At 66.7% G+C, this 57,671-nt stretch carries 48 protein-coding genes and 2 pseudogenes (2 of these 50 cut by a window edge); 37 read left to right on the plus strand and 13 right to left on the minus strand.

Annotated features, from left to right (window positions below):
* The 19 genes and pseudogenes from GD429_RS20585 to GD429_RS41175 all read left to right on the plus strand — a co-directional run.
* Window positions 1-169: the 3' portion of an H-NS family nucleoid-associated regulatory protein gene (locus GD429_RS20585; RefSeq protein ID WP_152859378.1), read on the plus strand. Its footprint begins 158 nt before the window's first position; 169 of the gene's 327 nt are visible here — the last part of the coding sequence; the start codon falls outside the window, past its left edge; the stop codon is at window positions 167-169.
* A gap of 65 nt (window positions 170-234) precedes the next feature.
* Window positions 235-1,107 carry an IclR family transcriptional regulator gene (locus tag GD429_RS20590; RefSeq protein ID WP_152859380.1) on the plus strand — a complete coding sequence of 291 codons (873 nt, stop codon included), beginning with the start codon at window positions 235-237 and terminating at the stop codon, window positions 1,105-1,107.
* A gap of 477 nt (window positions 1,108-1,584) precedes the next feature.
* The gene (locus tag GD429_RS20595) at window positions 1,585-2,547 is read left to right on the plus strand and encodes a sigma-54 interaction domain-containing protein (protein WP_152859382.1); all 963 of its coding nucleotides are present in this window, start codon (window positions 1,585-1,587) and stop codon (window positions 2,545-2,547) included.
* Window positions 2,548-2,708: 161 nt separating this feature from the next.
* Window positions 2,709-3,116, plus strand: coding sequence for a DUF3467 domain-containing protein (locus tag GD429_RS20600; protein ID WP_321574742.1), 408 nt, complete (start codon window positions 2,709-2,711; stop codon window positions 3,114-3,116).
* A 9-nt stretch (window positions 3,117-3,125) separates the two neighbouring features.
* Window positions 3,126-6,890, plus strand: coding sequence for an N-acetylmuramoyl-L-alanine amidase (locus tag GD429_RS20605; protein WP_227791694.1), 3,765 nt, complete (start codon window positions 3,126-3,128; stop codon window positions 6,888-6,890).
* Window positions 6,891-6,909: 19 nt separating this feature from the next.
* A complete protein-coding gene (locus tag GD429_RS40530; protein WP_193727148.1) occupies window positions 6,910-8,064 on the plus strand; it encodes a hypothetical protein in 1,155 nt (384 codons plus the stop codon).
* Window positions 8,061-8,324 (plus strand): hypothetical protein, encoded by a 264-nt coding sequence (locus GD429_RS20615; protein ID WP_152859384.1) that lies wholly within the window; start codon window positions 8,061-8,063, stop codon window positions 8,322-8,324. Before GD429_RS40530 ends, GD429_RS20615 begins: the two co-directional genes overlap by 4 nt.
* A complete protein-coding gene (locus tag GD429_RS20620) occupies window positions 8,321-9,142 on the plus strand; it encodes a hypothetical protein (protein WP_152859386.1) in 822 nt (273 codons plus the stop codon). Before GD429_RS20615 ends, GD429_RS20620 begins: the two co-directional genes overlap by 4 nt.
* Window positions 9,139-10,611, plus strand: coding sequence for a S8 family peptidase (locus tag GD429_RS20625; protein WP_152859388.1), 1,473 nt, complete (start codon window positions 9,139-9,141; stop codon window positions 10,609-10,611). The genes GD429_RS20620 and GD429_RS20625 overlap by 4 nt, the downstream gene beginning before the upstream one ends.
* A gap of 58 nt (window positions 10,612-10,669) precedes the next feature.
* Window positions 10,670-12,481, plus strand: coding sequence for a hypothetical protein (locus GD429_RS20630; protein WP_152859389.1), 1,812 nt, complete (start codon window positions 10,670-10,672; stop codon window positions 12,479-12,481).
* Between the two features lie 50 nt (window positions 12,482-12,531).
* On the plus strand, window positions 12,532-13,584 hold the full coding sequence (locus tag GD429_RS20635; protein WP_152859391.1) for a hypothetical protein: 1,053 nt from the start codon (window positions 12,532-12,534) through the stop codon (window positions 13,582-13,584).
* A gap of 39 nt (window positions 13,585-13,623) precedes the next feature.
* Window positions 13,624-15,012 (plus strand): hypothetical protein, encoded by a 1,389-nt coding sequence (locus GD429_RS40535; protein ID WP_193727149.1) that lies wholly within the window; start codon window positions 13,624-13,626, stop codon window positions 15,010-15,012.
* Between the two features lie 3 nt (window positions 15,013-15,015).
* Window positions 15,016-16,317, plus strand: a complete 1,302-nt coding sequence (locus GD429_RS20645) for a hypothetical protein (RefSeq protein ID WP_063835090.1) — start codon at window positions 15,016-15,018, stop codon at window positions 16,315-16,317.
* Window positions 16,318-16,320: 3 nt separating this feature from the next.
* Entirely contained in the window at window positions 16,321-17,316 is a 996-nt protein-coding gene (locus tag GD429_RS20650) for a hypothetical protein (RefSeq protein WP_152859393.1), read from the plus strand.
* 134 nt (window positions 17,317-17,450) lie between these two features.
* Window positions 17,451-18,896 (plus strand): hypothetical protein, encoded by a 1,446-nt coding sequence (locus GD429_RS40540; protein ID WP_193727150.1) that lies wholly within the window; start codon window positions 17,451-17,453, stop codon window positions 18,894-18,896.
* Between the two features lie 231 nt (window positions 18,897-19,127).
* Window positions 19,128-22,583, plus strand: coding sequence for an adenylate/guanylate cyclase domain-containing protein (locus GD429_RS20660; RefSeq protein ID WP_152859397.1), 3,456 nt, complete (start codon window positions 19,128-19,130; stop codon window positions 22,581-22,583).
* 92 nt (window positions 22,584-22,675) lie between these two features.
* The gene (locus GD429_RS20665; protein ID WP_152859399.1) at window positions 22,676-23,725 is read left to right on the plus strand and encodes a patatin-like phospholipase family protein; all 1,050 of its coding nucleotides are present in this window, start codon (window positions 22,676-22,678) and stop codon (window positions 23,723-23,725) included.
* A gap of 138 nt (window positions 23,726-23,863) precedes the next feature.
* Window positions 23,864-24,403, plus strand: coding sequence for a hypothetical protein (locus GD429_RS20670; protein WP_152859481.1), 540 nt, complete (start codon window positions 23,864-23,866; stop codon window positions 24,401-24,403).
* A gap of 26 nt (window positions 24,404-24,429) precedes the next feature.
* Window positions 24,430-24,744, plus strand: a pseudogene (locus GD429_RS41175) (hypothetical protein); the annotation flags it as partial.
* Between the two features lie 12 nt (window positions 24,745-24,756).
* Here GD429_RS41175 and GD429_RS20680 read toward each other — a convergent pair.
* From GD429_RS20680 to GD429_RS20700, 5 genes are read right to left on the minus strand one after another with little or no spacing between them, the layout of a single operon-like run.
* Window positions 24,757-26,430 carry an electron transfer flavoprotein-ubiquinone oxidoreductase gene (locus GD429_RS20680; RefSeq protein WP_415748948.1) on the minus strand — a complete coding sequence of 558 codons (1,674 nt, stop codon included), beginning with the start codon at window positions 26,428-26,430 and terminating at the stop codon, window positions 24,757-24,759.
* A 20-nt stretch (window positions 26,431-26,450) separates the two neighbouring features.
* Window positions 26,451-27,089, minus strand: a complete 639-nt coding sequence (locus tag GD429_RS20685) for a HutD family protein (RefSeq protein ID WP_152859403.1) — start codon at window positions 27,087-27,089, stop codon at window positions 26,451-26,453.
* On the minus strand, window positions 27,086-28,024 hold the full coding sequence (locus tag GD429_RS20690) for an electron transfer flavoprotein subunit alpha/FixB family protein (protein WP_152859405.1): 939 nt from the start codon (window positions 28,022-28,024) through the stop codon (window positions 27,086-27,088). The genes GD429_RS20685 and GD429_RS20690 overlap by 4 nt, the downstream gene beginning before the upstream one ends.
* Entirely contained in the window at window positions 28,021-28,800 is a 780-nt protein-coding gene (locus GD429_RS20695) for an electron transfer flavoprotein subunit beta/FixA family protein (protein WP_152859407.1), read from the minus strand. The genes GD429_RS20690 and GD429_RS20695 overlap by 4 nt, the downstream gene beginning before the upstream one ends.
* Before the next feature lie 25 nt (window positions 28,801-28,825).
* Window positions 28,826-30,010 (minus strand): NAD(P)/FAD-dependent oxidoreductase, encoded by a 1,185-nt coding sequence (locus tag GD429_RS20700; RefSeq protein ID WP_152859409.1) that lies wholly within the window; start codon window positions 30,008-30,010, stop codon window positions 28,826-28,828.
* A 181-nt stretch (window positions 30,011-30,191) separates the two neighbouring features.
* Between GD429_RS20700 and GD429_RS20705 the strand changes: the two genes are divergently transcribed.
* Together GD429_RS20705 and hutG are read left to right on the plus strand one after the other, a co-directional pair.
* Window positions 30,192-31,157, plus strand: a complete 966-nt coding sequence (locus GD429_RS20705; RefSeq protein WP_152859411.1) for a LysR family transcriptional regulator — start codon at window positions 30,192-30,194, stop codon at window positions 31,155-31,157.
* 17 nt (window positions 31,158-31,174) lie between these two features.
* Window positions 31,175-31,984, plus strand: a complete 810-nt coding sequence (gene hutG, locus GD429_RS20710; RefSeq protein WP_152859413.1) for an N-formylglutamate deformylase — start codon at window positions 31,175-31,177, stop codon at window positions 31,982-31,984.
* 204 nt (window positions 31,985-32,188) lie between these two features.
* On the opposite strand, the gene GD429_RS20715 is transcribed toward hutG, so the two are convergent.
* Window positions 32,189-32,791 (minus strand): helix-turn-helix domain-containing protein, encoded by a 603-nt coding sequence (locus GD429_RS20715; RefSeq protein WP_152859415.1) that lies wholly within the window; start codon window positions 32,789-32,791, stop codon window positions 32,189-32,191.
* Window positions 32,792-33,032: 241 nt separating this feature from the next.
* Here GD429_RS20715 and glnT point away from each other — a divergent pair, with 241 nt between their 5' ends.
* The 5 genes from glnT to GD429_RS20740 all read left to right on the plus strand — a co-directional run bounded on the left by glnT (window position 33,033) and on the right by GD429_RS20740 (window position 39,033).
* Entirely contained in the window at window positions 33,033-34,421 is a 1,389-nt protein-coding gene (glnT, locus tag GD429_RS20720) for a type III glutamate--ammonia ligase (protein WP_193727151.1), read from the plus strand.
* Window positions 34,422-34,433: 12 nt separating this feature from the next.
* On the plus strand, window positions 34,434-35,342 hold the full coding sequence (locus tag GD429_RS20725) for a class II glutamine amidotransferase (RefSeq protein ID WP_152859417.1): 909 nt from the start codon (window positions 34,434-34,436) through the stop codon (window positions 35,340-35,342).
* Entirely contained in the window at window positions 35,330-36,019 is a 690-nt protein-coding gene (locus tag GD429_RS20730) for a protein glxC (RefSeq protein WP_152859419.1), read from the plus strand. Before GD429_RS20725 ends, GD429_RS20730 begins: the two co-directional genes overlap by 13 nt.
* A 26-nt stretch (window positions 36,020-36,045) precedes the next feature.
* Entirely contained in the window at window positions 36,046-37,407 is a 1,362-nt protein-coding gene (locus GD429_RS20735; protein ID WP_152859421.1) for an FMN-binding glutamate synthase family protein, read from the plus strand.
* Between the two features lie 225 nt (window positions 37,408-37,632).
* Window positions 37,633-39,033 carry an ammonium transporter gene (locus GD429_RS20740; protein WP_152859423.1) on the plus strand — a complete coding sequence of 467 codons (1,401 nt, stop codon included), beginning with the start codon at window positions 37,633-37,635 and terminating at the stop codon, window positions 39,031-39,033.
* 441 nt (window positions 39,034-39,474) lie between these two features.
* On the opposite strand, the gene GD429_RS20745 is transcribed toward GD429_RS20740, so the two are convergent.
* The 7 genes from GD429_RS20745 to GD429_RS20775 form a co-directional block, all read right to left on the minus strand.
* The gene (locus GD429_RS20745; RefSeq protein ID WP_111017994.1) at window positions 39,475-39,864 is read right to left on the minus strand and encodes a carboxymuconolactone decarboxylase family protein; all 390 of its coding nucleotides are present in this window, start codon (window positions 39,862-39,864) and stop codon (window positions 39,475-39,477) included.
* Window positions 39,865-39,879: 15 nt separating this feature from the next.
* The gene (locus tag GD429_RS20750) at window positions 39,880-41,292 is read right to left on the minus strand and encodes a purine-cytosine permease family protein (RefSeq protein ID WP_152859425.1); all 1,413 of its coding nucleotides are present in this window, start codon (window positions 41,290-41,292) and stop codon (window positions 39,880-39,882) included.
* A 116-nt stretch (window positions 41,293-41,408) separates the two neighbouring features.
* Complete coding sequence (locus tag GD429_RS20755; protein WP_152859427.1) at window positions 41,409-42,878, minus strand: aldehyde dehydrogenase; 1,470 nt, start codon at window positions 42,876-42,878, stop codon at window positions 41,409-41,411.
* Between the two features lie 12 nt (window positions 42,879-42,890).
* A complete protein-coding gene (locus GD429_RS20760; RefSeq protein WP_152859429.1) occupies window positions 42,891-43,928 on the minus strand; it encodes an LLM class flavin-dependent oxidoreductase in 1,038 nt (345 codons plus the stop codon).
* Window positions 43,929-43,939: 11 nt separating this feature from the next.
* Window positions 43,940-44,875, minus strand: coding sequence for a flavin reductase (locus tag GD429_RS20765; RefSeq protein WP_152859431.1), 936 nt, complete (start codon window positions 44,873-44,875; stop codon window positions 43,940-43,942).
* Window position 44,876: 1 nt separating this feature from the next.
* A complete protein-coding gene (locus tag GD429_RS20770; protein WP_152859433.1) occupies window positions 44,877-45,695 on the minus strand; it encodes an alpha/beta fold hydrolase in 819 nt (272 codons plus the stop codon).
* Window positions 45,664-46,266: an amino acid synthesis family protein gene (locus GD429_RS20775; protein ID WP_152859435.1), complete on the minus strand. Its 603-nt coding sequence runs from the start codon at window positions 46,264-46,266 to the stop codon at window positions 45,664-45,666. The genes GD429_RS20770 and GD429_RS20775 overlap by 32 nt, the downstream gene beginning before the upstream one ends.
* Window positions 46,267-46,376: 110 nt before the next feature.
* On the opposite strand from GD429_RS20775, the gene GD429_RS20780 reads away from it, so the two are divergent.
* The 11 genes and pseudogenes from GD429_RS20780 to GD429_RS20830 all read left to right on the plus strand — a co-directional run.
* Entirely contained in the window at window positions 46,377-46,667 is a 291-nt protein-coding gene (locus tag GD429_RS20780) for a DUF1330 domain-containing protein (protein WP_152859437.1), read from the plus strand.
* 133 nt (window positions 46,668-46,800) lie between these two features.
* Window positions 46,801-47,487: a GntR family transcriptional regulator gene (locus GD429_RS20785; RefSeq protein WP_193727154.1), complete on the plus strand. Its 687-nt coding sequence runs from the start codon at window positions 46,801-46,803 to the stop codon at window positions 47,485-47,487.
* Between the two features lie 188 nt (window positions 47,488-47,675).
* On the plus strand, window positions 47,676-48,644 hold the full coding sequence (locus GD429_RS20790) for a flavin reductase (RefSeq protein ID WP_227791695.1): 969 nt from the start codon (window positions 47,676-47,678) through the stop codon (window positions 48,642-48,644).
* A gap of 150 nt (window positions 48,645-48,794) precedes the next feature.
* Window positions 48,795-49,835, plus strand: a pseudogene (locus GD429_RS20795) (ABC transporter substrate-binding protein).
* A 140-nt stretch (window positions 49,836-49,975) separates the two neighbouring features.
* Entirely contained in the window at window positions 49,976-50,860 is an 885-nt protein-coding gene (locus GD429_RS20800; RefSeq protein ID WP_152859441.1) for an ABC transporter permease, read from the plus strand.
* Window position 50,861: 1 nt separating this feature from the next.
* Window positions 50,862-51,662, plus strand: coding sequence for an ABC transporter permease (locus GD429_RS20805; protein WP_111018005.1), 801 nt, complete (start codon window positions 50,862-50,864; stop codon window positions 51,660-51,662).
* Between the two features lie 11 nt (window positions 51,663-51,673).
* Complete coding sequence (locus GD429_RS20810) at window positions 51,674-52,780, plus strand: ABC transporter ATP-binding protein (RefSeq protein WP_152859443.1); 1,107 nt, start codon at window positions 51,674-51,676, stop codon at window positions 52,778-52,780.
* Window positions 52,781-52,791: 11 nt separating this feature from the next.
* A complete protein-coding gene (locus GD429_RS20815; RefSeq protein ID WP_152859445.1) occupies window positions 52,792-53,499 on the plus strand; it encodes a GntR family transcriptional regulator in 708 nt (235 codons plus the stop codon).
* 232 nt (window positions 53,500-53,731) lie between these two features.
* The gene (locus tag GD429_RS20820; RefSeq protein ID WP_321574744.1) at window positions 53,732-55,192 is read left to right on the plus strand and encodes an NAD-dependent succinate-semialdehyde dehydrogenase; all 1,461 of its coding nucleotides are present in this window, start codon (window positions 53,732-53,734) and stop codon (window positions 55,190-55,192) included.
* Window positions 55,193-55,838: 646 nt separating this feature from the next.
* Entirely contained in the window at window positions 55,839-56,561 is a 723-nt protein-coding gene (locus GD429_RS20825) for a response regulator transcription factor (protein ID WP_047904016.1), read from the plus strand.
* A protein-coding gene (locus GD429_RS20830) for a sensor histidine kinase (RefSeq protein ID WP_152859447.1) crosses the window boundary here: on the plus strand, window positions 56,558-57,671 show its 5' portion. Its footprint extends 383 nt past the window's final position; 1,114 of the gene's 1,497 nt are visible here — the first part of the coding sequence; its start codon is at window positions 56,558-56,560; its stop codon lies beyond the right edge, outside the window. The genes GD429_RS20825 and GD429_RS20830 overlap by 4 nt, the downstream gene beginning before the upstream one ends.

The raw sequence follows: 57,671 nt of genomic DNA on the forward strand, positions 1-57,671 counted from the left end.
GGGCTTCATCAAGGCCCGGCCGCGGAAGGCGCCGGCGAAATACTACGACCCGGACACCGGCCGATCGTGGTCCGGCAAAGGCGTGCGTCCCAGGTGGCTGGCCGGCAAGAACCCGGACGACTATCTGATCCGGGAAACGCCGCAGCCATGGTGGCCGGAAACGAGCTGATTGCCGGGCAGGCGCCTGCGTCCGGCGTGACTCGAATGAGCTGAATTCCAGAGGCATCGTTTTACATGCGGAATCCAAACGAAGATCCGGTTGACCCCGACGGTTCGGGTCTCAAGAAAAAAGCGAATTATCGTGCGCCGGCGCTCGAGAAGGGCCTCGATATTCTCGAGTTGCTCGTCGGTCGCGAGTACGGAATGGCGCAGGCGGACATCTGTCGCGCGTTGAAGCGCAGCCGGAGCGAACTGTATCGGATGATGCAGGTGCTCGAGGAGCGGGGTTACATCTACAGGGTGGATCGTTACGACCGTTACGCGCTGACCATGAAGCTTTATTTTCTCGGACAGCATCATGCGCCGACACGATCGCTCGGCGCGCTTGTCGCACCGCTCCTGCAGCAGTTCGCGTTGCAGACGGTCCAGTCGTGCTACCTGACGGTATTCGATGGCGACACGATGGTTGTGATCGCAACGGCCGGCGCTGAAACGGAATGGAACCTGGCGGTCCGGGTCGGCACGCGCGTTCCGCTGCACGGCAGCGCCGCGGGAGAGATGTACCTGGCTTTTCAGGACGAAGACGTGCGAACCCGATTGCATCGGACCATCGGGCACGATGTCGAGTCGTGGAATCAGCCGCGCGGTGACGAAGCATTGCCGACCCATCAGGTAGACGGTTATATCTGCCGCCCGAATGAGCGCATTCCCGGCATCACGGATATCGCAACGCCGATCGTCGACAAGTCGGGCTCGGCAATCGCGATCCTTGCTTGCCCATACCTGGCGCTCTCGGGAGAGGCCGGGGCGATGTCGATCAGGCAGATCGGCGTCGCGCTGGGCGAAACGGCACAGCGCATTTCCGCGACGGTCGATCAGCGGTTCATGCAATCCGCCGTCGAGATGCCGTCGCGCGAGCCGGCGCGGAGTGCGCGTCGGGCGGGTTGAGGGTATTCCGGAGATTCGTATGGCGCGGCGCCCGCGCGTGCGATCACGCGCGACGCGACAGCCGCCCGCACCGCGCGCCGTTTCGCCGATCCGCTGCGCCATTCACGAAGCAACGCCGGGGCTCGGCGCATCGATCCCATTATGAAAAATGCGTGAAATCGCCCGTTCGTTTTTTGCGCCGGCGCATGCTTTCGCTGATCGGCTCGCACGCGCATCGGCGGCCGGTATTTCGTGCACGAGCGTCGGTAGTCGATAGGTTGTACGAATATCGATAATGACACTACACTGATTATCAGCCGGCGCCGGGACACGCGGTTATCCATTCAATACGCATCGCCAAGTACTAATTAAACGCGTGCCGACAATCGCCATCGAGGATGGCTGCCTTGTTCCTCAATATCCAGCGGGGGGGAAGTGGCGATGAAAATCGGGGCTGCGCATAACCCGTCAGCGGTTTGCTAGCCGAGCGGCGCGCGCATGAGCACGACCGGAAGTATTCAGGCGACGTCACTCGGGCTGCATGGCTCGAGTTCGGCGATGGCCGACCTGCGCCGCTATCTGGCGAAGGTCGCGCAGACCGATACGACGGTGCTCGTGACCGGCGAAACCGGCACCGGCAAGGAGCGCGTCGCCGCCGCCGTCCATCGCCTCAGCGCCCGCATCGGCAAGCCATTCATCGCGGTCAACTGCGCCGCCGTGCCCGACAGCCTGTTCGAATCCGAGATGTTCGGCCACGAGCGCGGCGCTTTCACCAGCGCCCAGAACGCGTTTCCCGGCCGCTTCGTCGAGGCCGACGGCGGCACGCTGTTCCTCGACGAAGTCAGCGAGATGCCGCCCGCCGTCCAGGCCAAGCTGCTGCGCCTGCTCGAAGACCGCACGGTGATGCCGGTCGGCTCGCTGCGCCGACGCGCGGTCGACGTCCGGATCGTGGCCGCCAGCAACGAAAGACTGGAGGACCTGGTCGCCGAACGCCGTTTCCGCCCCGATCTGTTCTATCGCCTGAACGTCGCGCGCATCGAGATACCGCCGCTGCGGGAGCGGCCGGAGGACATCGCGTCGATCGTCGATCACTTCGTCGCCGAACACAACCAGCGGCGCGCGATGCGGGTGGGGCGGCCCGATCCGGCGTTGCTCGAGTGCATGCGGCACTACCCGTGGCCGGGGAACGTGCGCGAGCTGCGCAACCTGGTCGAGGCGTTGTTCATCGATGCGCCGGAAGGGCGCCCGTTCGGGCTGGGCGACCTGCCGCCGGCGTTTCGCCGCCTGTTCTTGCAGGACTTTTCCGCCGGCGAACATGAGCGCGAACGGCTGGTCTCGGTACTGCGACAGACCAACTGGAACAAGATGGAGGCGGCGCGCCAGATGAACTGGTCGCGCATGACGCTGTACCGCAAGCTGGCCAAGTACAACCTGGACGGCGGCAACACTGCATCAGTGTGACAGTGCGGCTGTCACATGGTACGGCCCGGCAGCCTTCACGCATTCCGGTCCGACCGGGAAATCCCACGGCAAATCATGCGCTTGCGTCAGCGCGCGCGGGTTGGCCCGCTCCTTGCGAAGATCGACGGACAGACCGCCCGTCGCCATGCAAGGAGGCCGTCGTGCACGTCATCGAGCCGCTCCAGGACGCCCCGCCGGACCCGGCGCAGCCGGCCGGCCAGCCACGGTCGCTGCTGGCCAGTTATGCGAATTATTTCGAGGTCGGGCATAACGCGTTCGAGTTCCTGATCGATGCCGGACAGGTCGAGCCGCAGTCCGGCAACGTCCAGCTGATGAGCCGCATCGCGGTCAGCCCGGTTCACGCCAAGCTGCTGGCGCAGTTGCTCGCGCGCTCGATCGCCCAGTTCGAAGCGACGCACCACGACATCCCCGACATTGCCGACATCGCCGAACCGGAACCGGATCTGGCGATTCTTCCCCCGCAGGAATTCGAACAGCGCGCGATCGATGCGCGCAGCAAGCCGATGCTCGGCGGCCGTCGCGACGAGCCCGATCAAAACCAGAGCTGAGGACACGACATGGCAGCGCAACTCCATCCCAACCGCATGGTCGTGACCGACCGCTTCCCGATGCTGGGCTTCACGATTCGCGTGGGCCACGCGCCGTGCGTCGCCGAACTGGTGATCGCCACCGATCCCGCGCTGTTCGTGCGCAAGGAAGGCCGCACGTCGTCGACGTTCTACACCAGCCGCGAGGACGGCCTGCTGGCGATCCCGCGCGGCGAAGCGGTGTTCATGGTGCCGCCGGCGGTGCTGACGCGCTTCGCGGGCGCGGGCCGGCTGTGGTTCGGTCTCGCCACCGCCGCGTCGCCCGATGCCGACGCGTGGACGGTGGACGTCCTGCCGAATGCCGACAGCCCCTACGTGTCGCTGTCGGGGCTCAGCGACCGGGGGTTGCGCAGGGTCCTCATGTTCCCGACGCGCGGGGGGGCCGGCGTCAGGGGCCCGCTGTTGAACTGGGCGGGCGACGGCACCCGGCCGGGCGCCACCGCCGTGCCGGCGCCAGCCGCGCCGGCAGCCGTTCCCGCCGCGCCGCAGCCGGGCGTCGAGGCTGCCGCGCCACACCACGACGTCCACTACGACGACGGGTTCGGCCCGCTGCCGCCGCTGCACGCCGCAGCGCCGGTCGCAGCGACGCCCCCTGCGCCGGCACCGGCGCCCGCCGCCGCGCCGGCGCCCGTCTCGCAGGGGATGGGCGACGATGCCGAGTTCCGCCTTGCCGGCGAGCGCCGCAGCTTTACCTGGCCGCGGCCGCGCAAGCTCTCGACCGTCGAGCGGGCCGCGCTGCGCGCGATGCTGAGCGCGAATCCGGCCACCGCGTCGCTGCTGCTGCTGCTGCCGGTCGCGATGCGCAACGGCCTGTCGGTCTCGATCGGCGCTGGCGCGGGCGCCGGGCTGGAAGCCGGGGGCTCTGGCTCGGTCGGCCTCATCTTCGACGCCAATGGCGACGACATTGGCGCCTTCGCGGCGGGCGAGCTCGACTTCGGCTTCATCGTGTCGGCGAGCGTCACCGGCCAGATCAGCCTGCTGCGCGGGCATATCGACGATTTCGCGGGCGCCGGCACGTCGGTGGGCGTGATGATCGGCGAAGCCCCGGCGGGCGGCATCTCGGCGCTGTTCAACGCCCGCAACGAATTCGTCGGCGTCACGCTGTCGGCCGGCGCCAGCGTCGGCAGCCCGGTGAGCATCTTCGTCGGCGTCTCGCGCGCCGCGTCGGGCACGATCGCCACCGCGTCGTCGTTCGCGTGGTCGCGCGGCCTGAGCGACGACCCGGAGGCATACGGCATCGATACGCCGCCGTACAGCGACGACGACGCGGCCGCCGAGCCGTCCGCAACGGCCAGTGCGCTGGCGCTGGGGGCGCGCGAGAACAGCCTCGTCACGCGCACCGCGGCCAGCCCGAATTTCGACGAGGGGCGCGGCAGCAGGACGATCGACCGCGTCATCATCCACATCGCCGACGTGCCCACCGTGCAGCACGTGGTGAATACCTTCACCAATACCGCGTCCAAGGTGAGTTCGCATTACCTGGTCGGGCAGGCGGGCGAAGTCGTCCAGTTCGTCTCCGAGGCCGACACGGCGTGGCACTGCAAGGGCTCGAACCAGCGCAGCATCGGCATCGAGCATATCGCCGTGAAGCGCGGCGGTGCCGACTACCCGCGTCGCAACGGCACCGTCCAGCATTTCGACGCGCTGGCGCCGACCCAGCTCCAGTATGAAACCTCGGCGGCGCTGGTCGCGTCGCTGTGCGACAAGTATCAGCTGCCGATCAATCGCACCACGATCATGGGCCATCGCGAGGCCGACACGTCGACCGGCCATACCGCGTGCCCCGACGGCAACTGGGACTGGGACTACTTCATGCGGCTGGTCAACAGCCGCACCTGCCAGCCGCAGGCGGCCGGCCAGGCGCTGGGGCTCGCCGCCCGCGGCCTCGGCGACGACATTCCGCTCGATCCGGGCGTCGGCGGCCTGTCGATCGGCGCCGACGCGCTGGAGATCGGCGACATCATTCTCAGCACCACCGGCAATCCCGGCTCCGGCGTGATTCGTGCCGGCTCCGGCGCCGAGGTCAGCCATGCGATGCTCTATGTCGGGCAAGGCGGGCAGGTGATCGAGGCGATTCCCGGCGGGGTCCAGCTGCGCCCGCTCGCGGATGCGCTGGCCGATGCGCGCCTCGCGGTCGCGTTCCGGGTGCCGGGCCTGACCGATACGCAGAAGCGGCAGGTCGCCGATGCCGCCGCGCGCTACCTCGATCGCGGCTTCAACTATGTCGGGCTGGTCCGTTGCGGCAGCTACCTGATCGATCGCCACGCGTGCGAACTGCTGTCGGGCGACGCGGCGGAGCGCTGCCGCCGTTTCGTCGGCCGCATCGAGCTCGGCGAAGGCGCCGACACCGACAACTTCTTCTGCTCGCAACTGGTCGCCCAGTCCTTCCAGGACGCGGGCAGGCCGATCGTCAGCGTGCCGCCGCACTGGGTGCCGCCGGGCGATCTCGCCAGCCTGTCGACCGGCACGATGGCCCCGGGAACGCTCGCGTATGTCGGCCACCTGAAGGCACCGATCCCGAGCCGCAGCTTCTTCGGCATCGGCCAGGCGCTGTCGGTCGCCCCGGGCGCCGCGCGCGCGCTGGGCGCCGACGACTGGACGGTGAACTGGGACGAGGTGCAGCTGACCCCGCAGCCCACCGACATGGGGTGCTGGGCAACGGCCGCGTCGATGGTGATCGGCTGGCGCGACAACCAGAGCGTCGACCCGGCGCTGCTCGCGCGCTGCATCAGCCTCGAGCGCCAGATGCAGGATGGCCTGAAGCCGGCCGAGGTGGCGGTCTTCGCCGGGGCGTCGAGCCTCACGGTCGAACCCAATGCGAGCTTCTCGCCCGAAGGCTTTCGGCGGTTGCTCGAGGCCAACGGGCCGATCTGGGTCGCCGAAGTCGTGCGCGCGCCGGTCAACTTCTTCCATGCGGTGGTGGTGACGGGCATGTATCGCAGCGGCGACGCGTATTTCGTGCGGATCACCGATCCGCTGGACCGTGTGGTCGGCACGCCGGGCCATCCCGGCGCGCGGACCCTGCCGCCGACCCACGCGACCGGCAGCCGCTACATCATGACCTACGAGGATTTCGTGTCGGAATACGAGACCGCGGCCGGCATCGGCGTGATCCAGCTCATGCATGCGGGCGGCACGTTCGGCCACTTGATCAATCGCGGCAGCGCGGCGGGCGCGGGCTACGCGCTCGGCGTCGAGCCGCCGGCCGCGGGCGGCGAATTCGGCTTCGGCGTGAGCCTGACCCGGCGCACCGAGAGCCGCGACGGGCGCAGCTACGATCTTGCGCAACTGGCCGGGCTGGTCCAGCCCGCCAATGCGCTGGCGGGCGGCGCCGGCCAGCCGCGCATGACCGGTCAGCGCATCGCCCTCGACGACTGGCCGTACATCGACGGGCCGGGCGGCCGCACGTCGGCGCCGGTGACGATCGACTGGGCGTGGCAGGGCGGCGCGGTCGGCGACGTGGCGATTGCGCCGGGCGACGGGCAGATGCTCGACGGCTGGAGCGCGCTCGTGCGCGCCGATATCGGCCGCGGTTCCGGCACCCCCGAGCGGGCCAGCGTCAAGCTGCGCATCACCACCACGTTCCGGCATGCCGGCGAGGAGGATCAGGTCGGCGTGACCGAGGTGGCGCTGAACGGCGACGGCCGCTTCCAGACCGTGCACGGCGCCGACGGCGCGGCGCCGCTCCCGGCAAGCGGCACGCAACCCGCGGCGCGCGAATTGCAACCCGCCTGACCCCCGAGGGACACGCGCGATGGCCCGCCTCATTCCCCCTCCGCCGCCACGCGGCGCGGCAACGCCCGCGATGGCGCTCGCTCGCGACGCGTTCGGCCGTGAGATCGTCGACGGCTCAGGCGCGAGCGACCCGGGCCGGCAGGACGGTGCGTTGCCGCAAGCGGCCGCGCCGGCCGGCAGCCCGGGCGCGTCGGCGCCCCCCAAGGAGAAGGCGACCGACGCCATCGGCCGGCGTGCGGCGGCACTGGCCGACGCGATCGACTTTCCGACCTTCGTCGCGAGCCTCGTGCATGGCACGTACGACGCGATCGTCGACAGCTCGATCAAGCAGGTCGAGAGTTTCGCCGACCTGGTCGGCGCGGTGGCCAAGCCGCTTGACCAGTTCGCGCAGGAGAACGTGACCGACGGACAGGCGCGCGCGTGGCTGGTCGAGCAGTATCCGCACGACGTGACGCTGGCGCAGGACGGCGGCGAATACCGTCTCGCGCCGGTGGTCCGGCCCGGCGACGGTGACGGCGACGCGGCGCCCGCGCCTGCGTGGCTCGCCGATTTCGGCGCGGCCGACGGCGCGTTCGACGCCCAGACGCTCGAATCGGTGGTGCTGCCCCGCGCCCGCGAGCGCGTCGCGCAACATCGGCTGTCGACGTTGTCGACGATGGTGCTGCTGGGCATGCAGCGCGTCGTGGTCAAGGACGGGACGATCGCCGCCAGCCTCAATTTCCAGGCCAAGGCGCGCGACCGGGCCGCCGTGCAGTATGCGACGTCGAACGACCCGTCGTCGGGACAGACGACCTGGGGCGGACGGGGGACGTCGGGCGACGTCGTCACCACGGTCTCGACCGTTGCGGTCAATGCGCAAACCGATACCGATCTCAAGGCGACGCTGACCGGCAAGGTGAGCATCAATTTCGCGTCGGAGACACTGCCGCTCGACCGTTTCGTCGACGAGGCGTCGCGCAATCTGCTGGAGCGGCACAGCCGGCCGGCGGCGCGGATCGCGCCGCCGGCGCCGACGGCTGCGACGGCCGCCCAGCCTGCCGCGCCGGTTGCGGCGCCCGCGCCCGCGGCGACGCCTGCGTTGCCGGCGGCGCCGGCCGCATCTGCCGCGCCCGCTGCTCCGGTTGCTCCGGCCGCTTCGGCTGCGCCCGCATCCACTCGAGGAGAACCGGCATGATTTCGCAGCGGCCGCTGGGCGAGACGCTGGGCGCGTTTGCCGACGTTGCCGAGCTGCTGACCGCGGGGGCGGCGCAGGGGCTGCAGGTGCGCTCGCTGGCCATGGAGCTGCCGCTCGACCTGCGTGTCGCGCGCGGCGCCGGCGGCATCGAGCTGGCCGGCGACCTGCCGCGGTTCCTGACCCGTACGGCGTTCGATCCGGAGCCGGCGCGGCTCGTGATCGTCCTTGAAGCCGTGCCGGCCGGCGGAGCGGGGCAATGAACAGCAACGCCAGCCTGCGCCTCGAGGATTTCATCCAGGCCGTGCAGAGCCAGCTCGACAACGCGCAGGCGGCGATGGCGATCAAGGCGCGCAACCTCAACCTGCCGCTGACCTTCGCGATCAAGGACGTCAATCTCGATTTGCGCGCCCACGTCGAATTCGTCGAAAGCGAGGTCTGGATTCGCCCCGCCGGCCCGGGCGACACCGACAGCAGCACCTTCCATCTCGTCTTCACGACCATCACGCGGCCGGCGATCGAGGAGAACGCGATCGCGCTGTCCGAGGACAGCAAGGACCAGCCGCTGGACGCGCTGGGCGACGAACTCTCGGCCGAGGACCGCAAGCGGCTGGAATGGGCCGGCGTACGCACGGTCACGCAATTTCGGCAGGCCGAGCAGCGCGACATGGTGCATGCGATCGGCCGCGTCACCAACCTGTCCGTGGACCGGCTGCGCCGGGCGCTCGACCGGGCGTCCGCGCCGAGCGTCGAGCGGGTCGAGCCCGTGGCGCCCGCCACCGACGCGCTGCCCGATGCGTCGCCGCTGCTGCGCGTGGTCGGGCGCAATCTCGTTAATGGCGGGCACGCGCCGCTGGTGCGGATCGGCAATCGTCCGGTCGCCGTGCTGCAATCGGCGGACGACGAGCTGCTGCTCGCGCCCGGTCGCGACCAGTGGGCCGGCGAACTCGCCGTCTCGCCGACGAGCCGGCATGCCGCCGCCGTGGCGTTCGACCTGAGCGCCTTCGCGCCGCCGCCGGCGCCCGCCTCCAGGCCGATGACCCTGGCCGCCGTTCCCGGTCAGGAGGAGACGCGGCCATGACGATCCATGCACTCGGCGCGCCGTGGGCGTCGCCCGGCGAGCGGCAGTTCAGCCTGCCGACCAGCCTGCTCCTGAAGCTGGCGCTCGGCGAAGCGCCCGAGCATGTGCCGTCGATCCGCGACGTGACGCGCGGCGCGCTGGCCGCCGCGCAATGCATCGACGGCGGCCCGGTCGACCGCATCGTGGTCGCGTTCGCAGGCCGCTTTCTCGCGGTGCGCCCGTTCAGCGCGGTGGCCGGGCGCTGGGTGCCCGGGCAGGCGCACCACGGTTACGACGCGGTCGAGCAGGCGACGGGCGTGGCTCGCACGCTGCTGCTGCGCGTGCCGGCCGGCACGCCGATCGGTGCGCTGTGCGACTCGCTCGCGCAGCTCGCGAGCGTGGAAAGCGTGACGCCCAACTACGTGGCGATGGTGCCGATGGACGCACCCGGCCGGCTGGCGCCCGTGCCGCCGGCTGCACGGTTCGCGCAGGATGCCCGTGCGCTGGTGCGCATGGCCGACGCGCATGCGATCGAGCGGGGCGACAGCGGCGTCACGGTCGGCCTCATCGACAGCGGCATCGCCCGCCAGCATCCCGAATTCGTCCACGCGTTCCGCGCGGGCGCCGACACGGTGCGGCTGGAACCCGGCGATCTGTCGCCGGGCGTGCAACTGCTGAGCGGCCATGGCCATCGCGGCGATTTTCCCGAGGACCGCTTCGTCGGCCACGGCATGGGTTGCGCGGGCATCATCGCCGCCGAGGGCGTGGCGATGCCGCGCGGACTCGGCGGCGATTGCCGCATCCTGCCGATGCGCGCGCTGGCGGCCGCCCGCCTGCCGGGCAACGCGCACGCGGTCGGGCTCGGCGCGATCGCCGACCTCGACCGCGCGCTCAAGCTGGCGGTCGACCTCGGCGCCAAGGTCATCAACATGAGTTTCGGCACCGACGATGCGACGATCGCCGCCAACCGCCCGAAACCGCATGCCGACACGATTGCGTATGCCGCCGCGCGCGGCTGCATCCTCGTTGCCGCGAGCGGCAACAACGGCAGCGTCACCCGCTACTGGCCCGCCGCCTACCCGCAGGTGATCGCGGTCGGTGCCGTGGGCGACGACGGACGGCCCACCCCGTTCTCGACGCGCGGCCCGCACGTCGCGCTGTGCGCACCGGGCGAACGGGTGCTGACGAGCGCGATCGAGGCCTATCAGCTTGCAACCGGCACCAGCTTTGCCGCGCCGTTCGTTGCGGGCGCCGCGGCGCTGCTCGTCGCGTATGCGCAGCGCCGCGCCTATCCGCTCGACGGCGCGACGGTGCGCGATCTGCTCGTCGCCACCGCCCGCCCGTTCGCGCCCGGCGCGGCCGACGGCTGCGGCGCCGGCATTCTCGACGCGGCGGCGGCGCTGCAGGCGCTGTCCGGCCGCATCGACGCGTACGAAGCGGCGGGCGACGACGGTTGCACGGACAAGGAAGGAAGCGCCGACGACGGCTGACTTGCGCACCGGATCCCGTTCATTCCCTCGAACCGACCGGATTTCAAGGAGAAGTTAAATGTTTCATGTCAATCATCAAGTCCGCTTCCTCGACCTCGTCGACCTCGAGACCCGGGCACGCGACGGGCTGGTCGATATCGTCAACCGGCTCGAGTCGCTGAAGCGGCCCCTGGTCGCTGCCGAGCGGCAGCAGCTCGCCCTGTGCAAGGCCATTCTCGACGTGGTCTACGCCAGCAAGACGGCGTCCGACGACGAGGCGGAAGTCTGCGATCCGCTGTTCGTCGCCACCCGCGAGCTGCTTGCCGGCAAGTCGCTAATCAACCCGCCGCTGCGTACCGAGAAAAACGGCCAGCTGATCTTCGGCCCGGGCAGCGCGAGCGGCGCAAATGGCGCGAACGGCGCGAACGGCGAGGATCCCGAGCAAGCGTCGATCACGCTGGTCGCGCTGGTGCTGGGCATCCTCGCGGTGGACGGGGCCACGCCGCCGCCTGTGACGGTCGCGGACGGCAAGATCGTGCCGGACGACGGCAACGGGCTGATGAACGCGTTCACCCGCCAGTTCTTCGCGGCGGTGGGCGAAGCCAATTCGTACGGGGCGCTTGCGCAGCGGGTGCTGGCGCTGCTATGCATCGAGGGCGACCCCGACGGCCGCCACGGCCAGCAGCCGGGCGTGGTCGCCACCGAATTCGCGCGGGTGATGCGCGGCCTGCAGGCCCGCAAGATCCAGGCCGACGAGCCGCAGTTGCGCCGCCGCATCAACGAGGAGCTGAACACCGTCCAGAACATCGGCGGCGAGGACGCGATCGCCGATCTCGGCATCGACCTGCCGAACCTCGAGGATCTGGAGGACGCGAACATCGTCGCCGACAATGTGCGCGTGATGGGCCCGATGATCGTCGCCGCGATGTTCGACGAGCTCAAGGTGTTCCAGGTGGTCGACCGCATCGTCGAGCAGTTCCAGCACGGCACGCTGCCGATCGGCCCGGGCAATGCCGGCAAGCTGCTCTATCGCTACTGGCGCGAAACGCCGAACCGCATCTCCGAGCAGGAGCGCAAGAACTTCGCGGCGATCACGCTCGGCGTGCCGGGCGGCGATCCGAATACGGCCGGCAACCGCGAATTCAACGACCTGTGGATCCGCTTCGTGTCGTCGGTGTCGTCGTTCGTGCGACAGACCGAGGTCGACTCGTTGCTGCGCGCGAGCGTGCCGAACCCGATCAACCACCAGCAGGTGCGCAAGGCCGCCCGGGATCTCGCCGGCAACCTGTCGCTGCACGGCTACGGCATGGCGCATTACGCCGCGCGCGAGATCCAGTCGCAGGTCAAGTTCATGATCGACCTGCTGCAGGACCCCGAGATCCGCGGCTGCTACGGCGCGAAGGACATGTGGCAGGTGATCGACCAGGTCGCGACCTACGATCTGGGCGGCGCGCGCACCAGCTCGCGCTATCGCACGCTGGCGACCTGCGGCACGATCATCACCGCGTGGCTGGCCAACAACGTCGATCGCGTCAACAAGGCGACCGGCCCGCTGCTCAGCATCGACCAGATCGCCAATCCCGACGTGTCGTCGAACCACAAGTCGACCGTCGATCCCACCGACTACGACCTGGTCAACGCGTGCGAACTGTGGCTGGCCGATACCGCGACCACCGATACGCAGATCGAGCAGTTCTCGCAGCCGCGCGAGGCGCCGCAGATGACGTCGAAGCCGGTGCCGATCCCGGCGATGGCGCGCGAGATGCTGGACGGCGTCGGCGATATCGGCGCCGGCATCGGCCTCGGCCTCGGCACGGGCGTGCCGGTGACGGCGGGCTACGGCGTCGGCACGCACAACGGCGCGAGCTACTACTCGAACCGCCCGCACTGAACCGGCGTTGCGTGCGCTGCGCCATCCCCGAACCCTGCCGGAGCCGAGCCATGCCCCTGACCTCAATCCGCGAGCCGGTCGTCGCCCGGGTCGAACGCCGCCTGAAGAGCGCCGCGCGAAGCCTCGGCACCGCCGATCCTTTCGCGCCGTCGCGCGACCTGTTCCTGCGCACGTTCGGCGACGGCGCCGACGACCTGCGGTTCCGCGACAACGCGCTGATGCCGATGGCGGTGCCGTTCGAACCCAGCTTCTCCGAAAGCCAGCCGGGCAAGCTGCGTTTCACGATCGAGCCGCTGCCGCCGGAGGCGTCCGCGATCGACCGGCGCGACGCGTCGACGCGCGAAATGCGCAAGCTGATCCGCGACTTCATCGGCCGCGAAGCGCTGCACTGGTTCGACCAGGCGAGCGAGCCGTTCCGGGGCTTCGCCCGACCGGGCGGCAACCTCGACTACGGCGCGTTCTTCGGCTCCAGCTACGATCGCGACGGGCTCTACGCGTCCAAGGTGTACTACGAGCTGCCCGGCGACGCCGGCACGATCGAGAACCTGCCGCGCGACCTGGCCGGCATCGTCCAGGCCGCGCTGCAGATGGTGCCAGGGCTCAAGCCGCTGTTCACCACGATGGCGGCCCAGCGCGACCTCGGCGGCCAGCGGCTCACGTTCGCATGCACCAGGGCGCTGCGGCTCGCCGATCTGCAGCCGGTCATGGACGCGCTCGGCATCGGCCATCGCCTGCCCGGCATCATGCAGCTCCTGGGGCTGGTGCTCGGCGGGCGGTTCGATCTGCCGCCGCACGGCGCGCTGCTCGCGTTCGGGCTGGGACCGGACGGGCCGGATTTCGAGCTCTACGTGCTGCTCTCGGCGATCCCCGACGTGCCGCCCGCGTTCCTCAGCCTGCTGACGATGGGGCTCGCCGAGCGTCCGCGCGGGCTGCAGGCGCTGGAGCAATGGATGGGCGCGTTTACGCCGGAGGACGCGCATTGGCCGGGCCGCTTCTCGATCATCAGCCTGCGCACGGACGCGGCAAGCCCTGCGCGGGTGAGCCTCTACCTGCGCCCCATCGAGTTCGAGTTGCCGGTCGACGCGTTCGCCCAGGCCAGTTGAATCCGAATCGCTTCGTCACGCGTTTCCCGCGAGGTCGCCATGTTCCAGCAAGCTGCCCGTCCCACGCCGATCGCGCCGCCCCCGCGCGCCGCCGCGGCCGCCCCGCGTCACACGCCGCCGGTGCCGGCCGACGCAGTGCGCCACGGCGTCGCGCAGATGCTGACCCGATCGCAGGCCTTCAACGCGATGCCCGACGCCGATCGCCGCGACATCGCCCGCAACACCGCGTTGATCGCCGATTATCTGGCGCGGCCCGAGGGGTTCGCCGGCCACGAGATTCCGGGCGGGCTGGGCAACGCCACGGCGCGCGCGCTCGACGACAACACGGATCATTCGGCGCAAGAGAAGAATTTCGACGACCACAACCAGGCAGTCGAGGCCATCGGCAAGTCCAAGTTCACCGCGTCGGCCGCGCACGAAGGCGCCGCGGTGGCGGGCGAGCTGCTGAACCAGGTCAAGTTTCCGACCTTCGTCGCCAGCCTGATCAGCGGCGTGTTCCAGTCGATCACCCACAGCTCGATCGAGCAGATGAAGGCGTATCAGGAAATGATCGCGCAGGTGGCGAAATCGCTCGGCCAGTTCGCCGACGAGCACGTGACCGAGAACCAGGCGCGCGATCACATGGTCGACCAGTTTCCCGACCTGTTCCAGATCGGCATGGACGACAGCGGCGATACGCCGAGCCCGCGCGTGCAGGTGCGCGACGGGGTCGACCCCGACGAAGCGTCGAAGACCGTGCGCGCCCGCCTGCAGATGGGCGACGGCGACACCTTCGACCTGTCCGACGAGGCGTCGGAACTGGCCATCGTCAACCGCTTCAAGATGCAGCTCGCCAAGCAGCGCCAGCAGATGCTGGCGTCGATCGTGCTGATGGGCATCAACCGCATCGTCGTCACCGACGGCAAGATCTCCGCGAAGATCATCTACGACGTGCGCGCGCAGGACACGCTCTCCAAGCAGCGCAGCGCCACCGCGGTCGACCTGGCCCGCGACAAGGACGGCAACGTCCAGACGACCCATGCCGGCAAGGGCACCTACGACCGCGGCGGCAAGTACGACTCCAGCAACGACAAGGACAACGGCCGCCAGTACAGCGCCGACTACTACGCGAAGGGCGACTACGAATACGAGAACAAGCCGATCATCACCGCGTCGACCGCCGCGTCCGAAACCAGCAACGCGGCGATGCAGACCAAGATCCAGCTGTCCGGCGCGGTCGACGTCAATTTCAAGAGCGACTACCTGCCGCTCGACAAGATGGCGACGCCGCAGATGATCGCCACCATCACCGGCAACGCGACGCCGGCCGATCCCAACGTGCTGCCCAGCCCGAAAACGCCGGCGGGCGCCGCCCCGCCCGCCGCCGCACCCGCTGCGGCTCCGGCCGCTGCACCGGCTGCCGCGCCGGCTCCGGCCAGGGGAAACTGAGCCATGCGCCTGTCCGCTCCCCCCGACGCGCTTCACCCGGTGCGGCCGCCCACGAGCGCCGCCGCGTTCGACGCGACGCGGCCCGAGGTGCGCCGCCTGCTGACCGCGATTCCGTCGTTCCTCGACCTGCCCGACGACGAGCGCCGCCGCATCGCCGCCGATACGGTGCGGGTGCTCGCGTACCTGGCCGATCCCAACGGCGTGCATGCCGAGATCGCCGAGCGCGAGGCGAACGGCGAACTGCCGCCTACCGGCCTCGCGCGCCCCGTCGCCGCACCGCGTCCGGTGCCGGCCGCCGCCGCGCTGGCCGACGATCCCGTCACCGCGACCAAGCGCCAGCTGTCGCAGGATCCCGGCTTCGCCGGCAAGGACTTCCAGGCCGGCGCGGTCAAGCAGGGCGTCGAGCAGTTCGGCCAGATGGTGCAGAAGGTCGATTTCCCGAAATTTGTAGGAGGCCTGATCAAGAACGTGTTCCAGGCGATCGTCGAAAGCTCGATCGAGCAGATGCGCGCCTATGGCGAGCTGATCGCCAACGTCGCCAAGACCACCGCCCAGTTCATGAGCGACAACATCAGCGAGGGGGCCGGCCGCGACTATCTCGCCGATTCGTTCCCGGACGTGCTGTCGGTGCAGGCGCAGGACGGCGCCGACGCGTTCGACGCCGACAGCGCCGGCGCGGCCGCCGCCGCGGCCCCGTCGCGGCTGGTGGCGCAAGGCGACAACGCGCAGCAGCGGCTCGCCGAGATCAGCCGCAACTACAATCTCGATCCGCCCGTGACCGACCTGTCCGACGACAAGTCCGAGCTGCGCCTCGTCACCGCGGCGCGCCTGCAGATGGCGAAGCAGCGCCAGCAACTGCTGTCGTCGATGGTCATGCTCGGCATCAATCGCATCGTCGTCACCGACGGGTCGATCAACGCCAAGGTGGTGTTCGACATGCGCGCCAGCGACACCGCGAAGCGCACCTATACCGCGTCGATGCACGACCGCGAGAGCCAGAAATACAAGGAATCGCTCAGCGCCCATTACGGCAGCTGGTACACGCCTTATTCGGCCGACGCCGCTTTCGAGGGGCAGCAGGAACACGTGGCCACCGTCGGGTCGGCGCTCGACGACACCAGCGAATCCAAGGCCGAGGTGAAAGCGAAGCTCTCGGGCGAGGTCCGCGTCAACTTCAAGAGCGACTACCTGCCGCTCGACAAGATGGCGACGCCCGAGATGATGTCGGTGATCCAGGGCAACTCGACGCCGTACAACCCCAACAAGCCGGCTCCCGCCGCCGGCTTGCCGGCCGGGCAGCACTGAATCATGGCGCGCATGCTCATCGCCCCGCTGGCGGATGCCGGGCTCGCGGTTGCCATCCGGTCGGGGGAGCGGCTCGTCGAGCGCGCCACCGCGCACGGCCTGGCCTTCGCGCTCGACGAGCTCGGCGACATTGCCATCCCCGATCCCGTTGCCGCGCGCGTCGACAAGGCGCAACTGCGGGCGCTCGCGTCGCTCTATCTGGCGGCCGATCTCGAGCCCGCGGGCGTGATCCCCGCGGTCGAGGCGCTCGCCGGCTTGTCCGCGAGCGGCGCCGTCGGCGTCGATCTCGGCGGCGCGGGGCCGCTGGTCGCCAACTGGTGGCGCCACCGCGCCGAGAAGCTGGCGGCCGGCGAACGCGCGGCGTTTTATTCGCGGTTGTTCGGCACCGCGTACGGCCCGGCGGCGGCGGATGCCGAGCGCAACGTCCAGTTCGAGGAGTGCATGCTCGCGCTTTGCGAGGCGCTCTACAAACTCGACGAGACGCCCGGCGCCGACCCGCGCGGAGATCTCGGGCACCAGGCGCGGGTCCGCAACGCCGCCCGCTCGCTCGCGCAAAACCTCGGCGCCGCGTGTACCGGCGTGACCGCGTTCATGGCCGGCGAGATTGTCGGCATGCTCAGGGACGCGTTCGCGATCCTCGGCCATGCCGACATGCGTCAAGGCTTCGCTGCGCGCGACATCTGGGGCGTGGTCGCCGCCATCGGCCGGCTCTCGCGCCAGCCGCCGCGCCAGCCCGCCGCCCATGTCCGGCGCGGCAAAGCCGGGATGACCGTGATCGCGTGGCTGGCGGACGTCGCGGATGCGCTGGGCGGCGCGTCGCCGCTGGTGACCACCGACAATCCGGTGATTGCCGCCGCCGCCGAATGGATCGAGGCAACGCTCGGCCTCGGCGAGAAACCCGACGGCCAGGCGCCTGCCGCGCCGGACGCCGGCCGCGGCGTGCCGCCGGCTTTGGGGCCGGCTGCGCCGGAGAACCCGTGGGCGGCACTCGGACGCTGACATGAAACCTCGTCGCTCAGGCCGTCGCGATGCGGGCGGCACAACCGGGATACCGAGGGCGGTGGACGCGCCGTCGCCATCCCGGCCGCGCGCCACGCGTCGCGGGATGCGCGCCGCGCGGCGGAGCCGCTGAGATGGCGGCAGCCGCGCGCCTTGCGCGTTCGCCGGTGCTGCGGCCCGACGTTCGCCACCGTGTCCGCGAACTGCTGTCCGCGCAGCAGGGCTTCGGCGCCCTCGATCCGGCCACGCGCCGCGATCTCGCGTCCGGGCTGGTGCGGATCGGCTCGATCGCGCTCGACCACGACGCGCTCGCGGCGCGTCCCGGCGCGGCGCTGGCCGTCGCGCAGAACGCCGGCTCGGACTATTCGGGCACCGCCATCGACAGGATGGCCGGCACCACCCGGGCGGTGCTCGACGCGGTGTCGTTCCCGCGCTTCGTGACCGAGCTGATCACGGGGGTCTTCAAGGCGATGAACGATTCGAACCAGCAGCAGCTGACCGCGTTCGTCGACCTGATCCGCAACGTCGCGCAGACCACCGAAGGCTTCGCGGACAGCAACGTCGGCATCGCCGGCGCGCGGCAGTGGCTGGCCGAGCATTTCCCCGCCGCCTACCAGGTCACCGGCGACGACGAGGCCGCGGACGATGCCGACGAATTGGCGGGCCTGCCGCCGGACGAGCGCCGCCAGCGCCAGCAGGAGCTGCAGGCCGAGCGCGATGCCGCGACCCGGCTGACGTTGCGCCCGGGCGCGTCCCCGCCGGCCGAAGCGGCGCTGCGCAGCGCACTGGGAATGGGGCCGGGCGACGCGGTCCCGGCTTCCGATCCCGAGCGCCTGGTGCCGCTCGCACAGCAGGTGCTGGCCCGCAACCGCCAGCAGTTGCTCGCGACGATGGTGCAGATGGGCCTGCAGCGCATCGTCATCGAAAGCGGCCGGCTCAACGCCGCGATGAATTTCCATATCGATGCTAGCAGCGCCGCCGCCAACGACCGCGGCTCGCAATTCGACACGCGCAACACGGTGGGCGTGAGCGGAGGCGCACGCTTCGGGCCCTGGGGCGCGGAGGCCAATGTGCAGAGCACGATCGGCTACGTGTCGACCGACCGGACCCAGACGACCGAGAGTTCGCACGCCGACGTCAACCTGACGAGCGGCATCGAGCTGGTGTTTCGTACGGACTACGTGCCGTTGAACCGGCTGGCGGGAGTGGGCGATGTCGAGCGCATCCGCGTCAACACGATCAATCCGGATGCCGAAGCGGCGCGCCTGTCCTCCGATCGCGCCGCCCTGCGCAGCGCCGAACAGGCCGACCTGGCAGCCCGACGGACCTCGCTCGACGGCGGGCTGCGCCCGCCGCCCGGCGCCGCGCCTGCGGCTTCGGGTTCCGCCGCTTCAGGCTCGGCAGGGGGAGCCGGCGCCGGCCAAGCGTCCGCGTCGCCACCGGCTGCGGCGCACACGTCCGCGCAGCCGCCGCCGTCCGGGCCTGGCGCCGCAGCGTCCCCGTCGCCCGCGCACCCCGCGGCGGCGGCACCTCGATCGCCTGCCGGCGCAACGGCAGCGGGACACCGCGCAGCGTCCTGAGCGCGCGCACCGGCAGCCGTTCCCGAAGCGTCCGCTTTTCAGCGTTCGTAGCACTGAACATCCCCTTGGGTTTCGAGCTGGCGCCGATGTTTCCCGAGCACCGCGTCTACTGCCGTCGAGCCATTGGTTTCTTCGCTTGTCGGCATGCATGATCACGCTCGCCGGCCTGAATGCCCCGCAGATAGTGGCGCATAATGTATCGATGTCGACCCTTGGCAGGAAGAGGGTTTTATGCGCTGCGCAATATGCGGGTCCGAGAATCCTCCCGGTTCGAAGGTCTGCCAGGAGTGTCAGGCCGTGCTGTCCCGCACTTGTCCGCAATGCGGGCATGAGGCCGAGCCGGCAGCGCGCTTCTGCAGCAATTGCGGGGCGTCGCTGGCTACCCCCGCCGCTGCGCCGTCGTTTTCTCGACCATCGGGTCGGGATCCGCCGCCAACCCCCATTCATTACACGCCCGATCATCTTGCCGAGCGGATTCGTGCCGAACACGCGGCCATGGAAGCGCGCGGCGAGCCCGCCGGCGAGCGCAAGACCGTTACCGCGCTGTTTGCCGACATGGCCGGGTCGACCGCGTTGATCCACGATCTCGATCCCGAAGTGGCGCATCGCCTGATCGTGCCCGTGGTCGAGCTGATGATGGAAGCCGTCCACTACTACGAAGGGTACGTAGCGAAATCGCTCGGCGACGGCATCCTCGCGCTGTTCGGCGCACCGATCGCCCACGAAGACCATGCGCAGCGAGCGCTTTTTGCTGCATTGCGCATGCAGCAGGCGATGCGGCAGCATGGCGACCGCATTCGTCTGCGGGAAGGCATTCCTCTGCAAATTCGCGTCGGCGTTCATACGGGCGAGGTCGTCGTCCGTTCCATTCGCACCGACGACTTGCACACCGAATACGATCCGCTCGGGCATACGATCCACATCGCGTCGCGGATCGAGGGAATCGCCACGCCCACGTCAATTCTCGTCAGCGAGTCCACCCATAAGCTGGCCGAAGGCTATTTCGAGTTCAAGGCGCTGGGGGCAACGCAACTCAAGGGAATTCCCGCGCCGCTGTGCGTATACGAGGTGCTTGGCCTGGGGGCGTTGCGCACGCGCCTGCAGCTGTCGGCGCATCGCGGTCTCGCGCGGTTTGTCGGCCGTGAACCGGAAATGGAACATCTGAACCGGGCGCTGGAGGCAATGAGGGGCGGGCATGGGCGCGTGGTCGGCGTCGTGGGGGAGGCGGGCGTCGGAAAGTCGCGCCTTTTCCACGAGTTCAAGGAGCGTTCGCGGCGTGGCGCGCTGGTGTTGGAGACGTTTTCGGTCTCGCACGGCAAGGCGTTTCCCAATTTGCCGCTCATCGAACTCCTGAAGAACTATTTCCAGATCACGACGCAGGACGACGAGCGGCGCTGCCGGGAAAAGGTCATCGGCAAGGCGCTCACGCTCGAGCGCAGTTTCGAGGACCTCGTGCCATACATCCTCTATCTGCTTGGAATCGGCGAAGGCGGGACGAGACTGGTCGAGATGGATCCACAGATCCGGCGCGACCGTACCTTCGACGCGATCAGGAAGCTTCTCGCGCGAGAGAGCCGGAATCAGCCGGTTCATTTGCTGTTCGAGGATCTGCAATGGCTGGACCGCGAGACAGAAGCGTTCCTCACATACCTGGTCGACCACGTGCCGGACGAGCGAATACTCCTGTTGGTGAACTACCGGCCCGAGTATCGGCCCGTGTGGGACCGCGCGGTTCATTGCAGCAAAATCCGTCTCGAACCGCTTGGTCCATCCGATGCTCAAGGACTGCTTACGGCGCTGCTCGGCGAGGATCGCTCGCTCGTGCCTCTAAAGCAGCTCATTCTGGAGAAGACGGAGGGCAACCCGTTTTTCATGGAGGAAGTGGTCCAGACGCTTGTCGAAGAGAAATCGCTGCTCGGCGATGCCGGGCATTACCGCATCGTGGAGACCCCGGCGACGCTGCATATTCCCACCACCGTGCAGGGCGTGCTGGCTGCCCGGATCGATCGGCTTCCCATCAAGGAAAAGGAACTGCTGCAGGCGCTCGCGGTGATAGGCCACGAGTTTCCGTTCAGCCTGATCCGGCGAATTTGCAGTGAAGCGCCGGCGCGGGACGATGAACTGCGTGGCCTGCTCGCCCATCTGGAAGCGGCGGAGTTCATCTACGAGCGACCGGCCTTTCCCGAGGTCAATTATTCATTCAAACACGCGCTGACTCAGGAAGTGGCCGGGCGCTCGTTGCTCACGGAGCGGCGTACCACGCTGCACGAGCGCACTGCGCAGGCGATCGAGGTGCTGTTTCCGACGCGCATCGCCGATTACTGCAGCGAACTTGCGCACCACTACAGTCAGAGCGGAAACATTCCCAAGGCTGTCGAATATCTGCATCGTGCGGCGCAGCAGGCGCTGCGTCATGCTGCCCACCCCGATGCTATGAATCACCTCGGAGCGGCGCTTGCGCTGCTCAAGCGTTTGCCGGATACACCGATGCATGCGCATTGGGAACTGACGCTGCTGCTTTCCCTCGGGCCGGTCTTGATGGATGTCCGTGGGTATGGCGCGACAGAGGTGGGCGTGACATACAGGCGCGCGCTCGAGTTATGCGAGCGGACCGGTGAGGCATCGCAACGCTTTGCGACGCAGTTGGGCTTGCGGATACACCATGTGGTGCGCGGCGAGTATGCGATCGCGACCGATCTGAGCAACCAGATGCTCGGTATTGCCAGGGATACGAATGATCCGGGCTTGCTCGTGGAGGCGCATGGTGCGCTGGGCGCGTGCTTTTTTCTGCAGGGCGATTTCGGCGCTGCTCGCGCAAACCTGGAACAGGCCTGCGCGATCTACGATCCGAAGCAGCATCAGGCACACGTCTTCGCACACGGGGTGGATCCCGGTATCCGGGCTCTGAATTACCTCGTATTGACCTTGTGGTTTCAGGGATATCCGGAACAAGCGCTCAAACGCAGCGCTGAAGCACTCGCGCTCGCGCAGGGCCTTTCTTATGGGCCATCCCTGGCGTTCAGTCTTACCTACGCAGCCCACTTGCATCAAATGCGGAGGGAGCCGGTGCTTGCCGGTGAACGTGCGGATGCGGTCATTGCCGTTTCGACCGAGCACGGATTGCCTTACTGGCTCGCGTGGGGGATGCTTCTGCGAGGCTGGGCGACGAGCGAGCAAGGAAACATCCAGGACGGAATCGCGCAGATGCGGCTGGGCCTCGACGCGCAACGGGCAGCCGGCGGCGAAGACCTGCGGCCATATTCTCTCGCGTTGCTCGCCGACAGCTACTGGCGTGCGGGTGATGAGAGGGCGGCACGAGACACGCTGGAAGAGGCGATGGCGATCGTCGAGAAATCCGGTGAGCACTGCTACGAAGTCGAGCTCTGCAGGCTCACGGGAGTCTATCTGGCCGAAGCGGCGATCATGGACGGCACCGCACCTGCACGCGATGACGAAGCGGTGGACTGTTTTCACCGAGCGATCGCGCGAGCGCGCCGGCAGGGTGCCAGGGCGCTGGAATTGCGGGCAGCGTCGGACCTTGCGAGGCTGTTGCAACGGCAGGGGAAGACCGTGGAGGCAAAGCGGGCGCTGTCCGAGGTGTACAGCTGCTTCACGGAAGGATTCGACACGAGCGACCTGCGAGAGGCGAAAGCGCTGCTGGATGCATTGGACGCACGCGCAGGATGAACGGACCTGCGGCGCACGACGACGTATCGCGTGACGACGTACCGCCCGTTGCCTGCCGCTGCTCCGCATGACGGAGAGCTGGGGAGACGGGCATGACGATCACGCACACGAGACGCCGCAATGATGGACCGCGCAAACCGATCGCGCTGGCTTTGCAGGGCGGCGGGATGCACGGCGCCTTTACCTGGGGCGTGCTTGACAGTCTGCTCGAAGACAGCAGGCTCGAAATAGAGGGTGTCAGTGCAACCAGCGCCGGCGCGATGAACGCCGCTGTACTCGCATACGGGCTGCAAAAGGGGGGCGAAGACGGTGCGCGCCAGGCGCTGCACGACTTCTGGCACGCAGTCGCGCAATCGGCGGAGCGCTACAACCCGCTGCGTTGGGTGCCCTGGCTGAAGGGCACGCACAGCTTCGGGCTCGATCATTCGCCGCTTTATGCATTCGCCGACATGATGCTGCGCGTTTTTTCGCCCTATCAGTTCAATCCGAACAACCTGAACCCGCTGCGCGAAGTGCTCGAAAGCCAGGTCGATTTCGATGCGCTGCGCAAGCACTGTCCGATCCGGTTGTACCTGTGCGCAACCAATGTCGAGACAGGGAAAATACGCATCTTCACGGGAGAGGATGTCAGTGCCGACGCGGTACTTGCATCGGCATGCGTGCCGACACTGTTCCAGGCGGTCGCAATCGACGGCGAGTACTACTGGGATGGCGGCTACATGGGTAATCCGGCCATCTATCCTCTCATCTACAATTGCGCGACGCGCGACGTCGTGATCGTACACATCAATCCACTTGTACGCCGCGGTGTGCCAATCGCGGCTGCCGAAATTCTCAACCGTATCAGCGAGATCAGTTTCAACTCGTCGCTGATGCGCGAGATGCGAGCAATCTCGTTTGTCACCGACCTGATCCAGCAAGGCGCGATAAAACGCGGCGAGATGAAGGAAATGCTGATCCATTCCATTCGGGCCGACGACGCTCTGTGCGCGTTGAGCGTATCGAGCAAGTACAACGCGGATTGGGGATTTCTCAGCGAACTGCATGACTACGGGCGACGCGAAGCGGATACGTGGCTCGCGCATCACTACGGAAACATCGGACAGCGGTCGAGTATCGACATCCGCAGGGAATTTCTCTGAGCGCATCGCGGTAATGTCGGCATCGGGCGATCATGCGTAGCCGCCCCGGGCCAAGGAGCGAACGTGAACCGGACGCAGGCGCGGTTCGTCGCGTTGTGGTCGTGCAGCGGCGGGACACAGGCCGAGGATGTGTATCGCATGCTGGCGCGATGCTATACGGAGCCGGCGCGCCATTACCATACGCTCGCGCATGTCCGGCAATGTTTGCGTCACCTCGACCTGGCGCGCGACTCGATTCCCGAACCGGACGCCGTCGAGCTCACGCTGTGGTTCCATGACGTGATTTTCGTTCCGGGCGCGCGAGATAACGAGCAGCGTAGCGCGGACTGGTTCATCCGCCAGGCCGGGGGGCGAATCCGCGCGTGCGACCGTATCTGCGAGATGATTCTCGCGACGACCCACTTGGGGCTTGCCGCAGAACCGGATACCCGTTTTGCGTGCGACATCGACCTGGCAGCGCTTGGCGCTTCTCGAAGCAGATTTCGCGAAGACGGCCGCCTCCTCAGGGCGGAGCGCCCCGATCTTGACGACCGGGCTTACGACCTTCATGAACGGACCATTCTGCGCGGGTTGCTCGCACGCCCGCGCATCTATCTCACGGATTTCTTCTACACGCGCTGCGAGACGCGAGCGCGCAAAAACTTGAGCTGGCGGCTGGGCTTGCCGATTCCGGAATAACGACGACAAGCTGCCGGTAGTCGAGCAAGCAGATATCGGACATCGTTGCGGAGATTGCGGCCGCGTTGGAGCAGCAGAACCGCGGGGGCGAACAGGTCAATCAGGCCGTCGTGCAGATGGATACGATCACGCAGCAGAACGCGGCGCTCGTCGAGCAAGCGGCAGCAGCGGCACATTCGCTGAACGAGCAGGTGACGAACCTGAACGACGCCGTGGCGGTATTCAAGGTCCAGGATGGTGAATCATCCGATTTGCATCGGGCGTGCGCATCGAGCACGTCCGGGGGAAACGGCCGCGAAAAAGTCCGAACCGGGTCCGATGTACGTGCCGCTCGGATGTGAGCAGCCTCCCAGTCACATGCCTGGGTAATTCGGCCCGCCGCCGCCTTCCGGCGTGACCCACACGATGTTCTGCGTCGGGTCCTTGATGTCGCAGGTCTTGCAGTGCACGCAGTTCTGCGCGTTAATCACCAGCCGATCGCTGCCGTCGTCGTTCTTCACGAATTCGTACACAGCCGCCGGGCAGAAGCGCCCCTCCGGCCCCGCGTACGTGCGCAGGTTCACGTTCACCGGCACGTTCGCATCCTTCAGCGTCAGGTGTGCCGGCTGGTTCTCCTCGTGGTTCGTGTTCGAGATGAACACCGACGACAGCCGGTCGAACGTCAGCTTGCCGTCCGGCTTCGGATACTCGATCGGCTCGCACTGCGACGCCGGCTTCAGCATCTCGTGGTCCGCGTGCTGGTGGTGCAGCGTCCACGGCACGTTGCCGCCCATCACCTTCTGCTCGAGCCCGACCATCAGCGTGCCGAGATACAGCCCCTTCGCCATCCACTGCTTGAAGTTGCGCGCGCGGTACAGCTCCGTGTACAGCCACGACTGCTTGAACGCATCCGGGTACGCGTTGAGCTCGTCCGACTGACGGCCGGCCTGCAACGCGTCGAACGCGGCGTCGGCCGCCAGCATGCCGGTCTTGATCGCCGCGTGGCTGCCCTTGATCCGCGATGCGTTCAGGAAGCCCGCGTCGTCGCCGATCAGCGCGCCGCCCGGGAATACCGTCTTCGGCAGCGACAGCAGCCCGCCCGCGGTGATCGCGCGCGCACCGTACGACACGCGCTTGCCGCCTTCGAGGAACGCGCGGATCGACGGGTGCGTCTTGTAGCGCTGGAATTCCTCGAACGGCGACAGGTACGGGTTCGTGTAACCGAGGCCGACCACGAAGCCGGCCACGACCTGGTTGTTGTCCATGTGATACAGGAACGAGCCGCCGTAGGTATCCGACTTCAGCGGCCAGCCGGCCGTGTGGATCACAAGGCCCGGCTTGTGCTTCGCGGGATCGATTTCCCACAGTTCCTTGATGCCGATCCCGTACGCCTGCGGATCGGCATTCACGTCGAGCTTGAACTTCGAGATCAGCTGGCGGCCCAGATGGCCGCGGCAGCCTTCGGCGAACAGCGTGTACTTCGCGTGCAGCTCCATGCCGAGCTGGAAGTTCTCGGTCGGCTCGCCGTCCTTGCCCACGCCCATGTTGCCGGTGGCGACGCCCTTCACCGAGCCGTCGTCGTTGTAGAGGACCTCGGCGGCCGGGAAGCCCGGGAAGATCTCGACGCCCAGCGCTTCCGCCTGTGCCCCAAGCCAGCGCGTGACGTTGCCCAGCGAGATCACGTAGTTGCCGTGGTTCTTGAAGTTCTCGGGCAGCGCCCAGTTCGGCGTCTGCACCGCGCTCTTTTCCGACAGGAACAGGAAGCGGTCCTCGCTCACCTCGACGCTGAGCGGTGCACCCTGTTCCTTCCAGTCGGGGAACAGTTCGGTGATCGCGCGCGGGTCCATCACCGCGCCCGACAGGATGTGCGCGCCGATCTCGGAACCCTTCTCGAGCACGCACACGCCGATCTCGGCGCCTTTCTCGGCGGCCAGCTGCTTGAGCCGGATCGCCGCCGACAGCCCGGCGGGGCCGCCGCCGACGATCACGACGTCGTATTCCATCGATTCGCGCGGGCCGTATTGATCGGCAAAGGTCATATCAGGCATGTCTTCACTAGTCGTGTCGTTCAGTGCGGGATCGAATGGATTGCGATCGAGATCAGCCTGGACCCGGGAGCGACGGGGCACAGATCGAGCTCCTCGACGCGTCCCTCGACCCACAGGCCTTGCATCGAACCCAGCGAGACCGCGCTCAGCAAGCTGCTTTCGACGCGCCATTGCCCGGACGCGCTGATCAACAGTTGCGCAGGCGCGGGCGTGATCCGACGCGAATGGGTCGTCACGGTGACTGCTGCGCGACATGCGTCGCGCCGCGTCATTACGTTAAGGACTGTCGTCGAGCGCGTCATGCCGCTCGTCCACACGAGGAGATCGCCGGGAAAGCACGCCGGCTGCGTGGAGCGCGCGATCAGCTGCCCATCCTGCACGTTCAACTCGACCTGCGTATCGTCGATCGGGACGAGCGTGCGATCCATCCCCGGAAACTGCGAGAAGCGCGCCGATCCGTCGAGCGTTGCGAGGCTGACTCGCCAATCGGCGACGCCGCCGACGCCGATGTGCCGGGCGACGGTCCTCGTCACGCCGGCCCCGTTTGCCCACGCTTCGGGCGCAATCTGCGCGCAATCGACGAATTGCACGCTCGGATAGCGATGGGAGGAAGGTGCGGGATGCACGGCGCTATCGCCAACGGACGACGCCGGTGTCATGCGCCGTCTCCCGCGCCAACGTGACGCTCGAGCGCGGCTATCACGTCGAACAGGTCGCCAACGAAACCGATATCGGCGAATGAGAAAATAGGGGCGTCCGGATCCTTGTTGACCGCGACGACGAGCTTCGAGTCCTTCATGCCGGCGAGATGCTGCACGGCACCGGAAATGCCGAATGCGAGGTAGACATCGGGCGCGACGGTCTTGCCTGTCTGGCCCACCTGGATCGCGTTCGGCGCATAGCCCGCGTCGACCGCGGCGCGCGACGCGCCGAGTGCCGCGCCGAGCCGCGCCGCCAGTGCGCCGAGCCTTGCCATGTTGTCGCCGGACGCTAGCCCGCGCCCGCCCGATACGACGATCGGCGCGTTGTTCAGATCGAGGCCGGCCGCTTGCGTGCTGTGCCGCTCGAGCAGCGTCGTCACCGGGAAGGCCGGCGGATCGTCAAGCGCCGCGACGGGGGCCGGCTGGGCGCGCACGCCGGCGGGCGGAAACGACGATGCGCGAACCGTCGCAAAGGTTTTCGCACGCGCGCTCGTCACCGTGGCGACGATACTGCCCGCATAGAGGCCGCGAACGAAGCGATCGTCGTCCGTTATTGCCACGACGTCCGCGACGAACGCGCCGCCGGCGACGGCGGCCGCACGCGGCAGCGCGTTGCGGCCCAGCGTGCGATGCGCGGCGACGAACAGCGAATAGCGCGGCGCCAATTCGCACAGCACCGCCGCCAACGCTTCAGGCGGGATGGCAGCGGCGTCTGCCGCAACGAGATGGAGCACCTGCTCGACACCTTCGATCATGGCCGCCGCCGCTGCAGCGGCCGGGTCGAGGGCCAGCACGTCGACCGGCTGGCGCCGCTGAACGGCGGCGGTCACGATGCGCGCCGTCGATTCGGCCAGTGTGCCGGCGGATGTTTCTGCGATGACGAGCGTTCTCATGCGGTGGCTCCCGAATGAACGAATACGTTTTGTGCGGCGAGCGCGGCGACGAATTCTGCAATATCGGCCGCGCGGGTGCCCGCTCGGCGGATCGCGGGTTCGTCGAGGCGGACGGTGTGCGTGGCGGGCGCCAGATCGACGCCGAAGGGAGCGGCATCGATGATCGCGAGCGGCTTCTGCTTCGCCTTGACGATGCTCGGCAGCGTCACGCGGCGCGGTTCCGCGAGCCGCAGGTCGGCGCTGATCACGGCGGGGCCGGCGAGCTGCCATGTGGCCGTTCCCGCATCGTCGCCGCAGGTGACGCGCCAGCCGGCGCCGTCCGGCGCGAGGCCGGTCGCGTCGAGCGCCTGCGGCCAGCCGAGCAGGCCGGCGAGCATCGGCGCGACGCCGCCGGTGTCGTCGTCGATCGCCTGCTTGCCGCACAGCACGAGGTCGTACGGCGACCTGACGATGAACGTGCGCAGCAGGTGCGCGACACCCGACGAATCGAGCGACGCGCCCGCGTCGCCGGTGTCGATCAGGACCGCGTCGTCCGCGCCCATCGCGAGCCCGGTGCGCAGCACGTCCTGGCATACCGGCAGGCCGCAGGTGACGACAGTGACATGCGCGGCGTGACCCGCTTCACGCAGACGCAGCGCCATTTCGATCGCGCATTCGTCGAACGGGTTGACGGACATCTTGAGGCCGGCCGTATCGATCGTGCCGCCCGTGCCGATACGGACGCGGACGTTCGGATCGACCACGCGCTTGATGGGGACCAGGATCTTGAGAGACATGATGTCGGCTCCGAAAGAAGGCGGGTCAGGACACGGCGCCGAGGCCGTACTTGCCGGTCAGCAATGCGCCCGTCGCAAAGCGTTCGAGCGCGTAAGGGGCGAGCGAGACATCGGTCGGGAGACCGAGCGCATGCTGCGCGAGCAGCTTGCCGATCCCGGGCGAAAGCTTGAAGCCGTGGCCGGAGAAGCCGAAGCCCACGACGAGCCCGTCGATGTCGCCGACGTTGCCGAGCACGGGGTTCCAGTCCGGCGTGACGTCGTAGACGCCGGTCCACGACGACGCGAGCCCGGCCGTTTCGTACGCGGGGAAGCGCTCGGCGACCTGCGCGCCGACCTCGGCGACGTAATCGAGGGAGATGTCGCCCTGTTCCGTCTCGGGCGCATTCAGCGTCTCGCCGACCACGCCCTCGGACACCAGCATCTGGCTGCCGCCGTAGCTGCGGTAATACAGCATGCCGGGCGAGCCGAGATCCTTGAACGCCGGCATCTTGAACGAGTAGTGCGCATCGCATTCGAGCGCCAGCACGGTGTGGCGCTCGGGCTTGACGGGCAGCGGCACGTCGATCCAGCCCGACAGTTCGGGCGTCCAGATGTTCTGCGTACTGATCAGCGTGCCGCAGGTGAAGCGTCCGGCGGTCGTGTCGACGCCGACGACGCGGCGGCCCTCGCGCAACACGCCGGTGACGGTCGTGCCTTCGAGAATCTTCACGCCGCGGCGGCGCGCGGATTTCGCGAAGCTGGTGGCGACGAGATACGCGTCGGCGAATCCGGCCTCGGGCTCGAAGCCGATCAGCGCCGCGTCGTCGAAGCGCGCGATCGGCAACCGCGCTTGCGCGGCCTGCCGGTCCAGCAACTGGACCTCGATACCCATCGCACGCTGTGCGTCGAGCGACGCGCGCAGCGGCTCGAGCTTGTCGCCGTCCGGCGCGCAGATCATGTATCCGCACTTGACGAGGCCGCACGACGCCTCGTCGTCGCCGACGTATTCGGCGAAGTTGTTGAAGGCCCACCAGGATGCGCGCGCGAGTTCGACGTTCTGACGCACCGAGTAGTGCGTGCGCAGCAGGCCGGACGATTGCGACGTCGTTCCGGCGCCGATCGACCCGCGTTCGACGACAAGCACGTTGCCGGCGCCGAGCGACGCCAGATGATGTGCGACGGATGCGCCGATCACGCCGGCGCCGATCACGATGAAGTCGGAATGGCTCATGATTCCCTCTGGGTAGGCAGTGAGCCGATTCTAGAAAGTACGGGCGCGGCCGAATTTTGTATTAGGCAAACTTATGCTGCGTCCCCGGAAGTGCTCATCTCGCGCCAGGGCCGCCCGATCCGGCGCACCATCCGTTCCATGCCGCCGGTCCGCCGAATCCGGCGTCTACCCGGGAGAAACGATGAGACGCACCCCACCGCCAATCGATCTGCGGGCGCTAGAGGCGTTCGTCACCGTCTGCGAGACCGGTTCGATGACCGCCGCGGCCAAGCGGATCGGCGTGAGCCAGAGCGCGATCAGCCAGGCGATCACCGCGCTCGAGCGCGAGCAGGGCACGGTGCTGTTCGACCGGGACAGCCGCCCCCCGCGCCCGAATGTCGCCGGGCGTGCGTTGCTCGAACTGGCTCGGCCGCTGCTGGAGCATGCGCAGATGGTCAGCGCGCGCGTCGGCGACGCGTCGGACGCCGGCCGGCTGCCGGTGCGGCTCGGCTGCGTCGATTCATTCGCCGCGACGGTCGGCCCGGAGTTGATCCGGGCGGTTTCCGGCACCTCCCGGCAGATCACGATGTGGTCCGGGCTGACACCCGGGCTGAGCAAGCAGCTGCACGATCGGGAGCTGGATGTCGCGGTCTGTACGCAGACCACGCTGAACGATGCGCGCATCGTCGAGATGCCGCTGTTCTCGGAGGCGTTCGTCGCGGTCGTTGCGCGCAGCCACCTGGCCGGCCGCCCGAAGCTCGACTGGCGCACGCTGGCGGCGGAACTGCCGCTGATTCGCTACACCGCGCGTTCGGTGATCGGCCAGCAGGTGGAACGCTACGCGCGGCACCTCGGCATCGACAGCCCGAAGCGCTTCGAATTCGACGCGACCGATCCGCTGCTGAGCCTCGTGGTCGCGCGGCTCGGTTTTGCGATCTCGACGCCGCTATGTCTGTGGCAGGCGCGGCACTATCTCGCCGAAATCGAGGTATTGCCGCTGCCGTCCGGACGGCTCGGTCGGCGGGATTTCTTCCTGCTGCACCGTCAGGGCGAGTGGGAAGATTTCGTCAGGGAAATCGTCGCGTTGACTCGGACCGTCATCGACCGCTCGATTCGGCCCGCGCTCGAACGCGCGTTGCCGCATCTGCCCGACGACGCGCTGCTTTGATTTCCACGGAGTGCCATATGACCGAACTGTTTGCGTTGCAGCGGGGCGACGCGCCGCTGCTGATTTCGATTCCCCATCTCGGCACCGGGATTCCGGCGCCGCTGCGCGACACGTACTCGGAGGCCGCGCTGACGCTCGCCGATACGGACTGGCATCTCGACCGCCTGTATGCGTTCGCATCGGAATTCGGCGCCACGGTCCTTGGCGCGACCGTGTCGCGCTATGTGATCGACCTCAACCGGCCGCAGAACGACGAAAGCCTGTATCCGGGGCAGACGACGACCGGGCTGTGCCCGACGGAGACTTTCTGCGGCGAACCGGTTTACCGGGAGGGTGGCGCGCCCGACGCGCAGGAGAAAGCGCGCCGGGTACACGAATACTGGCAGCCGTATCACGCGGCGCTCGAAGCGGAACTGGCCAGATTGCGTGCGCTGCATGGAAACGTGTTGCTGTGGGAAGCGCATTCGATTGCGAGTGTGCTGCCGCGACTGTTCGACGGCAAGCTGCCGGACCTGAATCTCGGCACGCAGGACGGCCGCACCGCCGCGCCGGCGCTGCTCGCCGCCGTGGCGCGCGAAGCCGCGGCGAGTCCGTTCACGTGGGTGGCCAACGGCCGCTTCAAGGGCGGCTATATCACGCGGCGGTTCGGCGAGCCGTCGTGTGGCGTGCACGCGATCCAGCTCGAGATGTGCCAGTCGACATACATGAGCGAGGCATTTCCGTTCGCATACGACCCCGCTCGCGCGGCGGCCGTGCAGCCGACGCTGCGCCGGATGATCGATGCGGCGCTGGCTGTGCTCGCGACGTTGCCGCCCGCCTCAGCATAAGCACTCCTGATACATCTTCGTAACCGCGGTTTCCGTTTCAGTGCGCCGTTGCACCGTATTCAACAAGACGTCGCACCGCGGGCAGGCAGGATCGATTGAACAGATGAAACGACACACCGCACGCATTACGCCGAAAGTGTTTATCAGTGGGAATCTTTGATTCACATAGGGAAACTTGGCACGGAGCTTGCATCGTATTCGGCGTCACGCTTCGGTCTGCTGGCCGTAGACGAAGATGGACAGGAACTGGATCGGCGTCTTGATCAGGCGTTCCGGGCCATGCGGCACGTCACCCCGGAAGGTCAGCGTGTCGCCGGGATGGAGGATGTAGGTCTGCTGGCCGTGGCGATATTCGATCACGCCCTTGAGCATGTGGATGAACTCGGTGCCGGGGTGCTCGAAGACGGGAAAGCGTTCCGCCTGATCTTCCATCGTGATCAGGAACGGCTCGAAGAGCTTGCGCGGGCCTTGGTCGTAGGCAAGCAGATGGTAGGTGTGGCCGCGTTTGGTGCCTTTGCGGACGACTTCCATGCCGGCGCCCTTCTTGACGAGTTGGGCGCCGCCCTGCGGAACGTCGAAGTTGCGGAACAGCGTCGACATCGACACGCCGAGCGCCTGCGCGATGCGGTGGAGTACGTCGAGGCCGGTGGAGGTCTGCGCGTTCTCGATTTTCGAGAGCATCCCGCGGCTGATGCCGGCCTGCTCGGCGACCTGTGCGATGGTCAGGCCGTGATGCTGGCGAAGCTCGCGGATCGTCGAGCCGAGATACCGTTCGAGCGGTGGTTTGCTGTCGTCTGCGGTGGACATCGTCGGCCTCGGTAAAAAAGGGCAGGGTAGCAGATTGTGGCGGCGCCGCCGCGGGAGGGAGTAGTTCGGGTAAAAAGTTTCATGGTAGGAATTATTGTTAATTGGCAATAAATTCCTCCACGTACTGCGGACATGCCTGCACCGCCGTTGCGGCGATGTCTGAACGTGTCGAGTAGTCGGGTCGCTCGCGTGTCGGGCGGCTTCCTTAAATCATCGAAGGACGTAGTGGGAAGGAGTGGCGATGAACCTGAATGATGCGTGCAGTTTGCCGGCCAATGTGCTCGGCAGCGTACCCCGTTTCGACTCCGTAGAGGAAGCGCAGGCGTATCTGACGCAGGAAGGCGTGAAGTACGTCCTTGCGCAATTTGTCGATATTCACGGTGTGGCCAAGGCCAAGTCGGTCCCGGTCGCTCATCTGAAAAGCGTGCTGACCGCCGGGGCGGGCTTCGCCGGCTTCGCGATCTGGGGTGTCGGCATCGAGCCGAACGGCCCGGATTACATGGCGGTCGGCGACCTCGCGACGCTCACGCCGGTGCCGTGGCAGCCGGGGCTGTCACGCATCGTGTGTGACGGCCATGTCGACGGCGCGCCGTGGGTGTTCGATTCGCGTGTGACGTTGAAGAAGCAGGTCGCGCGTGTCGCCGAGCGGGGCTGGACGCTGTTTACCGGCCTCGAGCCCGAGTTTTCGCTGCTGAAGCGCTCCGCGTCGGGCACGCTCGAGCCGTGCGACCCAAGCGACTCGCTCGCAAAGCCGTGCTACGACTACAAGGGCCTGTCGCGCACGCGCGTGTTCCTGGAAAAGCTCACCGAATCGTTGCGCGCGGTCGGCATCGACGTCTACCAGATCGACCACGAGGATGCGAACGGCCAGTTCGAGATCAACTACACGTACACCGATTGCCTGACGTCGTGCGATCACTACGTGTTCTTCAAGATGGCCGCGTCGGAGATCGCGAACGACCTGGGGATGATCTGCTCGTTCATGCCGAAGCCGTTCGCGAACCGTCCCGGCAACGGCATGCACATGCACATGTCGATCGGCGACGGCAAGCGCAACCTGTTCGCCGACGACGCCGATCCGCTCGGCATGGGCCTGTCGACGCTCGGCTACCGGTTCACGGCCGGCCTGCTCGCGCACGCGCCCGCGCTGGCGGCGCTCTGCAACCCGACCGTGAACTCGTACAAGCGCCTCGTGGTCGGGCGCTCGCTGACCGGCGCGACCTGGGCGCCGGCCTACATCAGCTATGGCGACAACAATCGTTCGACGATGGTGCGCATGCCGGGCGGCCGGATCGAGCTGCGTCTGCCCGACGGCGCATGCAATCCGTATCTCGCAACGGCGGCCGTGATCGCCGCCGGGCTCGACGGCATCGATCGCGACCTGTCGCCGGGCGCCCCCGCGAACGAGAATCTGTACGAGTGGCCGGCGCAGAAGCTGCGCGACCACGGCATCGGCGTGCTGCCGCAAAACCTCGGCGAAGCGCTCGACGCGCTCGAAGCCGATCAACTGATTCGCGATGCGCTCGGGCCGGTGGTCGACGAATTCCTCAAGCTTAAGCGAATGGAGTGGCTGGAATACATGCGCCACGTATCGGATTGGGAAATCAAGCAGTACATCGAGTTTTTCTAAGGAGGCGGCAACATGTGCGGAATCGTAGGATTGCTGGTGAAGACGCCGGAACTGCGCGACCGGCTCGGCGAGCTGATGGTGCCGATGCTGATCGGCATGACCGAGCGCGGCCCGGATTCGGCCGGTCTCGCGGTGTTCGGCGACGCGCTCGATGCGAGCCGGCGCAAGCTGAGCCTGTACTCGGGCTTTACGGACGAGGGCGAGCACTTCCCGTGGGACGTGCTGCTGGATCGCCTGAAAGCGTCCGTCGACGCCACTGCGCGCATCGACGCAAAGCGCAATCACGCGGTGCTGACTGTCGAGGGGCGGGCCGATTCGATCAAGCACTGGCTGAACGAGCATTACCCGCGCATCTACGTGCTGTCGGCCGGCCGCTCGATCGACCTTTACAAGGACATCGGCCTGCCCGCCGACATCGCCGCGCGTTACGCGTTCGGCGATCTCAAGGGCTCGCACCTCGTCGGCCACACGCGGATGGCGACCGAGTCGGCGGTGACGCCGGACCGCGCGCATCCGTTTACCGCGGGCGAGGATTTCTGCCTCGTGCACAACGGCTCGCTGTCGAATCCGTACGGCGTGCGGCGCAAGCTCGAGCCGGAAGGCATCCGCTTCGACACCGACAACGACACCGAGGCCGCGTGCCGCTTCCTCGAATGGCGGCTGCGTGAAGGCGACACGCTGCATGCCGCGCTGCAGAAAGGCTTCGAGGAGCTCGACGGCTTCTTCACCTTCCTGATGGGCACCCCGACCGAGCTGGCGCTGATCCGCGATCCGTTCGCGTGCAAGCCTGCGGTCGTCGCCGAGAACGACGACTACGTGGCGATCGCGTCCGAGTTCCGCTCGCTTGCGCATCTGCCCGACATCAAGAACGCGAAAGTATTCGAACCCGCACCCGAGGAGATGTATGTATGGAACGCGTGACATTCGACCTTGAGCAGGCGACGGTCAGGGAAGTCAACCAGTACCTGCACGGCGGCGCCGAGACGCTCGACGGCCAGGCCGTTGTCGTGGCTTCGCCGAACGGCGCGCACAACATCGCGGTGGGCGTCGACGCTGCCGTCACGGTGACGATCGACGGGCATGCCGGCTATTACGCCGGCGGCATGAACAAGCGCGCGACGATCGTCATCGAGGGCAGCGCCGGCACCGGCGTCGCGGAAAACATGATGAGCGGCAAGGTGCACGTGAAGGGTTTCGCGTCGAACGGCGCGGGCGCGTCCGCGCACGGCGGGCTGCTCGTGATCGACGGCGACGCCGGGCTGCGCTGCGGGATTTCGCTGAAAGGCGGCGACATCGTCGTCGGCGGCTCGGTCGGCAGCTTTTCCGCGTTCATGGCCCAGGCCGGGCGCATGGTGATCTGCGGCGACGCGGGCGACGCGCTCGGCGATTCGCTCTACGAGGCCGTGCTGTACGTGAAGGGCGAAGTGAAATCGCTCGGCGCCGACGCACAGTTCGAGCCGATGACCGACACGGACGTCAGCGCCGTTGCCGCGCTGCTCGACGCCGCCGGACTCGATCACGACCCGCGTGCGTTCAAGCGCATCGCATCGGCGCGCGCCCTTTACCACTGGAACGCCGACGCGAACCAGGAATATTGAATCCACAGCTTGTCCGGGAAGACGCCATGGAAACCAAACCCATTCATTTCGCGCGCTTGCAGCAGGAAGAGTCGCACGGCTACGACCGCAAGACGATCGACTACATCCATACGGCCGCTCAGCGCGGCCTATACGAAATCCGCGGCCTCGGCGCGAAGCGGCCCGTGCCGCATTTCGACGATCTGCTGTTTCTCGGCGCGTCGCTGTCGCGCTATCCGCTCGAAGGATATCGTGAGAAATGCACGACTCAGACCGTGCTCGGTACGCGCTTCGCGAAGAAGCCGATCGTGCTCGATATTCCGATCACGGTGGCCGGCATGAGCTTCGGTGCGCTGTCGGCGAACGTGAAGGAAGCGCTCGGCCGTGCCGCGACAGCGGCCGGCACGTCGACGACGACGGGCGACGGCGGCATGACCGAGGAGGAGCGCCGCTCGTCGAAGACGCTCGTCTATCAGTGCCTGCCGTCGCGCTATGGCTTCAATCCCGACGACGTGCGCCGTGCGGACGCGATCGAGGTTGTGATCGGCCAGGGTGCGAAACCGGGCGGTGGCGGCATGCTGCTCGGACAGAAGGTCAATCCGCGCGTCGCTGCAATGCGCACGTTGCCGGCCGGCGTCGATCAGCGTTCGGCGAGCCGCCATCCGGACTGGACCGGGCCGGACGATCTGGCGATCAAGATCCAGGAGCTGCGCGAGATCACCGACTGGGAGAAGCCGATCTACGTGAAGGTCGGCGCGACGCGCACGTTCAACGACGTGAAGCTCGCGGTTCATGCGGGCGCAGATGTCGTCGTCGTCGACGGCATGCAGGGCGGCACCGCGGCGACGCAGACCTGTTTCATCGAGAACGTTGGCATCCCGACGCTGGCGGCGGTCCGCCAGGCTGTCGCCGCGCTAGAAGATCTGAACATGAAGGGGCAGGTTCAACTGATCGTGTCCGGCGGCATCCGCACGGGCGCCGATGTCGCAAAGGCGCTCGCGCTCGGCGCGGACGCGGTCGCGATCGGCCAGGGCGTGCTGATGGCGCTCGGCTGCAACGGCGATACGTACTTCCAGAACGGCGCACTGCATTCGGCCGTCGCGGACTACGCGGCGCTGAATACGTCGCCGGGGTTCTGCCATCACTGTCATACGGGCAAGTGCCCGGTCGGCGTAACGACACAGGATGCGGTGCTCGAGCAACGCGTGCAGCCCGACGAAGGCGCGCGCCGCGTACGCAACTACCTGAAGACGCTGAACATGGAACTCACGACGATCGCGCGGGCCTGCGGCAAGCAGAACGTGCATCACCTGGAGCCGGAGGATCTTGTCGCGCTGACGGTCGAGGCGGCCGCGATGGCGCGCGTGCCGCTCGCCGGCACGTCGTGGATTCCGGGGCAGCGTTATTGACGTCCGCCGCATCGCACGCGACGAAATCGGCGCACGTCGGCCCGGCCGGCGTGACTGCTGCCGATTCCGCTCGCAGGCGCGCCGCTTGATCACTCCATTGGGCTGAGGTCCGCCGCACCGTCGCGCGGCGGACCGTGCGACGGCATGCCGGTTCGCCTGCTCCGCTTTTGCGACGGCATCGGCGTCGCGACATAGCCCGCGCTGCCATTTTCGAGGAATCGACGAATGAAAAAAGTAATCGGATTGCTTGCATTGCTCGGGATGGCGGCGTTCGCCGTGCCCGCATTGGCGGATGGTGCGGTGGCGGCCGCCGCGCCGGTGCCCAACAAGGGTGACACTGCCTGGATGATCGTCGCGACGCTGCTCGTCGTGATGATGGCGGCGCCCGGGCTCGGGCTGTTTTACGGCGGCATGGTGCGGGCGAAGAACATGCTGTCCATCCTGATGCAGACGCTCGTCGTGTTCTGCCTGCTCGGCGTGCTGTGGGCCGTCTACGGCTACAGCATCGCCTTTACCGAAGGCAATGCGTTCTTCGGCGGGCTGAGCAAGGCGTTTCTATTCGGCATTACGCCGGATTCGACTGCCGCGACGTTCAGCAAGGGTGTCGTGATTCCCGAGTTCATCTATGTGTCGTTCCAGCTGACGTTCGCTGCGATCACGCCTGCGCTGATCGTCGGCGGTATCGCCGAGCGCGCGAAATTCTCGGCAGTTCTGATGTTCATGGTGCTGTGGTTCACCTTCTCGTACCTGCCGATTGCGCACATGGTCTGGTACTGGCCCGGTCCCGATGCCTACACGAGCGCGGCGGCAGCCGATAAGGTCAACGCGACGGCGGGCTTCCTGTTCCAGAAGGGGGCGATCGACTTCGCGGGTGGCACGGTCGTGCATATCAACGCGGGCATCGCGGCGCTGGTCGGCGCGATCATGATCGGCAAGCGCGTCGGGTTCGGACGTGAAACCATGGCACCGCACAGCCTGACGATGACGATGATCGGCGGGTCGCTGCTGTGGGTCGGCTGGTTCGGCTTTAACGTCGGCTCGGCGCTGGAGGCCAGTGGCGCGGCGACGCTGGCGTTTGTCACGACACTGCTCGCGACGTGCGCAGCGACGGTTTCCTGGACCATGGTCGAGTGGTCGGCGAAGAAGAAGCCGTCGATGCTCGGTGCAGTGTCGGGCGCGATCGCCGGGCTCGTTGTCATCACCCCCGCGTGCGGTTTTGTAGGCCCGATGGGCGCGATCGCGATGGGCCTGATAGCGGGCGCCGTGTGCTACTGGGGCGTCAACGGACTGAAGCGCATGATCGGCGTCGACGATTCGCTCGACGTGTTCGGCGTGCATTGCATCGGCGGGATCGTCGGTGCGTTGCTGACCGGCGTGTTCGCGTCGCCGTCGCTTGGCGGCACGGGCATCTACGACTACGTCGCGAACAAGGTGACCGACTATCGCATCGTCGATCAGTTGATCGCGCAGTGCTGGGGCGTCGGGACGTCGCTCGTCTGGTCGGCGGTCGTGTCGATCGTCGCGTTCAAGCTCGTCGACATGACGATCGGCCTGCGCGTCGATCACGAGCGCGAACGGGAAGGGCTCGACGTCAGCTCGCACGGCGAGACAGCCTACCATTCCTGAGAATCGCTGCCGCGACAGCGCATGCCTTGCTCCGGTTCGGTACCTAATCGGCGCACGGCGGAACAAGGCGACTCGGCATCGACGTTATGTCGATCCGGAGGTCGACGATCATATAGCGTCCCAGTGTGCGGGGCCGAGGCATTCGGTCTCGCACACTGACCTTCGTCTTTCCCGGTTTTGTTGCCATGTCAGACCTCGGAAAATGGCCTGAACCTATCGATCAATCTGGCGAATGCTCGATATATGCTGGAGAACACCCGCGCACCGTTAAATACTGAAATAAAGATGCGCAGCGGTTGGCACTCCGGTGAACGCCTACAGCGGGCGTCGACCAGAGCACGGGAAATGTTGCTTCAGTACGCGGACCCGGCCAGATTCCAGCCCCGCGTACTGCTTCGTCCACCGGTAATGCGTCTGCCCGGATATTCGAAAGCAGGTCGCTTACTTCAACGCACCTTCAGCCACCAGCACTTCGTGTGCCGCCTTGAACGCGCTGAGGCCGTGCGGGATGCCCGAATAGGCGGTCGCGTGCAGCAGCGTCGCCTTGATTTCATCGACGCTCACGCCGTTGTTGAGCGCGCCCTTCACGTGCAGCTTCAGTTCGTTGGTATGGCCTGCCGCGGTCAGCATCGCGAGGTTGAGCAGGCTGCGCGTCTTGCGATCGAGCGTCTCGTCACCCCATGCCCAGCCCCACGCCCATGCGGTGGTGGCGCGCTGGAACGCCATCATGAAGGCGTCGGCCTTCTCCATCGACGCGTCGACGTACTCGGGGCCGAGCACTTCCCGGCGAATCGGCAGGCCCTTCTGAAACAGCGCATCGTCTTCGTTCATGATCGAACTCCTCCGTTATTCCAAAGCCCCGGCGGCTGCGGGACACCGGCCGCGCGAGCGCGCACCGTCCTTCGACGCGAACAGGTAGCAAGCCAGCGCCGTGGCGACGAGGCCGACCATCCACGACACGTCCGCGCCACCGAGAATCGACGCCCACGGACCGTGGAAAAAACGCTCTTCCATGAACGGCACCTGGACCGCGATGCCGAACACGTAGATCGCGATGGCCTTGACGTTGAACGACCCATACACGCCGCCATTGCTGCTGATGATTTCCGCGACTCGGTAGTGGCGGTTGTTGACCAGATAGAAGTCGATCAGGTTGATCGCGATCCACGGCGCCAGCACGATGCGCAACGCGAAGATCGCGTTGAGGAAGATCGAGATGAAGTTGCTGGATGCCCACAGTGCGGTCGCGGTCGAAGCCACCAGCAGCACCGCCGACACGACGACGCGCACGTTGCGGCCGGGCACCCAGTGCGGGCGGAACGTCTGCGCGGCGGTAATGAACGACAGCACCGCGCCATACAGGTTCATCCCGTTGTGGCCGATGATGTTGACCAGGAACAGGAAGATCAGCACGTAGCCGAACGCGCCGGTCTGATCGCGGATCGCCTGCATCGCGTCCGTCGAATGCCCGGTGCTGACGGCCAGCACGCCGAACAGGAACGCGAAGATCGTGCCCAGCGACGTGCCGAAATACGTGTAAGCAAAGGTCTTGCCGAATCCGGCGGAAGCCGGCAGATAGCGCGAATAGTCGGACGTATAGGGCGCGAAGCTGATCTGCCACACCGCGCACAGCCCGAACATCGCGAACCAGTTGGCGAGATCGAAATGACCCTGCTGGAGGATCCCGCCGTCGATACTCGGGGCCATCAGCGCGATGCCGACGACGAGCGCGCCGCCCATGAACCACGCGCCGACCTTGTTGAAGCGATGAATGAAGTGGCAGCCGATCACGCCGACCAGCGTCGCGAGCACGGCGCCGATGACCGTCGCGACCGGCACGGGCACCGAAGGTGCTGCGGTATGGAGCGTCTTGCCCGCGAGGATGATGTTCGAGACGAAGAAGCCGAGATAGATCAGCGTGGTGAATCCCACCACCAGCAGAGATCCGTACCGGCCGAACTGGGCCCGGCTCTGGATCATCTGCGGCACGCCGACGAGCGGCCCCTGCGCGGAGGTGAGCGCATGGAAGATCGCACCGAAGAATTGCCCGGCCGCGATCGCGACGATCGCGCTCACCAGGTCGAGGTGGAACACCAGCACCGACGTGGCGCCGGAAATCACGGCCAGCGGCGCGACATTCGTGCAGAACCACAGGGTGAACAGATCGGCCGGCTTTCCATGCCGCGCCTCGGGGGCGACATAGTCGATCGAGTTGCTTTCGATGGCGAGAACGCTGCTGTCGTTTGCCGGTTTTGTCATGCTGTCTCCATCATTATTGCCGGGGCCGTGTCTCGCCGCACGCGCTAGATGACGCGGCACGGCACGACATGGCCTCTGCGGCTTTGAATCGATACTGCAGGCGAATGGCGGCCCGCTCAACGCATCACGAACGGGTCGCTGATCGGATCGTCCGACGTGCGAAGCCACACGGACTTTGTCGTCGTATATTCGAGCGCAGCGCTCAGGCCGCCTTCGCGGCCGTGCCCCGACAAACCGAAGCCGCCGAACGGCACGAGCGGCGACACCGCGCGATAGGTGTTGATCCAGACGATGCCGGAGCGCACGCGTTTCGACACGCGGTGAGCACGCGTGAGGTTGGTCGTGAAAATGCCGGCGGCGAGACCATAGACGGTGCTGTTCGCCTTCTCGATCGCTTCCTGTTCGGATTCGAACGTGTCGACCGACAGCACCGGGCCGAACAGTTCCGTCGTGATGCTGTCGGCGTTCTCGACGCCGGTGCAGTCGAGGATGGTCGGCGCGTAGTAATACCCGTCGCGCTCCAGCTTCTTCCCACCGGCGAGCACCTTCGCACCCTGATGCACCGAGCTCGCGACGACCGCCTCGATGTTGCGAAGCTGCCGCTCGGTACACAGTGGGCCATACTCCGTCGCCGTCTCGTTGGGTGACCCCACCCGAATGCGCGACACACGCTCGACCAGCAGGGAAAGGAACTGCTCCTTGATCGACGCCTCGACCAGCAGGCGCGAACCCGCGACGCAGCTTTGGCCGCTCGCCGCGAAGATCGCCGCGACCTGCGCATTCACCGCGCTCTGGATATCGGTATCGGCGAAGACGATGAACGGCGATTTACCGCCGAGCTCGAGCGACACCTTCGCGAGGTTGTTGGCCGTGTTCCGCACGATGTGGCGCGCCGTCTCCGGGCCGCCGGTGAAGGCGACCTTGTCCACGCCCGGGTGGCTGCTCAGCACCGCGCCGCATTCCGGGCCGAAGCCGGTAATGATGTTGACGACGCCCGGCGGGAATCCCGCCTCGTGCACGAGGCGCGCGAACTCGAGCAACGGGCCCGGCGCGTCCTCGGATGCCTTGAGCACCACCGTGCATCCGGCAGCGAGAGCCGGCCCGACCTTCACCGCGGACAGGAACAGCTGGCTGTTCCACGGCACGATCGCGGCGACCACGCCGACGGGCTGCCGTTCGAGCCATACCTGCATGTCGGGCTTGTCGACGGGAATGCTGCTGCCTTCGAGCTTGTCGGCAATGCCCGCGTAGTAGCGGTAATACTCGGCGACGTACGCGATCTGGCTCGACGTTTCCCGGATGATCTTGCCGGTGTCGTTCGTTTCGATTTCAGCGAGTCGCGGCGCAGCCCGTTCGACGAGATCGGCGAGCTTGTACAGTAGCTTGCCTCGCGCCGACGCGGAAAGACCGGCCCAGCGCGGATCGGTCAGCGCGCGACCGGCCGCGGCCACCGCGCGGTTGACCTCGTCGGTGCGTGCTTCCGGCATCTGCGCCCACACGGTGCCGGTCGCGGGATTCACGCTGCCGAACGTCGCGGCGCCGGGCTCGAACCGGCCGTCGATATACAGCTGAAATGGCACATTCATGGCATCGGCACCTTATTGGAACGCAGGCATCACGTCGCGGATCATCCGCTCGAGGGAAGCCTTCTTGCGCTCGAAGCTCATGCCGGTGTCGATCCAGAACGAGTACTCGTCGAAGCCGAGCGCTTCGTAAGCCTTCAGACGCGCAATGACTTCCGCGGGCGTGCCGATGACGTTGTTCTTGCGCATCGCTTCCGGCGTGTAGAACGGGTGGGCGGCGATTTCCTCGCTGTTCAGCGGCTTGATCATGCCGCGACTGATCGGACGCTCGTTCTTGAACCACGCGCCGAAGTAGTTGTAGAACACGTTGACTTCGTCGGCGGCGAGTTGCGCATCGTCCTCGCTGCTCGCCACATAGGTGTGACGCAGCAGCATGATCTGCGGGCGCGGCACGTCGCTGAACCTCTCGCATGCGGCGTTGAAGTGGCCGACGAGCTTCTCGACTTCCTCGTCGCCCAGGTGCAGCGGCGTGACCTGCACGTTGCAGCCGTTGGCCACGGCGAACTCGTGGCTGTTCGGGTCGCGCGCGGCCACCCAGATCGGCGGATGCGGCTGCTGCAGCGGCAGCGGCGACGAGGTCGTCGACGGGAATTTCCAGAACTCGCCTTCGTGCGCGTAATCGCCTTCCCACAGCTTCTTCACTGCCGGAATGAGTTCGCGCATGCGCTGACCCGCACCCCACGCGTCGAGCCCCGGCATCAGGCGCTCGTATTCAAACGAGTAGGCGCCCCGTGCGATCCCGAGTTCGAGGCGGCCGCCCGTGACGATGTCGGTCATCGCGGCTTCGCCGGCGAGCTTGATCGGATGCCAGAACGGCGCGATGACCGTGCCCGTGCCGAGCCGCGCGCGCTTCGTCTTGTTGGCGAGATCGGCGATATTGATGAACGGATTCGGCGCGATCGTGAAGTCCATCCCGTGGTGCTCGCCGGTCCAGATCGCGTGCATGCCGCCGCGATCGGCGATCTGGCACAGCTCGACCATCTCGTCGTACAGCTGCTTTTGGCTGGTCTGGTCGGAGACACGCTCCATGTGAACGAAAAGCGAAAAACGCATGATGTGACCTTTCAGGAAAGAAGCGGGCGGACGGTGCCGGTGCTGTGATCGCCGAAGTACAGGCCGTAGCTCTTCAACTGGCTCTCCTTGCGATAGCGCTCGAGCATGCTGGCCAGTGCGCTGTCCTGGAACGCGTCGGTCTCGATGTCGTCGAGGCTCACGAATTCGCCGGCGACGGTGACGTCGTCCGGTGCGCTGCAGAGGAACGAGATGTACTGGTAGTGCGTTTCGGTGTTGTTGTAGACCGAATAGATAAAGCTTGCCGATGCGTCCGGCTGGTATTGCCGGAAGATGTCGGCGAGCGCCTTGTCGGCGCCTTCGTTGCCGATCTCCTTCGTGGGCAGTGCCCACTTGTGGTCGGCCGTCTTCACCATGAGCACCTTGTCATCGCGCGTGATGATCGCGCTCACGATGACCTTCGGGCCGGCGATGACTTCGGCCGACAGCTTCGCCGGCGTGAAATAGCCGCCGCGGTAATAGCCGAGCCCGGCGTAGCCGGCGGAATGGAACGCCTCGACCTTGCCGATGATGAGCGCGTGATCGCCCGCATCGATCACCGCGTGCGTCGTGCAGTCGAACCACGCGCTGACGTCGTCGATGAGCGGGTTGCGATGGTCGCTCAGGCGCCAGCCGACCTTCGCGAAGCGATCGTCGCTCGGCCGCGCAAAGGTGTTGGACAGTTCCTTTTGCCCTTCCGCGAGAATGTTGATCGCGAAATGGCCGGCGGTCGAAAACGTCTGGAAATTGCTCGACGTCTTTGCGATGCTCACGAGCAGCAACGCGGGGTCCAGCGACACGGACGAGAACGAATTCGCGGTGAAGCCGAGCGCCTGGCCGTCATCGCGGGCGGTGGTGACGATCGTCACGCCGGTCATGAACGCGCCGAACGCATCGCGCAACTCCCGGGTGTTGATCGTCGGGGCTTCCTGGCTGGTTGCTTGGCTCATGTCACACTTCCGATTTCAGGGTTTCCGCCTGCGGCTCGGCCTGCAACCAGGCACGCAGGGCGCGATTGACTTCCTCGGGCGCGGTCAGGTTCACCATGTGGCGCTCGTTCTCGATCACGACGGCCTTTCCGTGATGTGCGGCCTGCGCCATTTGCCTGGCCATCTCCGGCGTCGAATTCGGGTCGTCCGACCCGGTCAGCACGAGAGCAGGGCAGGCGATCCGGTGCCAGCCGTCGGCATACACTTCATCGCCCTTCGCGAACGCCGTGTACGCGGTGGCGTAGCCGGCCAGGTCGACGGACTGCAGCCACGATTCGACCTTCTGCGCGGCGATCTGCTGCGCCTCCTCGGCGTTGAACCAGCGCCGCAGCGGCGTTTCGACGTCGATGGTCCCCGAGCGCAGTTCGGCGGCGCGTTGCAGGACGGCTTCGCGCGCCTGCTCCGTGCGGCGGTACACGCCATTCAGCACGGCCACGCGCTTGACCAGGTCCGGCCTGGTGACGGCTACGCCGGCGGCAATCAGCGAGCCCATCGAGTGGCCGGCCAGGTTGACGGGGCCGACCTGAAGGGCTTCGATGAATTCGATCGCCCACTGCACGAACTGCTGCAGGTCGGCGTCGGTATCGAGCGCATCGCTTGTGCCGTGGCCCGGCATGTCGACCGAGATCACGCGGAAATCGCGCGACAGGTCGTCGATTTGCGGGTACCACGCGTTCGCCTGCATGCCCACGCCGTGAATCAGGACCAGCGGTTTGCCGGCACCCTGATCGAGATAGTGGGCGACGCGATTATTTGACAGCGGCAGGGTTCTTGACGTCATTTCCGAGCTCTGCGAGATCTTTGTAGCGGTCGCCGATGCGGTGATGCGGACGGCCTGCGGTGGCGGCGCCGATGGCGATGACCAGTTCGTCGGCGGCCGGCGCGTCGGCAATCGAGAACTGGAGCGTCAGGTAGTGCGAGCGGCGACCCTCGTCGTTCTTGTCCATCATCGGGATGAGCAGCGGCGCATTGGCCGGGCCGCGCGTGTTGTTGAACGCGAGGTACGACTTCGCGCCGACGGCCGTGCGATAAGTGTTGCCGAAGTGCAGCGTGTGGATCAGCGCGGACGCATGCTCGATTTCACCGTCGAGGCCGACGATCGCACTCTTGCCGAACGCTTCGACGGCTTCGCCCGAACCGGCTTCGTCGAGGATCATTTTGGTCAGGTGTTCGCTGAGTTGCGGCGCGAGGGCGCGAATCTCCGGCGACAGGTCCTCGACATACCCGCGGCCTGCCCACGGGTTCTTGATCACGGCGACCGCGCCGATCATTTTCAGCGGCTTGGCAGCGACCCTGTCGCCATCCACGTAGAGCGTCTCGACATGGAGGACGGATTTCCGAATCAGGCTCATGGCACCTTCCTTTCGTGCGTTGATTGTGGAATTCATTGTGGTATACCATGTTACGGCATGCCATGAGTGTTAACCCTTGTCCGGAAAATTCCGGAAAACGGAGATGGAAAATGACTGCGTACTGGATTGCCCACGTGACGGTGCTCGATGCCGCGAAATACAAGGACTACACGGATGTCGCGCCGCAGGCGTTCAAGAAGTTCGGCGCCGTTTTCCTCGCCCGCGGTGGCGCGTCGCAGGTGCTGGAGGGGGAGTCGTTCGAGCGCCACGTCGTGATCCGGTTCGCCGACATGCAAACGGCGCTCGCGTGCTATCACTCGCCCGAATACCAGGCGGCGAAAGCCAAGCGGGACGGGCATTGTCGAGCGCAGATCTCGATCGTCGAGGGGCTGGAGAGTTGATCGCGCGCTCACGGCGCGCTGCCGGCCTGCAGGATGGAAAGCCCGATGACAGTTAGGTCATAATATGGCATTCCATGTTTGTGCCCGGCGCCCGGCCGGCCACAGGCCAAATACCGTTTCCAGAGTGCCGCCCATGCAAGACCTCAAAATCGACCGCAATGCCAAGACCCTGCGCGAACTGACGCTCGACAAACTGCGCGGCGCGATCGTGCAGGGGTATTTCCGGCCGGGCGCCCGGCTCGTCGAGCGCACGCTGTGCGACGAGCTCGGCGTAAGCCGCACGGTGGTGCGCGAGGTGCTGCGACATCTGGAGACCGAAGGGCTGGTCGAGACCGTGTCGCGGCAAGGGCCGGTGGTGGCGCGGCTCGATCCGGCGCAAGTGGGCGAGATCTATGAGCTGCGCGGCTTGCTCGAAGCCAATGCCGCGCGTGCGTGCGCCGAGGGCGCGACACCCGAGGTCGTGCGGCAACTGCGCGAGGTCCGCGCGGTGATCGAGGATGCGTTCGAGAAGCAGGATCTGCCGCGCGTGCTCGAGTACACCGAGCGCTTCTACGAAACGCTGTTCGAAGCAGCCGGAAAACAGGTGTCGCTGACGGTCGTCAAGACGCTCAACGCGCGCATCAACCGGTTGCGTGCGTTGACCATCGCGATGCCGGGGCGCGGCGGCGACTCCAACACTGAAATGAACCGACTGCTCGACGCGATCGAGCGGCGCGACGGGGATGCGGCTTCGGCAGCGTCGGCCGCGCACATCAAGCGGGTTTCCGAGCTGGCGTTGTCGGCGCTCGCTCAGCAGGACGAGGCAGTCAGCGACGGTTGACGGAACCGTGAGCGCGGGATTCGACGCGCGCGGTTCGACACGGAAGGCCGCTGGCACACCATGCCGGCGGCTTTTTTTTGTCTGTCGATTTGACTTATGGTATTCCATAATATTGAGAACATTGTTGTGGACCATAAGATGGCATACCATCATCCCATCGAGTATCACAGTGATCACGGGAGTACGCCATGGCTGAGTCGATGACCGGACAAACCGCGCAACACGCATTCGACACGCTCGGATTCCGTCGCGCACTCGGCGCATTCGTTACCGGCGTGACGGTCGTCGCGACGATCCAGCCGGACGGTTCGCCGCGCGGCTTCACCGCGAACTCGTTCACGTCGGTGTCGCTCGACCCGCCGCTGATCCTCGTGTGCATCGCGAAGACGGCGTCGAGCCATGCGGTGTTCTCCGCCACGCAACGTTTTGCCGTGAGCGTGCTCGCGGAAAACCAGACCGACGTCTCCGGCATGTTCGCGTCGAAGGCGCAGGACAAGTTCACGCAAGTGCCGTGGGGCACGCGCAAGACGGGCGCCCCCGTGATCCACGATGCGGCGGCGAGCTTCGACTGCCTGACGCATGACGTGGTGGACGCGGGCGATCACATCATCCTGATCGGACGCGTGGTCGACTTCGTGCAGACGAGTGCGTCGCCGCTCGGCTATTGCCGCGGCGCGTACGTGAATTTCAGCCTGTCGCAGGACGCGTTGTCCGCGGCCATGGGGCGTGCCCATGTCGGCGCGATTCTGGAGCATCGCGACGGGCTGGTGCTGGTCGATACGCCGCAGGGCCTCGGGTTGCCGACCGGCATCAGGCTCGAGCCGGCGAGCGACGCGGCGAGCCTGCGCGGCGTGCTCGCGAAGCTCGGCCTCAACGCGCATCTCGACTTCCTGTTTGCGGTGTTCGAGGCAGCCGGCGAGCGCGAGCCGGGCGTCCACATCTATTACCGCGGCCGCGTGATTCACACGGGGTCGCCGTGGTTCGACAGCAGCATCCGCATCGTGCCGCTCTGGCAGATTCCGTGGAACGAGATCACCGACACCGCCGTGCGCTCGATGCTCGAACGCTATGTGCGCGAGCGCAGGCAGGACGCGTACGGCATCTATGTCGGCGATACGGAAGCCGGGACGGTACAGGCGCTGGCCCTTGCACATTGAGACGGCGTCGGCCGGGAGCGCCGCGCCGCAGTGATGAAAGACAAGATCAAGAAGCCGGCGCGACTGGTGCCGCTGGCCTGAGTACTCGTGTTCGAGCGGCTGCCGTCCCGGTGGCCGCGAGCCGCAACCGTTTCCCCTCGGAGAGAGACCATGAGCAGCAGAAGCATCCCGCGTTTCGCAGTGTCGCGTCTGGCATATATCGCACCGTTGGCCGCACTTTGCACCGCGCCGGCGCTGGCCGCGGACCCGATCGTGTTCACCAGCTGGGGCGGCACGACCCAGTCGTCGCAATAGAAGGATTGGGCGCAACCGTTCACGCAGGCGAGCGGCATCAACGTGTTGATGGACGGGCCCACCGACTACGGCAAGCTCAAGGCGATGGTCGACAGCGGCAACGTGAGCTGGGACGTGGTCGACGTGGAAGGCGACTTCGCGTACGCCGCGGAAAAGGCCGGGCTGATCGAGCCGATCGACTATTCGGTGGTGAAGAAGGCCGAGCTCGACCCGCGCTTCACGACGCCTTCGGCGGTGGGCAGTTTCTATTACTCGTTCGTGCTCGGCTACAACAAGGCGAAGTACACGAGCGCGCAGCCGCAAAACTGGGCGGATCTCTTCGACACCAAGCGCTTCCCGGGCAAGCGCACGTTCTACAAGTGGTCGGCGCCGGGCGTGCTCGAAATCGCGCTGCTCGCCGACGGCGTGGCGCCCAACAAGCTGTATCCCCTCGACCTCGACCGCGCGTTCAGAAAGCTCGACTCGATCAAGAGCGACATCGTCTGGTGGAGCGGCGGCGCGCAGTCGCAGCAGCTGCTCGCATCGGGCGAATCGCCTATCGGCATGTTCTGGAACGGCCGCCTGCATGCGCTCGAGCAGACCGGCGTGCCGGTGGGCATTTCGTGGAACCAGAACCTGACCGCTGCCGACATGCTCGTGATTCCGAAGGGCGCGAAGCATCGCGATGCGGCGATGAAGTACCTGGCCGCCGCGACGAGCGCGCAGGCCCAGGCGAAATTCGCGGCCGATACCGGTTATGCACCGATCAACGTGAAGTCGGCCGCGCTTATGCCGCCGGCGATCGCCAAGACGCTGCCCGATCAGTACAAGACATCGCAGATCAACCTCGACATGAAGTACTGGGCAGAGAACCGCGACGCGATCGCGAAGCGCTGGTACGCATGGCAATCGAAGTAAGCACGCGCGGCACCACGTACGGGCCGAACGCCGTTCAGGATGCCGAACCGGGACGGACCGGCCCGGCTGAGCAACGAACCTGCATGGGGCCAGGGGTAATGGGCAGTGAAGCGCCGACCCTGGCCGACAAAGGAGCCACCATGCCCAACGTATTGAGTACCATCGCGCATCCGCCCGCGGCGAACGTGCGCAAGCGGCGCGACTGGCGCAGCATGCGGCTGCTGACGCCGGCAATGCTGCTGCTCGTGATCTTCTTCCTGCTGCCGGTGCTGTCGCTGCTGTTGCGCAGCGTGCTCGAGCCGACACCCGGTTTGCACAACTACGAGCAACTGCTCGGCTCGACGACGTATTTGCGCGTGTTCGGCAATACGTTTCTCGTGGCCACGGTCGTGACGCTCGTCACGCTCGTCGTGGGCTTTCCGATGGCATGGCTGCTCGCAATCGCGCCGCGCAAGCTCAGTTCCGTGCTGTTCGCGATCCTGCTGCTGTCGATGTGGACCAACCTGCTCGCACGGACGTTCGCGTGGATGGTGCTGCTGCAGGGGACCGGGCCGATCAACCGCGCGCTGATGGCGATCGGCGTGATACACGAGCCGCTCTCGCTCGTGAACAACCTCACCGGCGTGACGATCGGCATGACGTACATCATGCTGCCATTCCTCGTGATGCCGCTGCATGCCACGCTGCGCGGCATCGACCCGTCGACGCTGCGCGCCGCCGCGGTGTGCGGTGCGAGCCGCTGGCAGGCGTTCTGGCGCATCCTCGTGCCGCTCGCGATGCCGGGCGTGGCTTCGGGCGCGCTGATGGTGTTCGTGATGGCGCTCGGCTACTTCGTCACGCCCGCGCTGCTGGGCGGCCCGTCGTACATGATGCTCGCGGAACTCATTGCGCAACTCGTGCAGGAGCTGCTGAACTGGGGCCTCGCCGGCGCCGCGGCGTTCGTGCTGCTCGCCGTGACGCTCGCGCTCTATGCGTTGCAGCTGCGCTTTACCGGCAGTGCGCGTGCAACCACCGGAGGTCGCTGACATGTTGCTCGATTTCGATCGCCTGGGCGCATTGCGCTGGATCCTCGTGGCCGTGGGCGCGGCCGTTGCGCTGTTTCTGCTGTTGCCGATCTTCTTCATCGTCGCGCTGTCGTTCGGCGATTCGCAGTGGCTCATCTTCCCGCCGCCGGGCTGGACCCTCGAATGGTACCGGCAGCTTTTCACCGATGCGGGCTGGATCGACTCGCTGCTCACCAGCGCGAAGCTGGCGGTGATCGTCACCGCACTGTCCGTGCTGATAGGGTTTCTCGCGTCGCTGGCGCTCGTGCGTGGCAAGTTTCGCGGCCGCGAGGCCGTGCGGGGTTTCTTCCTCACGCCGATGGTGCTGCCCGTCGTCGTGCTCGCCGTCGCGCTCTATGCGTTTTTCCTGCGCATCGGCCTGAACGGCACGATGACCGGGTTCGTGATCGGCCACCTGATCATTGCGTTGCCGTTCTCGATCATTTCGATCAGCAACTCGCTCGTGAGCTTCGACACGGCGCTCGAGGACGCCGCGCTCATCTGCGGTGCGTCGCCGCTCACGGTGAAGCTGCGGGTCACGCTTCCCTCGATCCGGCTCGGCCTGTTTGCCGCCGCGATCTTCGCGTTCCTCGCGTCGTGGGATGAAGTCGTGGTGTCGATCTTCATGTCGAGCCCGACGCTGCAAACGCTGCCGGTGCGCATCTGGGCGACGCTGCGGCAAGACCTGACTCCCGTCGTGGCGGCTGCATCGTCGCTGCTCGTCGGACTGACGACCGTATTGATGCTGGCGGGCGCGGTGGTGCGCCGCGCACGCGCAAACTGAGGTAACACGCCATGACTGCATTCCTGCAAATCCAGCGCCTGCGCAAGACTTACGACAATGTCGTCGCGATCGACCAGGTTTCGCTCGACGTGCGCAAGGGCGAATTCATGACTTTCCTCGGACCGTCAGGTTCGGGCAAGAGCACCACGCTCTATATCGTCGCGGGCTTTCAGGAGCCGACCGACGGACGCGTGCTGCTCGACGGCAAGTCGCTGTTGTCGGTCGCACCGAACCAGCGCAACATCGGCATGGTGTTTCAGCGCTATACGCTGTTCCCGCATCTCACGGTGGGCGAGAACGTTGCATTCCCGCTGCGGGTGCGCCGCCGGCCCGAAGCCGAAATCAACGCGAAAGTGGCGCAGATGCTGAAACTCGTTCACCTGTCCGAGTGTCGCGACCGGATGCCCGCCCAGCTCTCCGGCGGGCAGCAGCAGCGCGTCGCCATCGCGCGTGCGCTTGCCTACGATCCGCCCGTGTTGCTGATGGACGAGCCACTCTCCGCGCTTGACAAGAAACTGCGCGAGGAGATTCAACTGGAGTTGCGCCGCATTCACCAGGAAACCGGCGTGACGATCCTCTATGTCACGCACGACCAGGAAGAGGCGCTGCGCCTGTCGGACCGTATCGCCGTGTTCAACCAGGGCCGCATCGAGCAGGTCGGCACCGGAGAGGAGCTCTATGCGAACCCGGCGTCGCGCTTCGTCGCGAGCTTCATCGGCAATTCGAATTTCCTGCCGGTCAAGGTGACGAAGAACAGCGACGGTCGCATGGGCGGCGTGTTTCCCAACGGCCTCGAAATGGCGTCGGACGTGTTTCATCCGACGCTCGCAGCCGGCGACGAGGGCGCGCTGATGATTCGCCCGGAACAGATGCGTATCAGCTCGCTGCAGAGCGCAAGCGGTTCAAACGGTGCGAGCGGCACCGCGGGCTTGCCCGTGACCGTGCGCGACGTCACCTATCTCGGCGATGCGATGCACTACGCGGTGGCGACGCCGTGGCAGCAGGAAATCTCGATCCGCATGCCGGCCGCCCATCGGCACGACAACGGTATCGTGATTGGGGCGCAGGCACTCGTCGACTGGGACGCGCACGACGTGCGCCTCTTCGCGCAAGCCTGACGGCGGCATCCATGAGTCCCGAACTGCCGTCACTCAAGGTCCAGCGACCCACCGCCACGCTGCGCGAGCTCGCGCTCGAGAAAATGCGCACCGCTATCCTCGACGCGCATTTCCAGCCGGGCGAGCGGCTTATCGAGCGCTCGCTGTGCGAGATCCTGGGCGTGAGCCGAACCGTCGTGCGCGAGGTCCTGCGCCATCTGGAAACCGAAGGGCTGGTCGACTCGATACCGAACCAGGGGCCGATCGTTGCGGTCCTCGACTTCGACACGGCGGCCGAGATCTACGAAATACGCGCGTTGCTGGAAGGCGAGGCTGCGATGGCCTGCGCGCAGCATGCCGACGAGCCTCTGGTCGCCGATCTGGCGGCCTGTATCGAGCAGATCCAGCAAGCGTTCGAGGCGCAGGATCATCAGGCGGTGAAGGCGCTCACGTCGGCATTCTATGAACGCATGTTCCTCGCCGGGAAGAAGCATGTCGCGTGGGAGATCGTGCAGTCGTTGATCGCGCGCATCAACCGCCTGCGCGCGCTGACGATCGCTTCCGACGATCGCGGGCGCCAGGCGGTTGAAGAGATGCGCGAGATTCTCGCGGGTATCGCGACGGGAAACGGCGTGGCGGCGCGCGAGGCTGCAATCGCGCACGTGCACCGGGTGGCCGAGATCGCGCGCAAGCTGCTGGCTCACGGTCACGAGAGTGCTTCGTGGCGTCAGGCGGGGTAGTGCGCTGTTTTTGAGTCGCTTGGGGCGTGCAGAACGGTACTGAGCTCGGCTTTCCTTGCTTCTACTTTGCACTGCGAAGTAGGTGCCGTGTTTGCGGGCCAAACGTGACGGGCAGGGAACGCTGCCCTCGCGTCGCGGCGTCGCGGTCGACCGCCAGTTGAAATTTGCGGTAGTTGCGGCCCGAGTCCTGCCCGGGCCGCCCGATGCATTTTTATCTCCGGAAGGAACGATCGTGGAATTGAAATCGCTGTTGAAGGATCCGGCGCTCCTGCGTCATCAGGCTTATATCGACGGGCAATGGTGCACGGCCGACTCGGGCGAGCGCTTCGACGTGCGCGACCCGGCGACGGGCGCAACGCTCGGCAGCGTTTCGCTGATGGGCGCGGCAGAGACATCGCGCGCGATCGACGCCGCGAATGCGGCGTGGCCGGCGTGGCGGGCAACGACGGCGAAGGAGCGCGCGCGCGTCCTGCGTCGCTGGTACGAGCTCATGATCGAGAACGCCGACGACCTCGCGCTGATCCTCACGGCCGAGCAGGGCAAGCCGCTTGCCGAAGCAAAAGGCGAAATCGTCTACGGTGCGTCGTTTATCGAATGGTTCGCTGAAGAAGGCAAGCGCGTGGCCGGCGACACGCTCGCGACGCCGGCGGCCGACAAGCGCCTCGTGGTCGTCAAGGAGCCCGTGGGGGTTTGCGCGGCGATCACGCCATGGAATTTCCCGAACGCGATGATCACCCGCAAGGTCGGGCCGGCGCTGGCAGCTGGCTGTCCTATCGTCGTGAAGCCGGCCGAAGCTACGCCGTTCTCGGCGCTCGCGCTGGCGGTTCTCGCCGAGCGCGCTGGGGTGCCGAACGGCGTGCTCAATATCATTACCGGCGACCCGAAGGCGATCGGTGGCGCGCTGACGAGCAGCCACGTGGTGCGCAAGCTCTCGTTCACCGGATCGACGGGAGTGGGGCGGCTGCTGATGGCGCAGAGCGCGCCCACCGTGAAGAAGGTGACGCTCGAACTCGGCGGGAATGCACCGTTCATCGTGTTCGACGATGCCGATCTCGATGCCGCCGTGGAAGGTGCGATTGCTTCGAAGTACCGTAATAACGGGCAGACGTGTGTTTGCACCAATCGCTTCTACGTGCATGACCGGGTTTATGACGCGTTCGCCGCGAAGCTGGTGGTGGCGGTGAAAGGGCTGAAGGTGGGGCACGGTACGGAAGACGGCGTGACGCTGGGGCCGTTGATCAACGACGTGGCTGTCAGCAAGGTCGAAGCGCATATCGCGGACGCACTCGACAAAGGCGCGACGCTTGCTACCGGCGGCAAGCGGCATGCGCTCGGGCATGGCTTCTTCGAACCCACGGTGCTGCTGAATACCACGGCGCAGATGGATGTCGCGAGAGAAGAAACGTTCGGGCCGCTCGCGCCGCTGTTCCGCTTTTCGAGCGACGACGAGGTGGTGAAGCTCGCCAACGACACCGAGTTCGGGCTTGCCGCCTATTTCTATAGTCGCGATATCGGGCGCGTCTGGCGGGTGGCCGAGCAGCTCGAATACGGGATGGTCGGCATCAATACGGGCCTGATTTCGAACGAGGTCGCACCGTTCGGTGGCGTGAAGCAGTCTGGACTGGGCCGCGAAGGGTCGCACTACGGCATCGACGATTACCTGGTTATCAAGTACCTGTGCATGGCGGTTTGATCGACGCTTTATTCTCGAGTGGCCATGCTCTGTCATCGAGTCGAATCCGATTGGTGCCGTACGAGGCAATGGCACCTCTGCCGCTACGCGGGCTAACGTTGACCTGCTTTCGAGAAGGCGGCTCAAGACAGTCTCGGCATCCCGCAGATTCGTTCCGGTCTTATCCACTCAGGCGCTCGAGCACGCCGAGATTGGCGCCACGGATATGTAACGCGATACACCAGTGATTCCGTGGTCGGGAGCGGTTGCTGTCCGGACGGTGCCGGGGTGACGCCGTTGTGGCGCCGGGGTGGCGCTGAGGTCGCAGGCAGTGCGGATTCCGGTCGGACATGTGCGAACTTGCGCCATCGCTCGGAACGTCTCGGGTCCGCCCTTTAGTGTCTATTTGGTGTTCGGGAGGGATGACACGAATTTTTTAGGGGCCGGAGCGAAAAGCCTTACGGGCATTGGCTGACAGCACAGCCACGATCCAAAGTTAAATGAAATGTGATCACTTGCCGCCGCAAAATTTTGCACAATGGCGGCAGCGCGGTCTTGCGCCGCGATTCGACCGGGCGACCGGCCAGCCGGACCCGGGCCGGCCCGAGCCGATCACCGGTCACCACCAACCGCCATTACCGAGCCCGACCTGCCGCCACCCACCGCCATGGACCATCCGAAACGCATCCTGATCGTCGAGGACGACGCCGACATCGCCGACGTGCTGAGCCTGCACCTGCGCGACGAGCGCTACGAAGTCGTGCACAGCGCGGACGGCGCGGAAGGGCTGCGCCTGCTCGAACAGGGCAACTGGGACGCGCTGATCCTCGACCTGATGCTGCCGGGCGTCGACGGCCTCGAAATCTGCCGGCGCGCGCGTGCGATGACGCGCTACACGCCGATCATCATCACGAGCGCGCGGTCGAGCGAGGTGCACCGGATCCTCGGCCTCGAGCTCGGCGCCGACGACTATCTGGCGAAGCCGTTCTCGGTGCTCGAACTCGTCGCGCGCGTGAAGGCGCTGCTGCGGCGCGTCGACGCGCTCGCGCGCGATTCGCGGATCGACGCGGGCACGCTCGACATCGCCGGGCTGTCGATCGACCCGATCGCGCGCGAGGCGAGCGTCGACGGCGCGCGCATCGACCTCACGCCGCGCGAATTCGACCTGCTGTATTTCTTCGCGCGGCACCCGGGCAAGGTGTTCTCGCGGATGGACCTGCTCAATGCCGTGTGGGGCTACCAGCACGAAGGCTATGAACACACGGTCAACACCCACATCAACCGGCTGCGCGCGAAGATCGAGGCCGATCCGGCCGAGCCCGTGCGGATCCTCACCGTGTGGGGACGCGGCTACAAGCTCGCCGCGCCGGGCCAACGGGACGCGTCATGAAACTCACGCTCACCCAGCGGCTGTCGCTCGTGTTCTCGATCCTGCTGCTCGCGTGCTCGGGTGCGTCGGCGTGGCTGCAGATCCGCGCGAACGACATGCGCGAGAAGGAAGTCGTGCAGGGGCTGTCGCGCGACCTCGCCGCCAACATCGCCAACAGCGCGCCGCTGATGGACGCGAACGGGCTGCGCCCCGACGCCGTGCGCACGCTGTTCGGCCAGCTGATGGGCGTGAACCCGAGCGTCGAGGTGTACCTGCTCGACAACGCGGGGCGGATCAAGGGCGACGATGCGCCGCCCGGCCACGTGAAGCGCGACCGCGTCGATCTCGCGCCCGTGCAGCGCTTCATCGCGGGCCAGCCGCTGCCGATCCTCGGCGACGATCCGCGCAGCCCCGACGCGCGCAAGGTGTTCAGCGCCGCGCCGCTGCAGCGCGCCGGGCAGCCGCCGTCGGGCTATATCTACGTGGTGCTGCTCGGCGAGGCGCACGACCGGCTGGCCGCGCGCGTCGACGCCGGCAATGTGCTGCGCACGACGCTGTGGTCGATGGCGGTCGTCGCGCTGCTCGGGCTGCTCGCGGGCCTCACCGCGTTCAGCTTCATCACGCGCCCGCTGCGCCGGCTGACGGACGCGCTGCGCCGCTTCGACGCGAACGGCGCGCCCGACAGGCAGCCGCCGATGCCGCGCTCGCTGCCGGGCCGGCGCGGCGACGACATCGCGGTGCTCGAATCCGCGTTCGCGCAGATGGCCGACCGGATCGGCGACCAGTGGCGCACGCTGACGCACCAGGACCAGCAGCGGCGCGAACTGATCACGAACATCTCGCACGACCTGCGCACGCCGCTCACGTCGCTGCACGGCTATCTGGAGACGCTGTCGCTGAAGTCCGACGCGCTCGCCGAACCCGAACGCCGGCGCTACCTGTCGATCGCGCTCGCGCAGAGCGCGAAGGTCGGCCGGCTCGCGCAGGCGCTGTTCGAGCTCGCGCGGCTCGAATCGGGCGGCGTGCAGGCCGAGCGCGAGCCGTTCTCGCTCGTCGATCTCGTGCAGGACGTGTTCCAGAAATTCGAATTGGCCGCGCAGGCGCGCGGCGTCGTGCTGCATGCGCGGATCC

The organism is Burkholderia sp. BE17 (genome assembly GCF_009362305.1).
Taxonomy (GTDB): Bacteria; Pseudomonadota; Gammaproteobacteria; order Burkholderiales; family Burkholderiaceae; genus Burkholderia; species Burkholderia pyrrocinia_C.

What these genes read in the sequence shown, in the direction of transcription:
- GD429_RS20590 (WP_152859380.1), top strand. Translation starts at nt 235, where the DNA reads ATGCGGAATCCAAACGAAGATCCGGTTGACCCCGACGGTTCGGGTCTC.
- GD429_RS20595 (WP_152859382.1), top strand. Translation starts at nt 1,585, where the DNA reads ATGAGCACGACCGGAAGTATTCAGGCGACGTCACTCGGGCTGCATGGC.
- GD429_RS20605 (WP_227791694.1), top strand. Translation starts at nt 3,126, where the DNA reads ATGGCAGCGCAACTCCATCCCAACCGCATGGTCGTGACCGACCGCTTC.
- GD429_RS40530 (WP_193727148.1), top strand. Translation starts at nt 6,910, where the DNA reads ATGGCCCGCCTCATTCCCCCTCCGCCGCCACGCGGCGCGGCAACGCCC.
- GD429_RS20615 (WP_152859384.1), top strand. Translation starts at nt 8,061, where the DNA reads ATGATTTCGCAGCGGCCGCTGGGCGAGACGCTGGGCGCGTTTGCCGAC.
- GD429_RS20620 (WP_152859386.1), top strand. Translation starts at nt 8,321, where the DNA reads ATGAACAGCAACGCCAGCCTGCGCCTCGAGGATTTCATCCAGGCCGTG.
- GD429_RS20625 (WP_152859388.1), top strand. Translation starts at nt 9,139, where the DNA reads ATGACGATCCATGCACTCGGCGCGCCGTGGGCGTCGCCCGGCGAGCGG.
- GD429_RS20630 (WP_152859389.1), top strand. Translation starts at nt 10,670, where the DNA reads ATGTTTCATGTCAATCATCAAGTCCGCTTCCTCGACCTCGTCGACCTC.
- GD429_RS20635 (WP_152859391.1), top strand. Translation starts at nt 12,532, where the DNA reads ATGCCCCTGACCTCAATCCGCGAGCCGGTCGTCGCCCGGGTCGAACGC.
- GD429_RS40535 (WP_193727149.1), top strand. Translation starts at nt 13,624, where the DNA reads ATGTTCCAGCAAGCTGCCCGTCCCACGCCGATCGCGCCGCCCCCGCGC.
- GD429_RS20645 (WP_063835090.1), top strand. Translation starts at nt 15,016, where the DNA reads ATGCGCCTGTCCGCTCCCCCCGACGCGCTTCACCCGGTGCGGCCGCCC.
- GD429_RS20650 (WP_152859393.1), top strand. Translation starts at nt 16,321, where the DNA reads ATGGCGCGCATGCTCATCGCCCCGCTGGCGGATGCCGGGCTCGCGGTT.
- GD429_RS40540 (WP_193727150.1), top strand. Translation starts at nt 17,451, where the DNA reads ATGGCGGCAGCCGCGCGCCTTGCGCGTTCGCCGGTGCTGCGGCCCGAC.
- GD429_RS20660 (WP_152859397.1), top strand. Translation starts at nt 19,128, where the DNA reads ATGCGCTGCGCAATATGCGGGTCCGAGAATCCTCCCGGTTCGAAGGTC.
- GD429_RS20665 (WP_152859399.1), top strand. Translation starts at nt 22,676, where the DNA reads ATGACGATCACGCACACGAGACGCCGCAATGATGGACCGCGCAAACCG.
- GD429_RS20670 (WP_152859481.1), top strand. Translation starts at nt 23,864, where the DNA reads ATGCTGGCGCGATGCTATACGGAGCCGGCGCGCCATTACCATACGCTC.
- GD429_RS20680 (WP_415748948.1), bottom strand. Translation starts at nt 26,430, where the DNA reads ATGCCTGATATGACCTTTGCCGATCAATACGGCCCGCGCGAATCGATG.
- GD429_RS20685 (WP_152859403.1), bottom strand. Translation starts at nt 27,089, where the DNA reads ATGACACCGGCGTCGTCCGTTGGCGATAGCGCCGTGCATCCCGCACCT.
- GD429_RS20690 (WP_152859405.1), bottom strand. Translation starts at nt 28,024, where the DNA reads ATGAGAACGCTCGTCATCGCAGAAACATCCGCCGGCACACTGGCCGAA.
- GD429_RS20695 (WP_152859407.1), bottom strand. Translation starts at nt 28,800, where the DNA reads ATGTCTCTCAAGATCCTGGTCCCCATCAAGCGCGTGGTCGATCCGAAC.
- GD429_RS20700 (WP_152859409.1), bottom strand. Translation starts at nt 30,010, where the DNA reads ATGAGCCATTCCGACTTCATCGTGATCGGCGCCGGCGTGATCGGCGCA.
- GD429_RS20705 (WP_152859411.1), top strand. Translation starts at nt 30,192, where the DNA reads ATGAGACGCACCCCACCGCCAATCGATCTGCGGGCGCTAGAGGCGTTC.
- hutG (WP_152859413.1), top strand. Translation starts at nt 31,175, where the DNA reads ATGACCGAACTGTTTGCGTTGCAGCGGGGCGACGCGCCGCTGCTGATT.
- GD429_RS20715 (WP_152859415.1), bottom strand. Translation starts at nt 32,791, where the DNA reads ATGTCCACCGCAGACGACAGCAAACCACCGCTCGAACGGTATCTCGGC.
- glnT (WP_193727151.1), top strand. Translation starts at nt 33,033, where the DNA reads ATGAACCTGAATGATGCGTGCAGTTTGCCGGCCAATGTGCTCGGCAGC.
- GD429_RS20725 (WP_152859417.1), top strand. Translation starts at nt 34,434, where the DNA reads ATGTGCGGAATCGTAGGATTGCTGGTGAAGACGCCGGAACTGCGCGAC.
- GD429_RS20730 (WP_152859419.1), top strand. Translation starts at nt 35,330, where the DNA reads ATGGAACGCGTGACATTCGACCTTGAGCAGGCGACGGTCAGGGAAGTC.
- GD429_RS20735 (WP_152859421.1), top strand. Translation starts at nt 36,046, where the DNA reads ATGGAAACCAAACCCATTCATTTCGCGCGCTTGCAGCAGGAAGAGTCG.
- GD429_RS20740 (WP_152859423.1), top strand. Translation starts at nt 37,633, where the DNA reads ATGAAAAAAGTAATCGGATTGCTTGCATTGCTCGGGATGGCGGCGTTC.
- GD429_RS20745 (WP_111017994.1), bottom strand. Translation starts at nt 39,864, where the DNA reads ATGAACGAAGACGATGCGCTGTTTCAGAAGGGCCTGCCGATTCGCCGG.
- GD429_RS20750 (WP_152859425.1), bottom strand. Translation starts at nt 41,292, where the DNA reads ATGACAAAACCGGCAAACGACAGCAGCGTTCTCGCCATCGAAAGCAAC.
- GD429_RS20755 (WP_152859427.1), bottom strand. Translation starts at nt 42,878, where the DNA reads ATGAATGTGCCATTTCAGCTGTATATCGACGGCCGGTTCGAGCCCGGC.
- GD429_RS20760 (WP_152859429.1), bottom strand. Translation starts at nt 43,928, where the DNA reads ATGCGTTTTTCGCTTTTCGTTCACATGGAGCGTGTCTCCGACCAGACC.
- GD429_RS20765 (WP_152859431.1), bottom strand. Translation starts at nt 44,875, where the DNA reads ATGAGCCAAGCAACCAGCCAGGAAGCCCCGACGATCAACACCCGGGAG.
- GD429_RS20770 (WP_152859433.1), bottom strand. Translation starts at nt 45,695, where the DNA reads ATGACGTCAAGAACCCTGCCGCTGTCAAATAATCGCGTCGCCCACTAT.
- GD429_RS20775 (WP_152859435.1), bottom strand. Translation starts at nt 46,266, where the DNA reads ATGAGCCTGATTCGGAAATCCGTCCTCCATGTCGAGACGCTCTACGTG.
- GD429_RS20780 (WP_152859437.1), top strand. Translation starts at nt 46,377, where the DNA reads ATGACTGCGTACTGGATTGCCCACGTGACGGTGCTCGATGCCGCGAAA.
- GD429_RS20785 (WP_193727154.1), top strand. Translation starts at nt 46,801, where the DNA reads ATGCAAGACCTCAAAATCGACCGCAATGCCAAGACCCTGCGCGAACTG.
- GD429_RS20790 (WP_227791695.1), top strand. Translation starts at nt 47,676, where the DNA reads ATGGCTGAGTCGATGACCGGACAAACCGCGCAACACGCATTCGACACG.
- GD429_RS20800 (WP_152859441.1), top strand. Translation starts at nt 49,976, where the DNA reads ATGCCCAACGTATTGAGTACCATCGCGCATCCGCCCGCGGCGAACGTG.
- GD429_RS20805 (WP_111018005.1), top strand. Translation starts at nt 50,862, where the DNA reads ATGTTGCTCGATTTCGATCGCCTGGGCGCATTGCGCTGGATCCTCGTG.
- GD429_RS20810 (WP_152859443.1), top strand. Translation starts at nt 51,674, where the DNA reads ATGACTGCATTCCTGCAAATCCAGCGCCTGCGCAAGACTTACGACAAT.
- GD429_RS20815 (WP_152859445.1), top strand. Translation starts at nt 52,792, where the DNA reads ATGAGTCCCGAACTGCCGTCACTCAAGGTCCAGCGACCCACCGCCACG.
- GD429_RS20825 (WP_047904016.1), top strand. Translation starts at nt 55,839, where the DNA reads ATGGACCATCCGAAACGCATCCTGATCGTCGAGGACGACGCCGACATC.